Here is a 56,312-nt window from a genome sequence, read left to right on the forward strand (position 1 = left end):
CCATAAGCGCTGCAATATCAACTACGACCCGTCGCATTTCCTGCTGCAGCAGCTCGACTATCTCGAATTCATCGACATCTATCACGAGCGGATCAAGGCGTTCCACGTCAAGGATGCCGAGTTCAATCCGACCGGACGGCAAGGCGTCTATTCCGGCTATCAGAGCTGGACGAACCGGGCCGGGCGTTTCCGCTCGCTCGGCGATGGGCAGGTGGATTTCGGCGGCATCTTCTCCAAGCTCGCCCAATATGACTATGATTCATGGGCGGTGCTGGAATGGGAATGCTGTCTGAAGCATCCGGAGGACGGTGCGGCCGAAGGCGCTCCCTTTATCGAGCATCACATCATCAGGGTGACGGAAAAGGCATTTGACGATTTCGCCGGCGGCGCGACCGATAAGAAGGTGCTGCGCGCCATGATAGGAATCTAACGCCGCTGTCCCTCCCCCTCGAGGGGAGGGTGGCCCGAAGGGCCGGGTGGGGTCGGTTCATGCCGAGCTCCACGCCCGGCGACCCCACCCGATCCGCTGCGCGGATCGACCTCCCCTCAAGGGGGAGGTAAGCGACAACGAGGGAGAAAATCATGGTCGGCGCATCGAAGTCGGAAACGGGAGGCGGCCCGATCCGCTATGGCATGGTCGGCGGCGGGCAAGGCGCCTTCATCGGTGCGGTGCACCGGATCGCGGCGCGCATGGATAATGAGTTCGTGCTGGTCGCCGGTGCCCTGTCGTCCGACCCGGCGCGTGCGAAAGCGTCGGCCGCGGAACTCGGACTCGACCCCACGCGCAGCTACGGCTCCTTCGCCGAGATGGCCAAGGCCGAGGCGAAACGGCCCGACGGCATCGAGGCGGTGGCTATCGTGACGCCCAACAATGTGCACGTGCCGGCGGCGAAGGCGTTTCTCGAAGCCGGCATCCACGTCATTTGCGACAAGCCGCTGGCGACGACGCTGGCCGAGGCGAAGAGACTGGCGGCACTGGTCGAAAAGACCGGCAAAGTGTTCGTGCTGACGCATAATTACACCGCCTATCCGATGATACGGCAGGCGCGCGAGATGGTGGCCAAGGGGCAGCTCGGCGACATCCGCATCGTGCAGTCGGAATATCCGCAAGACTGGCTGACCGAAGACCTTGCTGCCACCGGTCAGAAGCAGGCGGCCTGGCGCTCAGATCCCAAGCAGGCGGGTGCTGGCGGTGCGCTGGGCGACATCGGCACGCATGCCTATAATCTCGCGCGCTTCGTCTGCGGGCTGGAGCTCGATTCGCTTTCAGCCGATCTCGACGCCTTCGTGCCGGGGCGGCAGCTCGACGACAATGTCAACGTGATGCTGCGCTTCAAGCCGGTCGGCAAGTCGCATCCGGCCAAGGGCATGATCTGGGCGAGCCAGGTGGCGCCCGGGCACGAGAATGGGCTGAAGCTGCGCATCTATGGCTCAAAGGGCGGGCTTGAATGGGTGCAGGCCGACCCGAACTATCTCTGGTACACGCCGTTCGGCCAGCCGAAGCAGTTGCTCACCCGAAATGGTGCCGGCGCGCTGCCCGTCGCCGGGCGCGTCAGCCGGGTTCCGTCAGGCCATCCGGAAGGCTATCTCGAAGGTTTCGCCAACATCTACCAGGAGGCGGCCCGCGCCATCCGCGCGGCGCGCCGCAAAGGCGGCAAGCCGGCTAAGGATGTTATCTTCCCGACCGTCCAGGACGGCGTCGAAGGCATGGCCTTTATCGAAGCCTGCGTGAAGTCGTCGAAGAAGAACGGGGCTTGGACGAAGCTCTAAAAAAAAACCGGAACTCATGGGGAGGGGCGTCGATGAAAATCGGCATGTGTATGTTCTTGTGGACGACGGCCGTGTCGAAGAAACACGAGCCACTGCTCAGAGACATCAAGGCGACCGGTTTCGATGGCGTCGAGATACCGATCTTTTCAGGCACGCCGGACGATTACAAAAAGCTCGGCGCGCTGCTCGATCACATCGGACTGGAGCGCACCGCGGTTTCGGCAATGGGCGATCCAGCGATGAATCTGATCTCGGCCGATGGCGCAACGCGCAAGGCCGGCATCGATTATATGAGATGGGCGATCGACTGCTCGGCCGCGCTCGGCGCCAAGATCTTGAGCGGCCCGCTGCATTCGACACTGGGCGCTTTTTCCGGTAGCAGGCCGACGGCGGCGGAGAAAAAGCGCTCGGTCGCCTCGCAACGCGCCATCGGTGACCATGCCGGCAACAAGAACGTCACCATTGGGTTGGAAGCACTCAACCGCTTCGAATGCTATCTGCTCAACACGATGGACGATCTGTCGGAGCATATCGACGCAATCGACCGGCCGCACATCAAGGCGATGTACGACACCTTCCACGCCAATATCGAGGAAGCCGACCCGATCGGCGCTTACACGCGCAACCGCAAAAATGTCGTCCATATCCACATTTCGGAGAATGATCGCGGCGTGCCGGGGCGCGGCCACATTCCGTGGAGAGAGACGATTTCGGCCATCCGCAAGAGCGGCTATGACGACTGGCTGACGATCGAGGCCTTTGGCCGCTCGCTGAAGGACTTGGCGGCGGCAACCAAGGTCTGGCGCGATTTTTCGGAAAACCCGGAAGCCGTCTATCGCGACGGCTACAAGCACATCAAAAGCGGTTGGAAGAGGGCAGCTCCTTAAGACGCAGCCAAGTCTTCCTCTCAGGCGATCTGAGCCGCCGGCAGCGGGCCGGCGGGCGCGCGTCCGGGCCGTTCGTCATTGCCGTTTCCAGCTGTCCCCATCAGTTTGCGGCGGAGAAGGCTGGAAATGTTGTCGAAGATAAAGACGACAACCAGGATCAGCAGAACCATGTAGAAGACATTGGCCCAATTGGTGTTGGTGCGCATGGCTTCCCATAATTTCAGGCCGATGCCGCCGGCGCCGACAGCGCCTATGATCGTCGCCGACCGCGTGTTCGATTCCCAGAAATAGAGGGATTGGCTAAGGAATACCGGCAGAACCTGGGGCAGCACGCCATAGCGCTGCACCATTGCCGGCGCGGCGCCAACCGAGCGGATACCCTCGCGCTGCTTGTCATCGATGTTCTCCAGCGCCTCGGAGTAGAGTTTGCCCAGGGTACCGGTGTCGGTGAAGAAGATCGCCGACATGCCGGCCAGCGGCCCCGGACCGAAGCCGCGCGTGAAAAACAGCGCCCAGATCAGCATGTCGACCGAGCGGAGGAAATCGAAGAAGCGTTTTGTTGCCTGATTGGCAATCCAGCTCGGCGTGACGTTGCGCGCAGCCAGGAAGGCGAGCGGGAAGGCGACGATCGAGGCCAGCACCGTGCCGACGAAAGCCATGACGATGGTTTGCAAAAGCTTCAGCCAGACGTCGCCGTGCTGCCACTCGGCGTTGTTGAGGATGTTGTCCCAGGCGAGCGCTGCGTTTGACCGCGACGGATCGATGCGTGCCCCTGATATAATCAGTGACGCGACCTCGCCGAACGGCTTTCCCCAGAATGGCGAGTTCGTGTCAAACACAAAATTGGCCCAGCCAAAGAAACGTCTCCAGGCGACGACTTCGTCGCTTTGGACTTCAGCGCGGCCGAGAAAACCAAACGAGACATAGGCTGTCGAGCCTGGCCTGCGTTGCTCGATCCAGTCAGGCAGCGGTGTGCGTGGCGTCACAGAGCTGTCCTTGGCAATGTCGAAAATGACGCTTTCGCCGCCGCGCGTCACGGTGACAAGGTCTGGCGTGATGGCGATCTGGCCATTGCCAAGAGTGACAGTCGCCGCCACAACTGCGTTTTCGCGCACCGTTTCAGGCGTAGCCGGAACCGATTGGCCCGACGGGCTGGCCGGGTTTTCAGCGGTTGGCGCACCAGGCGCCATAAACGAATCCTGTGACGACTTGTTCGTCGTGGCCGCCGGTGCAGGTGCGGCATCGACCCGCCGCTCGATCACCGCCATCTGCTTGGTCACCCAGTCGGGATTTGGATTGGATCCCAGTTTGGAAAAACGGGAGTAGTCGATCGTCAGATGGTTGTCTTTGAATTCGATATCGGGCCGGATTTCGTAAGACACCCAGTCGGCGAGATAAGCGCCGGCAAGGTTCCAGTTCGCCTTTTCGAGAACGGCGCCGATCGAGAAGAACCACGCACAGTAGAAGGTGTAGAGAATGCAGAGAATGACACCGAGCGGGGTGGCGTAGCGCTTCCATAGGGATCGCCGGAACGCATCCGGATGGCGCGTGGCGATGTCGTCGATAGCGTCGGCGTTCATGCCTTACTCCCCGCGCCCATATGCGAACGCTTGTCGGCCGACAAGACGGTGTCTCAGCCACGCCGAAAACTGATCGACGGCGACAATCGTACAGAACAGCAGGAAGACGATGGCGATTGTCTTGGCCTCATGGCCTCGGCCGATCGAAAGGCGCAGGGATTCGCCGATGCCGCCCGCGCCGACGGCGCCAAGTATGGTCGAAGCGCGCACATTGATCTCGAAACGAAGCAGGAAATAGCTCATGAAGTTGGGCAGAACCTGAGGCACGATGCCGAACCACACCCGTTCGACCCAGTTGGCGCCGACGGCGCGCAAACCTTCTTCAGGTTTCATGTCGGCATTCTCGACCACTTCGAAGAACATTTTCCCGAGCGCGCCGATAGTATGGATGCTGACGGCAATGATCGCAGGAATAGGTCCCAGCGAGAAGATCGCCAGAAAAAAGCCGGCAATGACAATTTCCGGAAAGGCGCGGACAATCTCAAGGAAGCGGCGCGTGGCGAACCGCAGCCAACGACTGGCCGTGATATTGCCTGCGGCGAAGAAGCAGAGCAGGAAGCCGAATGTGGCGCCCACCAGCGTCGAAAACAGGGCGATGTTCAGCGTCTCGATCATCCGGTGGAAATACTCCGGAATGTAGATGCTTTGGGTCAGGTAGACCCGGCCTTCTGGATAGTCGAATTTGAGGCTGCCATCGTCGTAAGGGGACGGCAGGTCGAACAGCGCGCGCACCGGGTCGAACCAGTCGCGCGGCTTCAACTCGCCGAAAAAGTCGGCGACGTGGGGGAGGCGGTCGAAGAACTTTCCGGCGTTGGTCTCGTTGGCGAACCAGAGCGAGCCAGAGAGTGCAAGGAGCAGGAAAACCAGGCCCCCGATCGTGTAAAGGCGCCGGCGGGCTGCGAGGTCGCGCCAGTGCCGCTCGACAGTGGCTCCCTCCGGTGAAAGCGCAGGCGCTCGGTATACGTCGGTCGCACTCATCGATAGATCCCCGGCCCTGATGCGGCAACGCCGCCGGTGCACATGGCCCCGGCGGCGTTGTGGCAGTTTGCTTTACGAGCCGATCTTCGCCTTACGGGCGTCGATGATCGGCTGATAGAACGCCGGGGTGACCGGTGAATAGCCCTTGTAATCGCCGCCCTGGATTGCCGAGAAACAGGCCGGATCGGTTTCCGGAAGCTTGGTCAGGAAATCGGTGATCTTCTGCTTGGCGCCGGCGTCGATCGACGTCCGCAATACCAGCGGGCCGTTCGGGATCATCGGCGACTGCCACAATTCGACGAGGTCGTCCATCTTGAGGACGCCCTTGTCGACCATCTTGCGCAGATTGCCCGAGCTGTAGCCGTCCTTGAAGTCGCCGACGCCGGAAGCCCAGGTGGTGCCGGCATCGAAGGTGCCCTTCAGGACTTCGAGGACAAGCTGTTCATGGCCGCCACCAAAACCGGTCGACGCGAAGTAGCTCTTCACATCCATGCCGATGTCCTTGGGCAGTGAAGTGACCGGGATAAGGTAACCCGAAGTCGAATCGGGATCGGCGAAACCGAGTTTCTTGCCCTTCATGTCGGCGAGCGTCTTGATGCCGGAATCGGCACGGGCGACCATGACCGAATGATAGCCGGTCGAACCGTCGGTCTGGACCGTCGTCAGGATCGGTTCAACCGCGTCCTTGTTTTCGAGATAGATCTTGGCATAGGCGGAAGCGCCGAGCTCGGCATAGTCAAGCGTGCCGCCGAGCAGGCCCTGGATGACGCCGTCGTAGTCGGCGGCCGGGAACAGCGAAACTTTCTCGACACCGAGGACTTCCTTGATGTGGTCGGCGAAGCACTGGTAGTTGCGCAGACGGTCGGCCTCGTTCTCGCCGCCGAGAATGCCGACGCGGAATTCCTTCAGGTCTTGTGCCTGAACCGCGCCCATCGCCATGGCGATGATGGAAACAGCACCGAAAAGCATCTTTCTAAACATGTCGGGTCTCTCCTGTTGGTTCCGGCATCGCGCCGGTAGCGTTCGAATTTTGACGGCGCCTTTGACGCGGGCTGGCGATCCAGGCGCTCTTTTGCTGCCCATGGTTTCCCGGATACCGGTATCCACTTGTCGGGATCATGGAACTAGTAGCCGGGAAATGCGGGCTCGAGCGGTCCGGCGGATGCGGCGATTTTTTGCTTGATGGTGACGCTGGTCGAGGTGATGGCCTCGGAGATCTCGCCGCCATTGCTGTCGGCGCCATAGACCCTGCGCACAGCCTCGCGGTTGAGGTCTTCGGACGGGCCGTCGAACACGACCTTGCCGGCGGCCATGCCGATGATGCGGTTGCAATAGGTGCGCGCGGTGTCCAGCGTGTGCAGATTGGTGACGACGGTGATGCCCTCGCGCAGATTGATGTCCTGCAGCGAATCCATCACCACCTTGGCATTGAGCGGGTCGAGCGAGGCGATCGGCTCGTCGGCGAGGATGACCTTCGGCTGCTGCATCATGGCGCGGGCAATCGCAACGCGCTGCTGCTGGCCGCCGGACAAGGTGCCGGCCGGCTGCAGCGCCGTGCGGGCAATGTCGAGACGCTCGAGCGCCGCGATCGCCTCGGCACGTTCTTCGCGAGAGAAGACACCGAGCAGATTGACAAGGGTCGAGCGGTGATTGAGCCGGCCGAGCAGCACATTGGTCAGCACGTCGAGACGCGGCACCAGGTTGAACTGCTGGAAGATCATGGCGCAATCACGCTGCCAGCGCCTGAGCAGCGAGCCGCGCAGGCTGGAGACTTCAGCGCCGTCAAAGAAAATCGACCCTTGGCTGGGATCGATGAGGCGGTTGATCATGCGCAAAAGGGTCGACTTGCCGGCGCCGGAACGGCCGATAATGCCGACCATCTGCCCGTGCGGGATCGAGATATCGACATTGCTGACGGCGGTATTCTTGCCAAACCGGCGGGTGACGCCGCGGATTTCCAGCGTGGCTGTGGTTGCTGACATAGGCTAGTTCCAGTCCGGTCGCAGTGAAGGTCTGTTGACCTTCGCTAGCGCAACGCCATGAACCTGCGGTGTCGGATTGATGTCAGTTTTGTTACTGCCCACAGCCGCGTCGAGCAGAAAGGCGAGTCCACCCAAATCGCTGCCGCCTGGCCAGCATGCATGGGATCAACCGAGGACCAGCAGCTCCTCGAAATGCTTCATGTCCTTGAAGCGGCAAAATGCCGGAGGCCGCAGCTCCATCACCGTAGCCTGACGGGCGAGCAGCGAGAGGCAGTCATCGAATAGCTGTTGCCATTGTGATGCCCTTTCGTCGTCGAGATGGCGGATCAGATAGGCGAAAGTTATGTGAAACGTGTAGCTGTCGTGATCCGGATGCCGGTATCCGAACGGCACCGACAGGGCATCGCGCCACGCGCGCATGATGCGCTCATCCTCGTCGGAGGCGCCGGCAACGGTCAGGCCGGTCGGCACGATTTCGACAACCCTGACTTTGAACGCGCCATGGTCCTCGATGCCTTTCAGCCGCTCAAGATAGAGCTGGGTCATGTCGTCGATGCTGGTATCGAGAGGCACATCCTCAGGCCAGTAGGGAAGACGGCGACGATATTCGATGATGCCCTGGAACAGCGTCATATGCAGGCTGGAGATCGGCGTGAAGGCCAACCGGTCGGCATCCGGCATGGCGCGCATCCGTTCCCGCACTTCGATGACCGCCGCTTCGGAAGCTGAGCCACTGGCGAGATGGCAGACGACCGTGTTGCCGGGCTCGATGAGAAAATTGCCTGACGTGTCGTAGCGCGTGCTGAGATGCGCGGGAGGGTTCAGGTTCGAGCTGGCGAAGAATCCGGCGAGCGACGGTTTGATGGATTGAAGCATGGCGATCTCCAGGGAAAGACCGCGTCCTGTCCGAGTCATGTGTCAGGGATGTGAAACGGCGGGCTCGCCCTGCGTCAGCCGTATTTTTCCAGAAACGCTTCCGCCGAAAGCGCGCGAAAATCATCAAGTGCGGCGCGCAGGCGGACATGGTCCCAATCCCACCAGGCGAGTGCCTGATAGCGTTCCGCGGTGCGGCGGTCGAAGCGTTCGCGGATCGGTTTCGCCGGCACGCCGCCGACAATGGTGTAGGGCGCGACGTCCTTCGATACCACGGCGCCGGCGCCGACCGCCGCGCCATCGCCGACGGTGACGCCGGGCAGGATGGTCGAGCCGTGGCCAAGCCAGGTGTCGTGGCCGATGGTGACGCGCTTGGCGCGACGCTGAGCGAAGAATTCGCTCTCGTGTTCGGCGTCGTCCCAATAGTCCGACGCGCGATAAGTGAAATGGTGCAGCGTCGGCCGCCAGGTCGGGTGATTGGTGGCATTGATGCGGACGCTGGCGGCGATGTTGGCGAATTTGCCGACCGTCGCGCACCAGACACCGCAGTCCTGCATCATGTAGGAATAGTCGCCAATTGTGCTCTCCGAAACCCGGCAGCGGTCGGCGATCTCGGTCCAGCGGCCAAGCGTCGAGTTCTCGACTTCCGCCGTGTCGTGGACGAGCGGCGTTTCCGACAGCTTTCTTGTCATGCGGCGATTTTCCCGGCGGCAAAAGCGGTCACATCGATGACGCGATCGGCGACCGCCTCGCGCACGTCATGGTCGTGGAAAATCCCAAGCAGGGCGACGCCGGCTGCCTTCTTGGCCGCGATCAGCGCAATCACCACATCGCGGTTTCTGGCATCGAGCGAGGCGGTCGGCTCGTCGAGCAGCAGGATCGGGTGCTCGGTGATGAAGCCGCGCGCGATGTTGACGCGCTGCTGTTCGCCGCCGGAAAACGTCGCCGGCGGCAGCATCCAGAGTTTTTCCGGCAAGTTGAGCTGCGCCAGCAAGGCGCGCGCCTTGTTGCGCGCAACCTCACGGTCCGCGCCGCGCTCGACCAGCGGTTCGGCGACGACATCGAGGGCAGAGACGCGCGGTACGGTGCGCAGGAACTGGCTGACATAGCCGATCGTGATCCGGCGCACGGCAAGCACGGTGCGCGGGCTGGCCGTCGCGAGATCGATGAGCCCGTCTTCGTGCTGGACGATGATCTGGCCTTCGTCGACGGCATAGTTGCCGTAGAGCATCTTCAGGATCGAGCTCTTGCCGGCGCCGGACGGGCCTCCGAGCACTGCGCATTCGCCGCTCCTGATCGAGAACGATACGCCGGCGACGACAGGCAGTTTGATGCCGTCGCGCAGATGCATGGTGAAGCTCTTGGCGACGTCGGAGACGACGAGCGGGGTTGCCATCAGAAGGTTCTCCAATCGTCGTTCGTTGGCAGGCCAGAGGGGGGTGACTTGGCGCCATCGTCAAACCTGCAAAATCGAGGAAACCAGCAATTGGGTATAAGGCGCCCGCGGATCGTCGAGCACGCGGTCGGTGAGGCCGCTTTCGACGACGCGGCCGTCCTTCATCACCATCATGCGTTGCGACAGCAGACGCGCCACCGCGAGGTCGTGGGTGACGACGATTGCCGCAAGGCCGAGATCGGTGACCAGGCCGCGCAACAGATCGAGCAGGCGCGCCTGCACCGAGACGTCGAGGCCGCCAGTCGGCTCGTCCATGAACACGAGCCGCGGCCCGGTGACGAGATTGCGAGCGATCTGCAGGCGCTGGCGCATGCCGCCGGAAAAGGCGCGCGGCTCGTCGTCGATGCGGTCCTCGTCGATTTCGACGCGCGACAGCCAGTCGACGGCAGTGGCGCGGATTTTCCCATAATGGCGGTCGCCGACCGCCATCAGCCGCTCGCCGACATTGGCGCCGGCGGACACCGTCATGCGCAGGCCGTCGGCCGGGTTCTGGTGGACGAAGCCCCAGTCGGTGCGCATCAGGAAGCGGCGCTCGGCCTCGCTCATGCGGTAGAGTTCGCGGAACTGACCGTCGCGCATGCGGTAGCTGGCGGTGCCGGAGCTCGGCAACAATCTGGTCGAGAGGCAGTTCAGCAGCGTCGTTTTTCCGGAACCGGATTCGCCGACCACCGCCAGCACCTCGCCTGGCCACAGGTCGAAGGTGACGTTTTCGCAGCCGACACGCGAGCCGTAGAACTTGGAAAGCGCGCTGACGCGCAGCAGCGGTTCGTCGGTCATTGCGCCGGCTCCGTTTTTTCCAGGGCAAGAGGGCTTTCAGGCGCGAGGTGGCCGCGATGACCTTGTTCGCGCCGCTTCTCGCAATGATCGGTGTCGGAGCAGACGAACATATGGCCGCCATTGTCGTCGAGGATGACCTCGTCGAGATAGACGTTCTCGGCCGCGCACAGCGCGCAGGGCTGGTCGAAGGTCTGCACTTCGAATGGATGGTCCTCGAAGTCGAGACTTACCACCTCGGTGAAGGGCGGCACTGCATAGATACGCTTTTCGCGGCCAGCGCCGAAAAGTTGCAAAGCCGGCGAACGGTGCATTTTCGGGTTATCGAACTTCGGCGTCGGCGACGGATCCATCACATAGCGGCCCTCGACCTTGACCGGGTAGGCATAGGTGGTGGCGATGCGACCGTGCCTGGCAATGTCCTCGTAGAGCTTCACATGCATGAGGCCGTATTCCTCCAGCGCATGCATCTTGCGCGTTTCGGTCTCGCGCGGTTCGAGGAAGCGCAGCGGCTCGGGGATCGGAACCTGATAGACCAGCACCTGGCCCGCACTCAGCGGATGTTCGGGAATGCGGTGGCGGGTCTGGATGATGGTCGCCTTGGCCGTCTCGGTGGTCACGGCGACATTGGCGACCTTTTTGAAGAAGGCGCGGATTGAAACCGCATTGGTGGTGTCGTCGGCGCCCTGGTCGATGACCTTCAGCACATCGTCGGGGCCGATGATGGAAGCGGTGACCTGGACGCCGCCGGTGCCCCAGCCATAGGGCATCGGCATTTCGCGTGAGGCGAACGGCACCTGATAGCCGGGAATGGCGATGCCCTTGAGGATCGCGCGGCGGATCATCCGCTTGGTCTGCTCATCGAGATAGGCGAAGTTGTAGGTGGCGATGTCGGTCGGTTGTGCGGTCATTCCGCGGCCTCCCTTTTCTCTTCCATCTTGCCGGCGTTTTCGCCGGCATCGTGCTCGGCGCGCATGCGGCGCACCAGGTCGAGCTCGGCCTGGAAATCGACATAGTGCGGCAGCTTCAGATGCTCGACGAAGCCGGTCGCCTGGACATTGTCGGAATGCGAGATGACGAACTCCTCGTCCTGGGCTGCGGCGACGACATCTTCGCCGAATTCCGAAGCACGTAACGCCCGGTCGCAGAGCGCCATGGCCATCGCCTTGCGCTCGCTCTGGCCGAAGACAAGGCCGTAGCCGCGGGTGAATTGCGGCGGCGCCTTGGCTGAGCCCTTGAACTGGTTGACCATCTGGCACTCGGTGACACGCACGGAGCCGAGCGGTACGGCGAAGGGCAGCTCCGGCACGTCGAGTTCCAGCTCGACCTCGCCGATGCGAACCTCGCCGACGAAGGGATGGTTGCGGGCATAGCCGCGCTGGGTGGAGTAGCCGAGCGCCAGCAGAAACCCTTCATCGCCGCGTGACAGCGCTTGCAGGCGAATGTCGCGCGCCATCGGAAACTCAAGCGGCTCGCGGGTGATGTCGCCGGGGACATGATCCCCAGGCATGTCGCCATCAGGCTCGATCAGGCCTTCGCGGGCGAGGATCGCGGAGACACGGGGCATGGCTTCCGCCTCGGTGGCGCGCTGCTGCGGCTCGGCGACATCGCCGCCCGCGGCGAGTTCGGGATCGAGCAGACGGTGGGTGTAGTCGAAAGTGGGCCCAAGCAACTGGCCGCCGGGCAGATCCTTATAGGTCGCCGAAACGCGCCGCTCGACCAGCATCGCGCCGGTGTCGATCGCCTTGGTATAGCCGAAACGTGGCAGCGTGGTGCGATAGGCGCGAACCAGGAAGATCGCCTCGATCATGTCGCCGCGCGCCTGAACGATGGCGAGCGCCGCCAATTCCCTGTCGTAGAGCGAGCCTTCGCTCATCACCCGGTCGACGCCGAGCGCCAGCTGCTCGACGATCTGGTCGAGGCGCAGCGCCGGCACCGAGCGGTCGCCGCGGCGGCGGTTGGCGAGCAGGGTGTGGGCGTTGGCAATGGCCGCTTCGCCGCCTTTTACTGCGACATACATATCACGCCTCCATGGTCTTGATGCGCGTCGTGCGCGGCAGGCAGGTAATGCCGTCGGGGGTGGCAAGGATCATGTCGATGCCACGCGGAAAGCGCTTGATATTCTGCTTCCACTGTTCGACGAAGTGGCGCGGCATCTGCGCCGGCGCGATGGTTGCAGTCTTTTCGATGCCGGGACCTTCGAGCAGCAGGGGGGCGCCTGAAACGAGATCGCTGACTTGCAGGATCAGCGTCGTGGAGCGGTCGGGGTAGTCCTGGGTACCTTGCGAAAAGCCGTCGAGCGCCATCATCTCGGCCGGCGTGGCGATCAGCGCGAAATGCGCGTCAGCCGGTGTGTTGGCGAGCGGCGCGCCGGTGTGGAAGCCAAGCCAGGATTTCACCGCTGCTGGGGCTTGCAAAACGGGGTCGAGCCAAAGCGGCGTGTCGTTGTCGCACAGCGCCAGCGCGATAGCGCCCGCGGTGGCAGACAGCGGCGCCGGCGGGCGGGCAAAAACCGGCAGGGGCTGCAGAGTGCCCGGCCGCGCCATCGCATCCATCACGGCGCGGAACACCGTCTGGGCATTGAACACCGGATCGGCAAAGCCGCCCTCAATCGCTTGCGTTGCAATGTCCATCAGTCTTCTCCGCGTACCATGGTGAAGAAATCGACCTTCGTTGCCGCCGTTTCGGCGCGCTGCCGTTCACGTGCGCGGGCCAATGCGGCCTGCAGCGGCGCGATGAGTTTGGTCTCGACCTCGTTGCGGCGGGCGGGGTCCTGCCAGAGCGCGTCGGCGATTGCCGCCAGTTTTGCTTTCTGCTTGTCACGGCCCAGCGCGTAGCAATGGCCGACTTCTCCCGAGGCAAGCCGCACCGTCGCGCGGGTGACCGTCGCCTCGCCGACATTGAACGGCGCGCCGCCGCCGCCGATGCGGCCACGCACGGTGACCAGGCCAGTTTCGGGACCGCGCAGGAGTTCCGCTTGCGAAGGCAGGCCGGCCTCGTTCCAGAGGCGGACGATATCGTCGCCGGTCGATTGCGCCAGCGTCGCCATGACGGCCTTGCGCTCGGCCTGATCGCGCGCTTCCTGTCCTCGCATGACCGCCATTCCTTCTCGCAAATTTGTCTATTGATTTAGACAATTATACAAATTATACCTATTCTCTAAAGCGTGTCCATGACGGATGGATGACAGGGCAAAAAAGATCGGGGCAAGAAATGAGCGGGCAGCAGATTGCCAGCAGCATAGAGCGGCGCAGCGGCGTCTCGCTGTGGCGGCAGATCGCCGATCAAATCCTGCGTTCGATCGCCGTCGGCGACTTTGCCGAGAATGCTGCGCTGCCGCCGGAAGTCGCACTGGCCGAGCGCTATGGCGTCAACCGCCATACAGTGCGCAGCGCCATCGCAGCACTTGTGCAGGATGGCGTGCTCAGGGCCGAGCAGGGGCGCGGCACTTTCGTGCTGTCGCGCAAGCGGCTGTCCTATCCGATCGGCGCCCGCACCCGTTTTTCGGAGGGCTTGCAAGGGCAGACGTCGGAGCGCCGCAGCGTGCTGCTCGAATCTGCGGTCGAGCCGGCCAGCCGGCGGGTCGCCGAAGGGCTGGGGCTTGCCAAGGGTTCGAATGTCATACGCCTTGAGACACGCGGCGAAGCCGATGGGCGGCCGGTCTCGCGTGCCACCGGCTGGTTCGACGCGGGACGCTTCGCCGGCATCGATGCCGCCATGGCTGAAACCGGATCGGTCACCGCTTCGCTCGAGCGTTTCGGGGTCAGTGACTATCTCAGGCAATCGACGGTCTTGTCGGCGCGCCACGCCGATGCCGCCGATCTTGCCGATCTCGATCTGCAGCCCGGCGCCATCGTGCTGGTCACGGTCGCCGTCAACGTCACGCTGGACGGCCAGCCGATCCAGTTCGCCGAAACGCGGTTTCCGGCTGAGCGGGTCGAGCTTAAACTGTCGGCGCTTTAAGGTGCGTCGATATTCAGGTGAGGCCGGCCTGCAAATGGCGGTTTCCTGCGCTTCCGGTACTCACGTACCCAAACGTACGCTCCGTTCCGGTTCTCGGAACCCGCCATTTTCGACTCGGCCTGACCTGAATCTCAACGCACCTTGGTGCATCTTTGCAGTCAAGTGGAACCAAAACAAACCGGATGCCCTGTTTTGGCGTCCCGCGTTAGGACTGCCGGTCTCATCCGACCTGGATGACCGCCTTGATCAGGCCGGATTTCTCATGCGCCCAGCGGGCGAGGTCGCGCGGCGTCTGGTCAAGTGTCGTGCGATGGGTGACGAGCTTTGCCAGCGGCACAGCACCATCGCGAATCGAGGCAGCGACATGGTCGAAATCGGTGCGCAGCGCATTGCGGCTGCCGATCAGCGTCATTTCGCGCTTGTGGAATTCGGGATCGGAAAAGACGATGTCGTCCTTGACGACACTGACCAGGACCAGCGTCCCGCCATGCGCGACATGGGCGAAGGCCGACTGGACGGACTGGGTGTTGCCGGTGGCATCGAATACCACGTCAAAGCCTTCGCCGCCGGTCGCCTCCCGCACCAGATCGGTCGCAGACGCCTGCGAACCGTCGAGGGTCGCGAAGCCGAGTTCGCTAGCGGCGAAATCCAGCCTCTCCGCGCTCATGTCGAGCAGCGTCACGTCGAGACCGGCGATGCGGGCAAACAGCGCCGTGCCGAGCCCGATCGGCCCGGCGCCGATGACCAGGGTGCGCGCGCCTGGCTGCGCCAGCGAGCGCCGCACGGCATGCGCTCCGATCGCCAGGAATTCGACGGCGGCGGCATCGGCCAGCGACAGGCCGTTTGCCGGGTAAAGATTTTGCGCCGGCACCAGGATGCGTTCGCACATCGCGCCGTCGCGATGGACACCGAGCACCTCGATCTTCACGCAGCAATTCGGTTTTCCTTGCCGGCAGGCGATGCATTTGCCGCAAGCGAGATAGGGGTTGATGACCACCGGCTCGCCGATCGCCAGATCGACGCCGTCGCCGGCCTCGATCACAGTGCCGGAAACCTCGTGGCCCATGATGCGCGGGTAGGCCAGGAACGGATGCTTGCCCTCGAAGATGTGATAGTCGGTGCCGCAGATGCCGACATGACTGACCGCGACCAGCGCCCAGCCCGGCGGTGGTGTGCTCGGCGCCGGGCGGTCTTCCAGAACAAGCTCGCCGGGCGACCGGCAGACGACGGCTTTCATGCTTCAATCCAGTCTGTTCATGGAACCGCTGTCCCCGCTAGCGCCGGGCCGGCGGTTGTTAATATGGTCTACTTGCCGCGGCGGCGCAGGCCGTCGAAATAGACGATGACGATGATCAGCACCCCGGTGATGATGCGTTGCCAGAAGGCGTTGACGTTGAGCAGATTGGCGCCGTTGTTGATGGTGGCCAGGATGAAGGCGCCGAGCAGCGGTCCGTGCACGGAGCCGACGGCGCCGAACAGCGAGGTACCGCCGATCACCGACGAGGCGATCGCCTGCAATTCCCAGCCCTCGGCCTGCGTCGGATTGCCGATCCCGATGCGCGACGCGAGCAGCACGCCGACGAAAGCCGCGCAGAGGCCTGAGAGCGTATAGGCCATATAGATGGTGCGCTGGACATTGACGCCGGACAGACGCGAGGCCTCGGCGTTGGAGCCGACCGAGAACAGATACCGGCCCCAGCGGCTGTGATGCAGGAAGATGTAGGCCGGGATGCCGACCAGGATCACCATCCAGAACAGATTGGGGACGCCGAGAAACGAGCTGCGCGAAAACAACTGGAAGGCGTCGTTGTTGATCGAGATCGAGTTGCCGTTGGTCATCAAGAGGCCGATGCCGCGCAAGGATGTCAGCGTCGCCAGCGTGATAATGAAGGGCGGCAGACCCATCCTGACGATGCCGAAGCCATGAAACATGCCGATGGCGACGCCGACCAGCAAGGTGATCAGGATGGCGAGGAAGAGCGGTACTCCGGCGTTGATCAGCATCGCCACGATGACGGTGGCGAAGCCGACCACGGCGCCGACGGAAAGGTCGATGCCTCCGGTGATGATGACGAAGGTCTGGCCGACCGCCAGGATGGCGATCATCGAACCCTGCCGCAACAGGTTCGAGATGTTGTTGGCTGAGGCGAAACTCGGCGTCGCCACCGACAGGATGACCCACAACAGCACCAGCAGGGCCAGCAGCGTCAGCCCGAACAGGGCGTTGTAGTTGCGCTTCGGTTTTTCGGCCGGAATAGCCTCCGTGCTCATATCTGTCCTCCCGGTTTTTCTTGCTTCTCGGCGAGCGCCTGTGTGAGAATTTCCTCGTGATCGGCGGTGCGGAACCCATGCGTGGCCACCAGCTTGCCGCGCCGGAACACATGGAGCGTGTCGGCGAGTTCATAGACCTCGGGCAGGTAGGACGAGATCAGGATGATGCCGGCGCCCTTGGACAACAGTTCGCCGAACAGACGGTAGATCTCCGCCTTGGTGCCGACATCGACGCCAACTGTCGGCTCGTCGAAGATGAACAGCTTGGCGCCGTGCGCCAGCCATCTGCCGATGACGATCTTCTGCTGGTTACCGCCGGACAGGCTGGAGGCGAGCGCGTTGCGCGTCGGCGTCTTGATCCTGAGATTGGCGATCTGGCGATCCGCCTCGGTCTTCTCCTGTGCGCTGGAGATCAGCAGATTGCTGGAAATGCGCTTGTAGATCGGAAGATTGAGATTGAGGCCGACCGGCAAGTTGAGGCAGAGGCCCTGGTCGCGGCGGCTTTCCGGCGCCAGCGCCATGCCGAGCCTGATAGCGTCATGCTCGGAGTTGACCTGAACCTCCTTGCCCTCCCAGAGGATCTGGCCTGCCGACTTGCGATGACGGCCATAGAGCGTGGTGACGAACTCGCTGCGCCCGGCACCGATAAGGCCGTAGAGCCCGACGATTTCGCCGGCATGGACCGTCATCGAGACATTTTCGAAGCCCTTGCCGGAGAGATTCCTGGCTTCGAGGAGCGTCGCGCCCGGCGTAAAATGCTCTTTGTGGTAGACTTGCTCGATCGAGCGGTTGATCATCATCTTGACCAGCTCGGCGTCGTTGGTCTCGGCGATGTTCCTGGTGCCGACAAGCGTGCCGTCGCGCAGCACCGAGACACGGTCGGCAAGCTCGAACACTTCTTCCATGCGGTGACTGATGTAGATGATGGTGACGCCTTCGCCCTTCAGCCGGCGGATCAGCGTGAACAGCTGGTCGGCCTCCTTGCGCGTGAGGTAGGCGGTCGGCTCATCGAAGATGAGGAACTTGGTGCCGCGCACCGTGGCGCGGGCGGCGGCGATCAGTTGCTGCTGGCCGATGGTGAGATCGCCGAGCACGACATGCGCCGGCAGGTCGAAGCCGAGATCGTCGATGATGTTTTGCGCCTGCCTGACCATGGCCCGCTGCTGCAGGATACCGAAGCGGGAATCCTCTTCGCCGAGGAACATGTTGGCCGCAACGGTGAGGTGGCGGCACAGCACGACCTCCTGGTGCACGGCATTGATGCCAAGCGCCATGGCTTCATGCGGGGTCGCCAACGCCGCCGGTTGGCCCTCCCACATGACGTCGCCTGATGTGCGCGGCATGACGCCGGTCAGAAGCTTGATCAGGGTCGATTTGCCGGCGCCGTTTTCACCGACGATGGCGTGGATCTCTCCGGCCTTGAAGGCGAGGTTCACCGGCTTCAGCGCGTGCGTGCCGGGATAGCGCTTTTCCAGCCCCTTGAGTTCGAGGATCGTCCTCCCGGGCTCCAGCGTTGGGGCCGGGTGCAATTCCTGCGCCGTGGACGTCATGACAATCCTCCCAGATTGGCCTCACGATTGACGCGAGTGTAGGTCGTTTCCGGGGCAAAAGCCCCGGAAACAGTGCGCCTGTTGGCGATGCTCAGTCGAGCTTCGGGTTGAGCAGCGCGTCGATCTTCGGATCCTTCATATTGGCCTTGGTCACCAGATTGGCGCCGGTGTCGACATTGGCTTCGACCTTCTCGCCTTTCGAGGCGGCGAGCGCCGTCTTGATGCCGTCATAGCCCATCCGGTACGGGTCCTGCACGACAAGCGCCGAAATGACGCCGTCGTTGAGGAACTTGATCAGCTTCTCGTCGCTGTCGAAGCCGACGAGCCCGACCTTGCCGGCCAGGCTGTTCTCGGCGATCGCCTGACCGACGCCCTGCGCCATGATCAGGTTGGAGGCGAAGATGCCCTTGAGGTTCGGATTGGCGGTGATCAGGTCGGTCGCGATGTTGAGGCCGGTCGTGGCCTGGCCGTCGGCATATTTGTCGGCGACGAGCTTGAGGCCGGGATATTTGGCGGCAAGCTGTTCCTTGAAGCCCTGGGCGCGCTGTTCGAGCGAACCGGCACCCGGAAGAGCGGTGATCAGGGCGACGTCGCCCTCGACTTTGCCGCCATTGGCCTCGCCGATCGCGGCCGCCAGGCCATCGGCGGCGACGCGTCCACCCTGGATGTTGTCGGTGGTCAGGAACGAGGTGAAGGCCTTGGAGTCGGCGCCGGAGTCGATGCCGATGATTTTGACCTTGGTGGCAGCCTCGTCGATCGGCTTGCCGAGCGCCTTGGCTTCGGTCGGCGCGATGACGACGGCAGCCGGGCTGCCGGCGACGGCGTTTTCAAGGATCGAGATCTGGCCGTTGACGTCGGTCTCGGCCTGGGCGCCGAGCTCCGGCACGTTGACGCCGAGGTCCTTGCCGGCTTTGCGGGCGCCCGCCAGAACGATCTGCCAGTAGAAAGAGGTGGTGTCCTTGACGATGATCGGAATGGTCACGTCCGCCGCCGAAGCCGGCGCCGAATGCATCACGCCGGCAAGCATCGAGGCGGCGGCGAGCGCCACGAATGCGCGGCGGTTGAGAATGCTGGTCACGAATTTCATTAGGTTTCCTCCCTAAGTCGCCCGGTGAACGTTACGGAAAGCTCCACTCGGATAGGCGCTGCCCAAATAGAACTTTATCAATAAAAAACATTTGCAGTGTTTTGATAATGCATCGATGGGGTCGACGCAAGCTGTGTTTCGAACCGGCCTCCGTATGGCTTGATGGGAAAAGAAAGTCTCCTTCCTGATCCCGTTGCCACGCTTCAGGGCTTCCCGCTCTCTCTCCCGGTACGGAATATTAATTCCACTTTATAGTCAATATGGAATGTATATTCTTTCTGAAAATCGTGAGACTGTGATGCATGCAGTCATTGATCGCACGCTCGCCGCCTGTCGGCGTTTTGTCGGCGGGGCTAGGTTCGGCGACGCCCTGGATCTTTGTTTTTGCGCAATTCCGCAGGGCAAGCGCTACGCGCTTTCCCGGGAAAACCGTTTCACACTTTTCCTGGAATTGCTAAAGGGTCGCGCCGAGGTGCCATGGGACGAACTCGTTGTCGCCGTAGCCGAACGCCTCGCTCTTGGTCTTGCGGCCCGAAGCCGTCTCGACGATCAGTTCGAATATCTCGCGGCCCATGCCGGCGATGGTCTTTTCGCCCGAGGCGATGACGCCGCAATTCACGTCCATGTCCTCTTCCATCTGATGATACATGGTCGAGTTGGTGGCGACCTTGATCGACGGCGTCGGCCGGCAGCCGAAGCAGGAGCCGCGGCCGGTGGTGAAGACGATGACATTGGCGCCGCCCGCAACCTGGCCGGTGGCAGAGACCGGGTCGTAGCCGGGCGTATCCATGAACACCAAGCCGTGTCCGCTGACCTTCTCGGCATAGCCGAAGACGCCGTTGAGCGGCGTCTGGCCGCCCTTGGCGACCGCGCCAAGCGACTTCTCAAGGATGGTGGTGAGACCGCCGCGCTTGTTGCCGGGCGAAGGATTGTTGTCGATGGAGGCGCCGTGCTTGGCGACGTGGTCTTCCCACCACTTGACATAGCCATCGAGCTTGGCGGCGATCTCGGGGGTCGCCGCGCGATAGGCGAGCAGATGCTCGGCGCCGTAGATTTCCGTCGTCTCGGAGAGGATGCCGATGCCGCCGACGCCGGCCAGGATGTCGACAGCGGCGCCCAGCGCCGGATTGGCTGTTATGCCGGACATGCCGTCGGAGCCGCCGCACTGCAGGCCAACGACGATTTCGCTGACCGGGATCGGCTCACGCTCAAGCTTGCCGATCTCCTCAGCGATCTCGGCCAGCACGGCCATCGCCTTCTCGACGGATTTGCGCGAGCCGCCGGCTTCCTGGATGTTGAAATGGCGTTTTCCTGCGGCGACGCCCTTCTGGCCATAGAGGGTGAGCTGGTTGACCTCGCAGCCCAGCCCGACCATCAGCACGCCGCCGAAATTCGGATGGCGGGCATAGCCGGCAAGCGTGCGGTGCAGCACCATCATGCCGTCGCCGGTGGCACTCATGCCGCAGCCCTGGCCGTGGACGATGGGAACGAAGCCGTCGATGCCGGGGTATTTTGGCAGAAGCGTGCGGTTCGCCTCGTCGGCGATGGCGTGGCAAACGGTGGCCGAACAATTGACGCTGGCGAGAATGCCGACAAAGTTGCGCGTACCGGCACGACCGTCGGCGCGACGATAACCCATGAAGGTTCTAATACGGTCGGCTTCGGTCGCGTGCACGGCCTCGCTTGGCGGCACCACCGGCAGACGGCCAGACTCAAAGACCAGATTGTGCGAATGAACATGTTCGCCGGGTGCGATGGCTTCAGTGGCTCGGCCGATCGCCTGGGCGTATTTCACCACGGCCTCGCCGGCCGCAATCGGCCTGATCGCCACCTTGTGGCCGGGCTCGATCAGCGCGGCGGCGCCGGCACCGCCCGGCAATGGCGTACCGATCTCGATGCGGCCATTGGCGACCGCGACATTGTCGGCGGGAGACAGAAGAATGCTGTTTGCGGCGTTCACGGGCGGTTTCCTGGGTATGGTCCTGGGATGGGCGCGGATTGACACGCGCCACTTAACATATAATGTCTTTTATCGTGAAAAAACATTTTTGCGTCAATCGTTTTTTCATGGATGCGCGGGGCGTCTTGGGTCTTCAAGGACGCTCCGGCACCGGAACTGCGTATTCCTTTGGAAAGCGATTTTCCGCTTTTCGAGGGCATGCGCTAGGAGCATCTGTCATATCGCGCTTCAAGCCAGCCGCTGCAAGCGTCGGCGCGCAACGAGGCAGGGGATGTCGAAGAGCAATAACGTCTACAAGGACGCCTATAATCGCGGTCTCAGGCTGCTTGACGAAACGAAAAGCCTGCCGTCGGAGCCGGAACTCGGCGCGCTGCTCGGCGTCAGCCGCACGACCATCCGTACCATCCTGGCGCGCATGGAAGAGACGGGGCTGATCGACTGGAACAAGCGCAGCAAGACGGTGCTGCGCGCCCCGCGGGCGGACGATTTTTTTCCCGAGGAAGAGACGGACACGCTGTCGCAGATCATCGAGCGCTCCTTCATGCGGCGGCTGCTCGCGGGTGGCGCCGAGGCCGGAATGCAGATCAACGAGCTCGAGTTGGCGCGCGAGATCGGCGTCGGCACCACCAGCGTGCGCGAGTTCCTGATTCGCTTTTCCCGCTTCGGGCTGATCGAGAAGCGCCGCAACAGTCACTGGGTGCTGAAGGGCTTCACCCGCGCCTTCGCGCTGGAACTGACCGAAATCCGCGAGATGTTCGAATTGCGCTCGGCCGCCGCCTTTGCCGCCCTGCCGCAAGACAGTGCGGTCTGGGCCGACCTCGACCTCCTGGAAGACGAGCATCGCTTGCTGGCGCGCGAAATCGCCACGCGCTTCAACGAATTCTCGGAGCTCGACGAGCGCTTTCACCGGCTGATCCACCGCGCGTCGCACAATCGCTTCATCGTCGATTTCTACGACGTCATCGCCATGATCTTCCACTACCACTACCAGTGGAACAAGGCGCAGGAGCGCGAGCGCAACGAAGTGGCGGTGGCGGAACATCTGGCTTATATCGCCGCGCTCAAATCGCGCGATCTCGGCAAGGTCGACACCGCCTGCCGCAAGCATCTGAAGTCGGCGCGGCACACGCTGCTGACATCGATTCCGGAAGGCCAGCAGCCGCAACCGGCTTAAAGCGCGTGGCGTCTGAATATACGACGCGCTTTAAGTTCCTGTTCTTGTGCATGTCGTTATCCCAAAACCGCTGCGGCTCAAGTCCGAGGGCATGCTTTGGGCGACATGCGTTGATCGCGCCGCGTTGCCGCAGCAGCGATTTGGCGATTTTCCGCTCGCTCGCCGCGTGCTAGGTATTGCCGTTGCTGCGTAAAGAGGCAGGTCTTTGAATATCCGGCGGAGACGATGGAGCATGCCGGCCGCGTTCGCTGCGGCCTATTTGCTCGTGCTCCAGTCGGTGTTTGGCGCATTCGCATCCGGCTTAAGCCCGGCTGCTTCGCAACTCGACGCCTTCGGCAATGTCATCTGCACCCAGGAGGGCGCGGCGCAGCTTCCAGGCGGCGATCCGCACCAGCAGCACGTGCCGGCCTGCTGTGCGCTTGGCTGCAGCATTGCCTCGGTGGCTTACGCACCGCCGCTCGCTGCCGCCGCGGCGCCCGGCCATTTTTCCACCGAAACCGTCGCGTTTGTGCTGCCGGCGTTCCGGCACCTCGATTTCAGCCGCGACCGCTCGCCGTCGAATCCGCGCGCGCCGCCGGCATCGGCCTGATCCTTTTCGGTTAGACTCGCAGAACCTTTCGCGGGTGCGTCCGTCGACAATTGAAATTGTTCGCGACGGGCCACCGGCGCTATCTCTCAATTCTTGGAGCTATCATGTCTCACTCACTCCGTGCGCGGTTCGGCCGCAACAGGCTTTTCCTGCGCAGCTTCGAGGAACGACTCGGCATCGCCATGTTCCTCTTCGCCCTCCTGCTCGTCAGCGCCCAGGCCGGTTTCGCCCATGAGTTTAGGGTCGGCGACCTTGAGATCGTGCATCCCTGGTCGCGCGCCACACCGCCGGGCGCCAAAGTGGCCGGCGGCTACTTCACCGTCACCAACACCGGCAGTTCACCGGATCGGCTGCTGTCGATCTCCTCCGATGTATCGGACAAGGCCGAATTGCACGAAATGGGCGTCAAGGACGGCGTCATGACCATGCGGCCGGTCACCGGTGGCCTCGAGATTCCGGCCGGCGGCAAGGTCGCGCTGGCGCCCGGCGGCTATCATTTGATGTTTATCGGCCTCAAGCGTCAGCCCAAACAGGGCGAGGCGTTTTCCGCTGCGCTGACCTTCGAAAAGGCTGGCACTGTCACCGTCGAGTTCGCCGTCGAGAGCATGGGCCAAATGGGCGGCATGGACGACCATGCCAATTGATCCGGCCAAAATCTTAACATCCGAAATCAGAAGCACCATCATGGTCGTCAGAGGGACCATCATGAACAAGTATATTTTGTCGGCCTGCGCGCTTCTCGCTTCCGGGACGGGCACGGCTTTCGCTCATGTCACGCTCGAAACGCAGGAGGCGGCGGTCGGTTCGACCTACAAAGCGATCCTGCGTGTGCCGCATGGCTGCGAGGGCAAAGCGACGACCGCCGTGCGCGTGCAAATCCCGGAAGGGGTGATTTCGGTAAAGCCGATGCCGAAGCCCGGCTGGACGCTGCAGGTCAAGAAGGGCAAATACGAGAAGTCCTACCAGCTCTATGGCGAGACGGTGACGTCAGGCGTTAGGGAAGTCGACTGGAGCGGCGGCAGCCTGCCGGACGAATTCTACGACGAATTCGTCTTCCGCGGGACACTGGCGGCGGAACTGCCGGCCGGCCAGACGCTCCACTTCCCGGTGGTGCAGGAATGCGATGGCGTTGCCGAACGCTGGATCGAGATTCCGGCGGCCGGCCAGGATGAGGATGCGCTGGAATATCCCGCGCCTGGCCTCAAGCTGCTGCCGAAGAAATGATCTCTCTTGCGGCGCGCTCCGTTCGAAAGAGCGCGCCGCGTTTTCGTGACAACGATATGACCGTAGTATCTTTTCGGTGGGCGATCTGCAGGTTCGGCAAGCGCGCCAATTGGCCTGCCATTGGCTTTCTGGCCGCGATCATGCTCGCCGTCATCGCCGTGCCAAGTCAGGCCTTTGCCCATGCGGCGCTGGTCACAACCGATCCGGCCGACGGCACGGTGCTGGGACAAAGCCCGACGCAATTTTCGCTGACTTTCAGCGAGCCGGTCTCCCCACTGGTGCTCACTCTGGTGCGGCCCGATGGCACGCCGCTCCCGCTGACAGCGTTCCGCCTCAATGACCAGACGGTCGAGATCGACAATCCGCAAACGCTCGGATCCGGCACGCATGTGCTGAGCTGGCGGGTGATTTCCGCCGATGGTCATCCGGTCGGCGGCTCGGTGCTGTTTTCCATCGGCGCGCCGAGTGCTGCGCCGGCCGCCTCCGACGCCGTCGACCGGGGCCTGAGGTCGGCGATTTGGATCGGCAAGGTCTTTCTCTATATCGGTCTCTTTCTAGGTGTCGGCGGCGCCTTCGCCATCGCCTGGCTGGCAAAGGGCGGGCGTTCCGGCCAGCGCTTCGTCATCGCCGCAATCCTGGGCGGCCTTGTCGCGGCGCCGGTGTCGCTCGGCTTGCAGGGACTGGACGCGCTCGGTGCGCCGCTCGTCCGGCTGACGCAGCCCGGCGTCTGGCAGGCCGGGCTCGGCACAAGCTTCGGCCGGACGGTGCTGGTCGCGCTGGTGGCGCTAGGACTTGGCCTGCTGTCGCTGGCCGGGCCACGCGGCAGTGCAAGACTGTTGGCCCTTGCCGGCTTGGCCGGTGTCGGTGCCGCCCTTGTCGCCAGCGGGCACGCAAGTGCCGCCGAACCGCAATGGCTGACACGGCCGATGGTGTTCCTGCACGGTGCCGGCATTGCCTTCTGGGCCGGGGCGTTGGCGCCGCTCGGCCTCGCCATGTGGCGGAAGCCGGTCGAGGCCACGCCTTTCCTGCGCCGGTTTTCTCAGGCGATCCTGCCTGTCGTGGCCGTCCTTGCGGCCACCGGCATCGTGCTGGCCATCATCCAGGTGGAAGCGCCCGCAGCTTTGCTCGACACCGCCTATGGCCGGCTGCTGCTGATCAAGCTGGGGCTGCTGTTCTTCCTGTTCACGCTGGCCGCGACCAACCGTTGGAAGTTGACCGGTCCGGCCGAAGCGGGAGAGACGGAAGTACAGAGGAGGCTGGTCCGCTCGATCGGCATTGAAATGCTGATCGTTCTGGCGATTTTCGGTGTTGCCGCCGGTTGGCGCTTCACGCCACCGCCCCGCGCGCTGGCGATCGCCGCAGCGCAGCCGGCATCGATCCATATCCACACGCCGAGGGCGATGGCCGACCTCAGCATCACGCCCGGCCATGTTGGGTCGGTTGCGGCGTCTATCGCCATCATTACCGGCGATTTCGGCCCGCTCGACGCTAAGCAAGTGACGTTGGTGTTGTCAAAACCCGATGCCGGCATCGAGCCGATCAAACGCGCGGCGACAAAGCGCGACGATGGTACCTGGCGTGTCGACGATCTCGTCGTCCCGGTCCCCGGCCGATGGACGGCGCGGCTCGATATCCTCGTTTCGGATTTCGAGATCGTGAAGATCGAGGCGCCGATCGATATCAGGCGATGAGGACCAGCCGGCAGTCCTGCGCACACATTTCGGCGAGGCGGTTGACGCGGCCTTGAAGGCCCGTCATTCATTTTCGACAAGAATGGCATTTTCGACAAGAATGGCATCCCAAGAAGAACGGGCGTCGCCACAAATCGCGGCCTCAACAAAAGATCCGAAAGCAGGGAAGAAACGATGGAAAAAGCCGAAATCGGCCTGATCGGCCTTGGCACGATGGGTTCCAACCTGGCGCTCAACATCGCCGAGAAGGGGCACCGCATAGCCGTCTTCAACCGCACCGCCGCACGAACCGACGCCTTTGTCGAGAATGCCGGCGCGCTGAAGGACATGGTCGTGCCCTGCTACAGCCTGGAGGAACTCGCTGCGGCCATCCGGCCGCCGCGGCCGATCATCATCATGGTGCTGGCCGGCAAGCCGGTCGATGAGCAGATCGCGGCGCTGCGCTGCGTGCTCTCGGACAACGACATCGTCATCGATGCCGGCAACGCCAATTTCCGTGACACGATGCGGCGCTTCTCCGAGCTGGCCGATTCGGGCCTCACCTTCATCGGCATGGGCGTGTCCGGCGGTGAGGAGGGCGCGCGCCATGGACCGTCGATCATGGTCGGCGGCACGGAAGAGTCCTGGAAGCGCGTCGAAAAGGTGCTGACCGCCATTTCGGCCAAGTTCACGGATGAGCCCTGCGCGGCATGGCTTGGCACCGATGGCGCGGGGCATTTCGTCAAGACCATCCATAACGGCATCGAATATGCCGACATGCAGATGATCGCCGAGATCTACGGCATCTTGCGTGACGGCTTAGGCATGGGGCCGAAGGAGATCGCACAAGTCTTCGCCGACTGGAACAAGGGCAGGCTCAGCTCGTACCTGATCGAGATCACTGCCAAGGTTCTGGCCGCCGACGATCCGAAGACGGGCAAGCCGATGGTCGACATCATCCTCGACCGCGCCGGCCAGAAAGGCACCGGCAAATGGTCGGTGATCGAGGCGCAGCAGCTCGGCATTCCGGCCACGGCGATCGAGGCGGCGGTGGCGGCGCGCGTGCTGTCATCGATCAAGGACGAGCGGCTGGCCGCCGAAAAGGCCTATGGCAATGGCGGCGTGACCAAGATTTCCGGAGACAAGGACGCGCTTCTTGACGATCTCGAACTGGCGCTGTTCGCCGGCAAGATATCAGCCTATGCGCAGGGCTTCGCTGTCATGAGCGGTGCGTCGAAGGAATTCAACTGGAACCTGCCGATGCCGACCATCGCCAAGATCTGGCGGGCCGGCTGCATCATCCGCTCGCAAATGCTGGACACGATGGCGGAAGCCTTCGGCAAGGGCGGGGCGGTCACCAATCTGCTGACGGCACCGGCCTTCATCACAATGATGCAGGAGGCGCATCCGTCGCTTCGACGCATCGTGGCAAGGGCATCGGAGGCTGGCTCACCGGTGCCGGCGCTGTCGTCGGCGCTGGCCTATTTCGACAGCTACCGCCAGGGCCGCGGCACTTCGAACCTGATCCAGGCGCAGCGCGATTTCTTCGGCGCCCACGGCTTCGAGCGCATCGACGGACCGGGCGCATTCCATGGCCCGTGGGGCAGCGGGGCGGCAGGTTAGCGCCGAGACTTAGACCTAGAGTTCAATTTTGCGGTTGCCAGAAAGCAGATATCCCCAGCCACCAACTGGGGTCGGGGTCGCGCCAGGAACCTGCTATTCCGGTAGAGACGATTGTCGGTCTCATCGGTATCGCGGAGCCGCGAATCTGTGGTAAGCCGCCGCTCAACCAACCAAAGGAAGACACCTGTGAGCGAACCTACCGTGGCCGAGGCGACCGAAAGTATCTATGCCTCGCTGCGGGCGGACAATGCCGACATCGACGCACATATCGCGACGCTTAAAGCGGCGCTGACACGAGAAGGGATAAAACAGGCGGTGTTCGATCCGACCAAGTTGGCGCAGAACAACCGCTCGGGGCGTAAGTTGATGCAGGCCTATTTTCGGCAGCGCGGCGTGAGCGTGAGGTTTTCGGATTAGTAGAGCCCTGCGCGGGTGATCTCAAGCGTGCCGTTTCTCGGGCCGGTCCGGCCGTTCGCCATCTGGACGTCGGGACTGCGCCCAATCCCGGTCATTCCGCTGGCCCCTGCCGTCCTCCAGAAGCGGACATCGCTGGTGACCAGGAGAACGCTTCAGCTTTTCCAGAACCGCTGAGCCGACAGCAACCGGTATCGCTCCCACTCCATCCGGGTTACGATGCGTGGCTGAGAGCGGGCGCGGGCGCCTCGTCGAACCACCTACGTCAGGAGGGCAGCATGAAATCGCCGACGGTGAGAGTTATGGCCGCAGCCGATGAAGATTCAGCGGTCGAGATAATCGTGCTGGCGTTTGCAGCGGACCCTATGGCGCGATGGACCTGGCCGCATGCACACCCGTACCTCGCAGCCATGCCGCGAATGGCCCGCGCGTTCGGGCGCAAGGCATTCTCAAGCGGAAGCGCCTTTTGCACCGACGGCTACGCCGGGACGGCGCTGTGGCTGCCGCCCGGCGTGCATTCCGACGAGGAAGAGCTTGGCGCCGTGCTCGAGAGCACGGTTGAATCCTCTCTCGCCCCTGAAACCGCGGCCATATTCGAGCAGATGGCCACGTATCACCCAACCGAACCGCATTGGTACCTGCCCCTGATCGGCGTCGACCCGGCGCATCAAGGCGAAGGTCACGGCGATGCCTTGATGGCGTACGCACTCGCGCAGTGCGACCGCGATCACGCGCCGGCCTATTTGGAATCATCGAACCCGCGCAACATATCATTCTACCAGCGGCACGGCTTCGAATCGCTCGGCGCGATCCAGGTCGGTTCGTCGCCGACGCTCGTCCCGATGCTGCGGCGACCTCGTTGAGCGTCAGTTTGATCAGATAGTTTGACCCTGTGGGACGTTCAGGGCGGCCACGGAGCTGTCGGAGCACGCCGTCGAAGCCGCGCACGAGATCCGAGATCAATTCCGGAAGCTCGGTTTCCGAATTTCTTGTCCGCCCCCATGTGGAGACCAGCTCAATTCGAGCATATCCCGCTCTAGCCGGGACGGCGATAGGCCAGAACCTCAGTCGGGGTGCTTAGGCTTTGGAGGGAACCAGGTGCGGCGCCGCCGATCCAGCCCAGCACGGAACGGGCGAGCTCGGCGCCGGCCAGCCGGAAGTCCTCGTTGACGACCAGCAATTCCCTGCGGAACAGATGCAGCAGGTCCGACGACTGCTTGGACACCACGTCGACGTCGCGGCCGAGCTTGAGGCCGGCGTCCTCGATGCCGGCAACGATGGCGAGCGTCGCGGCGGCGGCGCTGCTGACGAAGCCATCCGGCCTGACGTCGCGGCGCATCAGCTGCGCGGTCCTCATCCTGATCTGCTCGATCGAATGGTCGATCGAAACGGTGTTGAACGGGATCTCGCTGGCGCCGACCTCGCTCAGCGCATCGGTAAAGCCGTTCAGCGCATGGCGGTGATAGGTCAGCTCGACCGGCGGTGCCAGCAGAGCCAGCCTGCGGCGGCCGATGCCGGCCAGGTGGCGCACAGCCTCGGTCGCGAACGCGTAGTTGTCGAAGTCATGATAGGGATGGATCAGCCCCATGTCGGTGCGGCCGTGCGTGGCAAAGGGGATGCCACGCTCCAGCATGTAGCGGGCCCTGGGATCATTCGGCTGGGTGCGCGAAATGATGACGCCGTCGGCGGAGCCGGTCTCCACCAGATAGCGTATCGGGTCCAAGGGATCCTGCGAGCGTGAGTACGGCGTGACGATCAGGTGATAAGGCGTGTCGGCGATGACTTCCGAGACGCCGTAGATGATGTCAGAGACAAAGCTCATGATCTCGTGCTCGGTGTTGAGCACGAGGCTGATGACGTTGGTCTTGCCGGTCCGCAGCCGCACGCCGGCGCGGTTGGGGCGGTAGCCGATCTGTCTGGCGACGAGCTGGACGCGCCGCCTGGTCTCGGCGCCGATTTCGGGCGCGTCCTTCAGCGCCCGCGACACGGTGGTGACGCCCAGCCCGGTCATGAAGGCAAGCGTCTTCAGCGTCGGCCGGCCCTGTCCCGACGCCTCTTCGTCCTTTTCCGTTCGATGTCTGTCCATTCATCCCGCCCGTCAGGCGCATAGCAGTTGCCGTGCAGACCGGCAATCGGCGGATTGTGACTCGCCCGCGACTCTCCGCCTGATGAGCACCTATATACTGAAACGTTACAGATTGTCACTTGCCATCGCGCAACGGTTTGGGGCAGGTGCTTTGCGCGAGCGACATTCCATTGGAGCCAAAGTCGTTGGCCGTCGGCAAGCGCTTGCCAGCGGAACAGAATTTGGCCGAATTTCGTGCATTGCAGCATCATTTTTGCGGTGCAACCTATTTTCCTGCGGCGCACGGCCGGCAAGTGGCACGCGGATTTGTTCGCGGCTCGAAAAAATCTCGAACCGCTCGTATTTCGGGGTTGCACCCCTAACGCAATTGCCGTATCGAAAATCTGTAACGTTTCAGATTCTGGGAGGAGCCGAAATGCGATACCAATTCATGACCGCTGCGTTGGCAGTGACAACCGTGCTGCAATTCGCCGGCCCGGCGGCAGCGACGGATCTGGAAGTCACCCATTGGTGGACTTCGGGCGGCGAGGCGGCAGCGGTCGCCGAACTCGCCAAGGCGTTCGACGCGACAGGCAATCATTGGATCGACGGCGCTATCGCCGGCTCTGGCGGCACGGCGCGGCCGATCATGATCAGCCGCATCACTGGCGGCGACCCGATGGGCGCGACCCAGTTCAACCACGGCCGGCAAGCGGAAGAATTGGTGCAGGCCGGTCTGATGCGCGACTTGACCGATCTCGCCACCAAAGACAAGTGGGCGGAAATCGTACAGCCCAAGAGCCTGCTCGACGGCTGTACTCTCGACGGCAAGATCTATTGCGTGCCGGTCAATATTCACTCCTGGCAGTGGCTGTGGCTGTCGAACGCTGCTTTCGAAAAGGCCGGCGTGCCGGTGCCGAAGAATTGGAACGAGTATGTCGCAGCCGCCCCTGCACTGGAAAAAGCGGGCATCATACCGCTCGCGGTCGGCGGGCAGCCCTGGCAATCCTCCGGGACCTTCGACGTGCTGCTTACGGCGGTCGGCGGCACGGATACTTTCTTGAAGGTCTATCGCGACAAGGACGCGGAATTCGCTGCCGGGCCCGAGGTCGCCAAGGTGTTCAAGGCCGCCGACGATGCCCGTAAGATGGCGAAGAACACCAATGTGCAGGACTGGAACCAGGCCACAAATCTCGTCATTGCCGGCAAGGCCGGCGGCCAGATCATGGGCGACTGGGCGCAGGGCGAATTCCAGGTAGCCGGCCAGACCGCCGGCAAGGACTATACGTGTCTTCCCGGCCTTGGCCTGAACGAGGTCATCGCCACCGGCGGCGACGCCTTTTACTTCCCGCTGCTGCAAGACGCTGAAAAGTCCAAGGCGCAGGAAGCGCTGGCCGAAACGCTGCTCGACCCCAAGACGCAGGTCGCCTTCAACCTCAAGAAGGGTTCGCTGCCGGTGCGCGGCGACATCGACCTCCAGGCGGCGAACGACTGCATGAAGAAAGGGCTCGCCATTCTGGCCAAGGGCAGCGTCATGCCCTGGACCGACCAGCTGCTGACGCAGGACACCCAAAAGCAGAAGGAGGACCTTTTCTCGGAGTTCTTCGCCAAGCCGGATATGACCGTGGAAGAGGCGCAAAAGCGCTTCGCCGACATCGTCGCCTCAGCGGACTGACGATCGACGAACCGCTCGCTCCCGGCCCGCCGCGGGGCCGGGAGCTCGTGGTCAAGGCCCTCATGGTCAAGGTCTTGACCCTCCCGCCCTTACCCGATCCAGCCCGGCTGTGCAGATGAGCAAGAGCGAACGCCCCAACCAACTCTTCCGCAATCTTAACGCCAAGGTTGCCTCTATTCCGATGGTCCTCACCGCACTAGTGATCTTCGTCGGCGGCAGCGCGTGGACGGTGCTCTATTCCTTCACCAATTCGAAGCTCCTGCCGCGGCTGAACTTCGTCGGGCTCGACCAGTATTATCGGCTGTGGTCGACGCCGCGTTGGCTGGTCTCCATTGAGAACCTCCTGATCTACGGCGTGCTGTCGCTGGTATTCTCTCTCGTCATCGGCTTCATACTGGCGGCGCTGCTCGACCAGAAGATCCGCTTCGAGGACACGTTCCGCACTATCTTCCTCTACCCCTTCGCGCTTTCCTTCATCGTCACCGGTCTTGTCTGGCAGTGGCTGCTCAACCCGGAGTTCGGCATCCAAGGGGTGGTGCGCGGCCTCGGCTGGGAAAGCTTCAACTTCGATCCGCTCTACAATTCCGAAATCGTCATCTACGGCATATTGATCGCCGCGCTCTGGCAAGGCACCGGGCTCATCATGTGCCTGATGCTGGCGGGGCTGCGCGGCATCGACGAGGATATCTGGAAGGCCGCGCGGGTGGATGGGATACCGACTTTGAAGACCTATCTCTTCATCATTATTCCGATGATGCGGCCGGTCTTCATCACCGCGCTGGTCATCATCGCTGCCGGTATTGTCAAGGTCTACGACCTGGTTGTCGCCCAGACCAGCGGCGGTCCCGGCATCGCCTCCGAAGTGCCGGCCAAATATGTCTATGACTACATGTTCTTCGCCCAGAACCTTGGCCAGGGCTTCGCCGCCTCGACGATGATGCTGCTGTCGGTGGTGGTCGTCATCGTGCCGTGGGCCTATCTCGAATTCGGAGGCAAGAAGCGTGTCTGACCTTGCCGTTTCCCTGCCTGCCGGTACGGACTCTATCGGGCTTGAGGCATCCGGCCCGCGAGGGCCGAAGCCGCGGCATGTGTTCTCGCGCCGCAACATCTTCCTCTATGGCACGCTCATCGTGATGGCGCTGTACTATCTGCTGCCGCTCTATGTGATGGTGGTGACGTCGCTCAAGGGCATGCCGGAGATACGCCTCGGCAACATCTTCTCACCGCCGCTCGAGATCACCTTTGAGCCTTGGGTAAAGGCCTGGTCCAGCGCCTGCACCGGCCTCAACTGCGATGGGCTGTCGCGCGGCTTCTGGAATTCGGTGCGCATCACCATTCCGTCGGTCATCCTGTCGATCGCGATCGCTTCCGTGAATGGCTACGCGCTTGCCAACTGGCGCTTCAAGGGGGCCGACACTTTCTTCGTGATCCTGATCGTCGGCGCCTTCATCCCCTATCAGGTGATGATCTATCCGATCGTCATCATCTTGCGCGAAATCGGCCTCTACGGCAGCCTAAGCGGCCTGGTGATCGTCCATTCCATCTTCGGCATGCCGATCCTGACACTGTTGTTTCGCAATTACTTTTCTTCGATGCCGGAGGAGCTGTTCCGGGCGGCGCGCGTCGACGGCGCCGGCTTTTGGGGCATCTATTTGCGTATCATGCTGCCGATGTCGCTGCCGATCTTCGTCGTCGCCATCATCCTGCAGGTGACCGGCATCTGGAACGACTTCCTGTTCGGCGTCGTCTACACCCGTCCCGACACCTATCCGATGACGGTGCAGCTCAACAACATCGTCAACTCGGTGCAAGGCGTGAAGGAATACAACGTCAACATGGCTGCCACCATCCTGACCGGCCTGGTACCGCTCATCGTCTACTTCATTTCCGGCAAGCTCTTCGTGCGTGGCATCGCCGCCGGCGCGGTGAAAGGATGATGATGACAAGACTCGAAAATCCCAGCGTTTCGATCCAGGACCTGTCGCTGAATTTCGGCGCGATTTCGGTGCTGGAGACGCTCAACATCGATGTCGCCGAAGGCGAGTTTATCGTGCTGCTCGGGCCGTCCGGCTGCGGCAAGTCGACCTTGCTCAACTGCATTGCCGGCCTGCTCGACGTTTCGGACGGCCGCATCTTCATCAAGGGCAAGAACGTCACCTGGGAGGAACCCAAGGACCGTGGCATCGGCATGGTGTTCCAGTCCTATGCGCTCTACCCGCAGATGACGGTGGAGAAGAACCTGTCGTTCGGACTGCGCGTCGCCGGCATCGCCAAGGACGAGATCGCCAAGCGCATCGCGCGGGCCGCCGAGATCCTGCAGATCGAGCCGCTGCTGCAACGCAAGCCGTCGGCGCTGTCGGGCGGCCAGCGCCAACGTGTGGCCATCGGGCGGGCGCTGGTGCGCGACGTCGACGTTTTCCTGTTCGATGAGCCGCTTTCCAATCTCGATGCCAAGCTGCGCGCGGAGTTGCGTGTCGAAATCAAGCTGCTGCACAGCAAGCTGCAGAACACCATGATCTATGTCACCCACGACCAGATCGAGGCGATGACGCTGGCCGACCGCATCGCGGTGATGAAGGGCGGCGTGATCCAGCAGCTCGACGTACCGCAGACCATCTACAATCGCCCGGTCAACCGTTTCGTCGCCGGCTTCCTCGGCTCGCCGGCGATGAATTTCCTCGACGGCCGGCTGGAGAAGGACGATGGCAACTGGCACTTCGCCGCCGAGGATGTGCGGATCCCGCTTGCCACCTACGCTTTCGAAAAGGAGCCCGTGCCGGGGGCTGCCGTGTTCGGTATCCGGCCCGAGCATGTCGCGTTCAATAGCGGCACAGGATGGCCGTTCACAGCCACGTCAAATGTCGTGGTCGTCGAGCCCATGGGTTCCGACACGCTGGTCTGGCTGAAGCTCGCAAATCGGAATTTCACGGTGCGAGTGACATCCGAGCGCACGCCAAACAACGCCGATACCGTGAGCATCGGTTTTGATCCGATGCGCGCTTCGCTGTTCGACGCCGCAACCGGTAACCGCCTGTAACGCCCCAGGACCTCATTCCCAAGAACTTCACCTCAAGCACATCCATCCCCCAGAGAACGGACAGAGCCGATGAATTGGTCATTCCAACTTTACAGCGCCCGCAATTTCCAACCTTGGGAAGGCGTGCTGAAGATGCTGGGCGAGCTCGGCTATGCGCAGGTCGAGGGGTTCGGCGGCGTCTATGACGATCCCAAGGCATTTCGTGCCGAACTCCACAAGAACGGCCTCACCATGCCGACCGGCCATTTCTCGATCGATGCGCTCGAGAAGGATTTTGACGGTGTGCGCAAAATCGCCGACGCGCTCGGCATCACACTGCTGATCTGCCCCTATCTGGTCGCCGAGAGCAGGCCGACCGACACGGAAGGCTGGCGCAATTTCGGCGCCCGCCTGGCCAAGGTCGGCGAGACGGCTGACAAAGCCGGCTACGGCTTTGCCTGGCACAATCATGGTTTCGAGTTCAAGAAGCTTGCCGACGGTTCGGTGCCGCAGGACCATATCCTGGCGGCAGCGCCCGATATCGGCTGGGAGATGGACGTGGCCTGGGTGGTGCGCGGCGGCGACGATCCGCTGCCCTGGATCGAGAAATATGGCAAACGCATCGCCGCCGTCCATGTCAAGGACATTGCCAAGCCCGGCGAGGGTCTCGACGAGGACGGCTGGTCGGATGTCGGCCACGGCACGATCAACTGGACCGGCCTGATCAAAGCGCTGCGCGCTAAGAGCGCCGCCAAATACTACGTCATGGAACAGGACAATCCCAACGACGCCGAGCGCTTCGCGCGCCGCTCGATCGCAGCCGCCAAGACCTATTAGGAGCAAACCAGCATGGCAAAAAAGCTTGGGGTCGGCGTCATCGGCTGCGGCAACATCTCGCAGGCGTATTTCTCGTTTGCGCCGCTGTTTCGCGGCATCGAGATGCGCGCCTGCGCAGATATCAACATGGATGCGGCCAAGGCGCGGGCGAAGGAGTTCAAGCTGCGCGCCGAGACGGTCGAGGGGCTGCTCAAGGCCGGCGACATCGACATCATCGTCAATCTCACCGTTCCGGCCGTGCACTACGAGGTGTCGAAACAGATCCTCGATGCCGGCAAGCACGTCTATTCGGAAAAGCCGTTCGTGCTGTCGGTCAAGGAAGGGCTCGACTTGAAGAAGCTGGCGGAGAGAGACGGACTGCGCATCGGCTCGGCGCCCGACACTTTCCTCGGTGGCGCGCACCAGCTTGTCCGCAACCTGATCGATACCGGCAAGCTCGGCAAGATCACCAGCGGCACATGCCACGTGATGAGCCATGGGATGGAGCATTGGCACCCCAATCCGGACTTCTTCTTCCAGCCTGGCGCTGGGCCGGTGCTCGACATCGGACCCTACTACATCACCAATTTGATCCAGCTGATCGGGCCGGTGAAGCAGGTGGCAGCCTTCGCTTCGATCCCCACGACAGAACGCACGATCTCGTCCAAGCCTCGCGCGGGCGAAAAAATCCTGGTCGCCACGCCGACCACGATTCACGGCGTGATGGAGTTCGAGAATGGCGCCGTGGTGACGCTCAATACGAGCTGGGACGTGTGGAGCCATGGCCATGCGCCGATGGAGCTCTACGGCGAGTTGGGCACGGTGTTCTTGCCGGATCCGAATTTCTTCGGCGGCGACGTTCGCATCACCGACGCCGCCAAGCCGGTCAAGAAGCTGCCGAAATGGAAGCATCCGTTTGGCGTGGCCAACCAGATGCATTCGCACGGCATGATGGCCAACTACCGCACCGCCGGTCTCGCCGACATGGCGCTGGCGATTGCGGAAGGCCGGCCGCATCGGTGCTCGATGGAACTGGCGCTGCATGCCGTCGATGTGATGACCGGCATGCTGCGATCGGGCGCGAGCGGAAAGTTCGTCGCCATGCAGACCACATGCGAACGGCCTGCGGCACTGGGCGTCAAGGAGGCGAAAGAGCTGTTGGCCAAGAAGATATAGGGCGCGCGCTTCAGTCATTGCGACACGTCTAGTTTACCGTCGACCCCTCTCCCCATAGAAACGGGGAGAGGCTAAGGGTGAGAGGCAGAGCCGACTCCCCCTTTTTTCGCGGTGGGAACTGCCGTGCTCGCTTTAATTTGAGGATCTCCCATGCCCTATGTGCCCGCCGAAAACCGCTACGAGAAAATGATCTACAATCGCTGCGGGCGATCCGGCCTGAAATTGCCGGCGATCTCGCTCGGGCTCTGGCACAATTTCGGCGACGACACGCCGCACCGGACCAAGCAGGCGATCGCGCGCAAGGCCTTCGATCTCGGCATCACGCATTTCGACCTCGCCAACAATTACGGTCCACCGCCCGGCTCGGCGGAGACGGCTTTCGGCGAAATCCTGCGGACCGATTTCTCAGGTTATCGCGACGAGCTGATTATCTCGACCAAGGCCGGCTATGAGATGTGGGCCGGGCCCTATGGCGAATGGGGCGGGCGCAAATATGTGCTGGCCAGCCTCGACCAGAGCCTGAAGCGGATGGGGCTCGACTATGTCGATATCTTCTATTCGCATCGCTTCGATCCCGATACTCCGCTGGAAGAAACGATGGGCGCGCTCGATCGCGCGGTGCGCTCGGGCAAGGCGCTTTATGCCGGCATCTCCTCCTACAATTCGCAGCGCACGCGCGAAGCCGCCGACATATTGAAGCAGCTCGGCACGCCTTGCGTCATCCACCAGCCGAGCTATTCGATGCTCAATCGCTGGGTCGAGGACGACGGTCTGCTCGACACGCTGGAGGGGCTCGGCGTCGGCTCGATCGTGTTCACGCCGCTGGCGCAAGGCATGTTGACCGACAAATATCTCGGCGGCATCCCTGAGGGCAGCCGCGCCAGCCAGGGCAAGTCGCTGAAGGCGGCCTTCATCAACGACAAGACCATCGCCAACATCAAGGCGCTGAACGCCATAGCCGGTCGCCGCGGGCAGACGCTGGCGCAGATGGCGCTGGCCTGGGTGCTGCGCAAGGGCCGAGTGACCTCGGCGCTGATCGGCGCCAGCCGGCCGGAGCAGGTCGGGGACTGCGTCGGCGCGCTGAAGGCACTCGACTTCAGCGATGCCGAGCTCGCCGAAATCGACACCTATGCGCGCGAAGCCGACATCAATCTGTGGGCCGCCTCCGCCGAGCGCAAGGGTCCGCCACGGAAGTGACTGGAAACGCATAGATGCGGCGGAAACTGCTCCCGCCGTTTTCATTTACTCGGCCGCCAATAACTGCTCGAAGTTGGGCCTGCTCGGAGTTGACCGGCTTCTGGGCCATGCCGGCACAGAAACAGTAGCAAAGAGGCCCGTTCGTCGCTATCTGGATAGAATTGAAGCCGCTTGCATGCGGAAATGACGTGCGAGCGGCGCGAACGGGTTGGATACGGAATCATGGCGGCAAGGGATGTGCTGACGAAAAACCAGTTGTGCGTGCTCGAGAAACTTGAGGCCGCCAGCGGTCCGCTCAGCGCCTATACACTGCTCGACCAGCTTCGCGAGCGGGGCTTCCGCGCACCGCTGCAGGTCTATCGCGCGCTCGACACGCTGGTGAAGTCCGGTTTCGTGCACAGGCTCGAAAGCCTCAATTCCTTTGTCGCCTGCGCCGAGCCGCACGACCACAGCCATTCGATGACCGCCTTTGCCATCTGCGACACATGCGGGCAGGTGACCGAATTCTCCGACCATGATGTCGGACACCGGCTCGACGAATGGGTGCGCTCGACCGGCTTTGCCGCCAAGAAGGCAGTGATCGAGTTCCGCGGCACCTGTGCGAAGTGCCTGGCCGAGGCGGCTTGAAGGATCTTTCTCAAGCAGCTCTTAGTGTGGCTCATACCAGCGAAAATCAAAATGGGGCGGATGGATAACCAAGATGCATATTGGCCCAGGTCGCGTGCGCGAGATGGATATCGGCAGTTATAATTGCCAAAACTACACTTTCGTCATCTTCATCCAGATAATGATCGGACTTCACGGTTATTCCGTCGATCAGTGAGTCGTCCTCTAGAAGGACGAATCTAACCATTCCATCTGACTCTTTAGTCTCACCAATTTGTTGTGGAGCTCGTAGGGCATCAATTAACGTTTTTACTCTGTTGTCCAGATCGACGTTTCCTAATACGGGATTATATTGCCTGACGCCCCTTAAGACTCTTATGTAAAGTGAGCATCGAGTTTTTATCTTAGAAGTCACGAATGGAACATAAAGCGACCTTCCAACGGTGATGCCGATGTTTGGATGTAGATTTTCTGCTTCCTGTTCGGCATATTTCTCGACATAATCGAACTCGTCGGTCAGGCTGAGCTTATGTAGTTGTTTGTGAAACGACTTTCTAAGCCGCCACACATCGCTCTGCTTTCTGGCGTTGCCTTGCACCGGACCCTTATAAGTTAGGGTAATATGCATCAATGCGCCTCTTCCCAATTGTTGGCGGCGCGGGCGTCGACATGCAGCGGCACCGACATCGAGACCGCCGGCATCGCGGCGTTCTCCATCACATAGCGCACGACGGGGATGGTCGCCTCGACCTCTGCCTCCACCGTCTCGAAAACCAGCTCGTCATGCACTTGCAGCAGCATGCGGGCCGACAGCTTCGCCTTTTCCAGCGCATCGTCCATGCGGATCATGGCGCGGCGAATGATGTCGGCCGCGGTGCCCTGCAGGCGTGCATTGATCGAGGCGCGTTCGTTGAAGGCACGGACCGAAGGATTGGAAGAGCGTATCTCCGGATAATGGATGCGGCGGCCGAAGATGGTTTCGACGAAGCCGTGCTCGCGGGCATAGGCCTTGGTCGCGTCGATATAGTCGCGGATGCCCGGGAAGCGTTCGAAATATTTCTTGATGTAGGCGCCGGCCTCTTCGCGCGGGATCGACAGCTGGTTGGCGAGGCCAAAGGCGGAAATACCGTAGATGATGCCAAAATTGATCGCCTTGGCGCGGCGGCGTATCTCCGAGGGCATGCCCTCGACCGGCACGTTGAACATCTCCGACGCGGTGATGGCGTGAATGTCGGCGCCGTCGGCGAACGCCTGCTTGAGCTGCGGGATCTCGGCGACATGGGCGAGCACGCGCAGCTCGATCTGGCTGTAGTCGGCGGAAACGAGCTTGTTGCCCTTGTCGGCGATGAAAGCCGTCCTGATCTTTCGCCCCTCGATCGTGCGGACCGGAATGTTCTGCAAATTGGGATCGGAGGACGACAGCCGGCCCGTCGTCGTCGCGGCAAGGGCATAGGAAGTGTGAACGCGTTTCGTGTCGGGATGGACGAAACCGGGCAGCGCGTCGGTATAGGTCGATTTCAATTTGGTCAGCTGGCGCCAGTCGACGATCTTGCGCGGCAGCTCATGGCCTTCGGCGGCGAGGTCTTCGAGGAGCTGCGCCGAGGTCGACCACTGGCCGGTCTTGGTCTTGGAGCCGCCGGGCAGGCCCATCCTGCCGAACAAGATGTCGCCGAGCTGTTTTGGCGAGCCGATGTTGATGCGCTCGCCGACGAGCTGGTAGATTTCATCCTCCAGCCGCGCGGCGCCCTGTGACAGTTCGCCGGAGAGCCGCGACAGGATCTGCCGGTCGACGGAGATGCCGCGCTGCTCCATCCTCGCCAGCACCGGCACCAGCGGCCGCTCCAGCCGCTCGTAGACCGAGACGAGGCCCTTGGCGGCAAGCCGTGGCTTCAGCACCCGCCAGAGCCTGAGCGTCACATCGGCGTGCTCGGCGGCATAGGCCGTCGCCTTGTCGATATCGACCTGGTCGAAGCCGACGAAGCTCCTGCCCGAGCCGGCCAGTTCCTTGAGCGGAATGGTCGAGTGGCCGAGCCACTTTTCCGACAGGGCGGCTATGCCGTGGCCGCCGGAGGTGCCTGCGTCGAGCACGTAGGAAATCAGCATGGTGTCGTCGAAGGGGGCGACGTCTATGCCGTGGCGGCTCATCACGACGAGATCGTATTTGAGCTCCTGAACGATCTTGAGAACCGACTTGTCCTCCAGCAGCGGCTTCAGAATGCCAAGCGCCTCGCGGATCGGGATCTGGTTTTCGACCACTCCGCCGCCGAGCAGGTCACCGTTGCCGCTTTTATGGGCGAGCGGAACATAGGCGGCGCGGCCGGGGGCGGTGGCCATGGAGAGGCCGATCAGTTCGGCCTGCATAGGGTCGGTTGAGGTGGTCTCGGTGTCGAAGGCGACGACGCCGGTCTCCACCGCCTCTGCCACCCACGCCCTCAGCGCTGCTGTGTCGCGGATGGTGACGTAGGCGCTGGTGTCGATCTTCCTGGCGGTGGCGTCCTCGAAGCGAAGCGCCGAGAGAAGAGAAGGGGTGTCGCCTTCCTTGGGCTCCACCTTGATGGTGGCCGGCACCGCTTCCCCGGCTTCGTCTGTCACTGCGCCCGCCGCGCTTTCGGCGGCTGCCGGCACTCCAAATCCCACATCGGGGCCATGCGCCGTGTCGGCGCGCTCGACAATGACGGGAACGGCTTTGACGTCAGCCGCTTCCGTTCCGGTCGCTTCGGCCACGCGACGGGTCAGCGTGGAGAATTCCATGGTCTTAAGGAAGCCGATCAGCTTTGGTCCGTCGGGCGGGTGCAACACGAAATCATCGAGCCCGCCGACCACCGGCACATCGTTCTTAAGCGTCACCAGGTCACGCGAAATGCGCGCTTTGTCGGCATTGGCGATGATCGATTCGCGACGCTTGTCCTGCTTGATCTCGCCGGCGCGCGCCAACAGCCCGTCGAGGTCGCCGAACTGTTCGAGCAATTGTGCCGCCGTCTTTGGCCCGATGCCGGGCACGCCCGGTACATTGTCGACCGAATCCCCGGTCAGCGCCTGCAGGTCGATCATCTTTTCGGGCGGCACACCCCATTTCTCGACGACTTCGGGAACCCCGATCTGACGGTCCTTCATTGGGTCGTACATGCCGACCGTTGCGCCGACCAGCTGCATCAGGTCCTTGTCGGAAGAGATGATGGTGGTGTCGGCGCCGGCCTCGCAGGCAAGCCGGCAATAGGTGGCGATCAGGTCGTCGGCTTCGAAGCCCTCCATCTCGATGCAGGGCAGGTTGAAGGCCCTGGTCGCCTGGCGGATCAGGCCGAACTGCGGGATCAGATCCTCCGGCGGCGCCGAGCGGTTGGCCTTGTATTCGGGGTAAAGATCGTTGCGGAAGGTTTTCGACGAATAGTCGAAGATGACGGCGAAATGCGTCGGCACCACGCCGACATCGGTGTTGCGGGCGTCCTGCGTCAGCTTCCACACCATATTGCAGAAGCCAAGCACGGCACTGGTCGGCAGCCCGTCGGATTTGCGGGTCAGTGGCGGCAGTGCGTGATAGGCACGAAAGATGTAGCCGGAGCCGTCGACAAGGAAGAGATGATCGCCTTTTTTCATGGGACGAAGGGATAGCGCGGCGCAGCGCCGTGGTCCATGCCAAAGGCGGCCTCACCACCGGTTCCTGCAAACTCCCTGACAAGTCGATCGATCACGGGGTCAATCGATCACGGGTCGAGCGATCACGGGCATGTTACGAAAGTGTAATCTTCGTGCCCTTGAATCGCCACGTTCGGAGACACAGATAAACGCCATCGGCATTTTTCGCCGACGTCCGGAACAAGGCCCGTCCCCCGCCTATCCCGGACACTTGCGGCAGCCTATCCCCCCTCTCCGGGCTGCCGCATCGTTTCGAGTAAAGGCCGCCGTGGTTCCCCCTCCACCACGGCGGCATTTTTTTGCGTTTCGGCGCCTGTGGTCCAACGACCGACGGCTTTTCGTTTCTGCCTCGCAGCTTTAGGGTTGCCGCTCAGAATCGAAAGGCCTGATAAAATGTCCTCAGTTTCCCCCGTCCTCGACCGCCTCGACAAAAACCTCGACGAGAGCCTGGAGCGCCTGTTCGGCCTGCTCAGGATCAAGTCGATATCCACCGATCCAGCCTACGCCGCAGACTGCCGTAAAGCGGCGGAATGGCTGGTGGCGGAACTCAAGCTGATCGGCTTCGACGCCAGCATGCGTGACACGCCGGGCCATCCTATGGTGGTGGCGCATCATGACGGACCGGCGGGCGCACCGCATGTTTTGTTCTATGGCCATTACGACGTGCAGCCGGTCGATCCGATCGAGCTCTGGGACAGCGACCCGTTCGCGCCATCGGTGAAGGAGATCGAGCCCGGCCGTCAGGTGATCGTGGGGCGTGGTTCGGCCGACGACAAGGGGCAGTTGATGACCTTCGTCGAGGCGTGCCGCGCCTGGAAGCAGGTGCATGGCGGGTTGCCGTGCCGCATCACGATCCTTTTCGAAGGCGAGGAGGAGTCCGGCTCGCCATCGCTGAAGCCGTTCCTCGAGGCAAACGCGGCCGAGCTCAAGTCCGACTTCGCGCTTGTCTGCGATACCGGGATGTGGGACCGCGAGACGCCGTCGATCTGCGTCGCGCTGCGCGGGCTGGTCGGCGAGGAGATCACGGTGAAAGCCGCCGACCGCGACTTGCATTCTGGTCTCTATGGCGGTGCTGCCGCCAATCCGATCCGCATCCTGGCCAGGATCCTGGCCGACATCCACGACGAGAACGGGCATGTCACTATTCCGGGATTCTATGACGGTGTCGAGGAGACGCCTTCGCAGATCCTGAAGTCGTGGGAGACGCTCGGCGAGACTGCCGAGACATTCCTTGGGCCTGTCGGCCTGTCGGTCCCATCCGGCGAAACGGGCCGCTCGGTGCTCGAACTCACCTGGGCGCGGCCGACAGCCGAGTTCAACGGCATTACCGGCGGCTATACCGGCAAAGGGTTCAAGACCGTGATCGCGGCGGAAGCTTCGGCAAAAGTGTCCTTCCGCCTCGTCCACAAGCAGGATCCGGAAAAGATCCGCGCCGCTTTCCAGGCCTTCGTCAGGGAGCGAATCCCAGCCGACTGCTCAGTCGATTTCCACCCGCATGGCGGCTCGCCGGCGATCCAGCTTTCCTACGACTCGCCGTTTCTCGCCAAGGCCAAGGACGCGCTGTCCGACGAATGGCCGAAGCCTGCGGTGACGACGGGAAGCGGCGGCTCGATCCCGGTGGTCGGCGATTTCCAGACCTATCTCGGCATCGAATCCCTGCTGGTTGGTTTCGGGCTCGACGATGATCGCATCCATTCGCCGAACGAGAAATACGAGATGAGTTCCTTCCACAAGGGACAACGCTCCTGGGCACGCGTTCTCGATGCCCTGACACGCTGACAGGACCCAAGAATTCAACTTTCTGTTGATTTTTCATCGGATCGCGGCGAGGACGGGCTATCGCATTGTGCGTTCAGCTGGACGCACAAAGTACGTATGGGCCGCGACCGGAGAAGACGATGAGCGAAATCCGCTTCCATAAGAACGACCTGCCGGGGCTCTTGCACTACGACGTCGGGGCGGTCGCCATCGACACGGAGACGCTGGGGCTCAATCCGCATCGCGACCGGCTTTGCGTGGTGCAGATCTCGCCGGGCGACGGTTCCGCCGACGTCATCCAGATCGCGCCCGGCCAGAAGAAGGCGCCAAACCTTGTCAGCCTGCTCAGGAACCGCAGCATAACCAAGCTCTTCCATTTCGGCCGTTTCGATCTCGCCGTGCTCTACAATACCTTCGGCGTCATGCCGGAGCCGGTGTTCTGCACCAAGATCGCCTCGCGGCTTACCCGAACCTACACCGACCGGCACGGGCTGAAGGACATCTGTTTTGAGCTTCTCGGCGTCAGCCTGTCGAAGGCGCAGCAATCGTCGGACTGGGCGGCGGAGACGCTGTCGCCCGAACAGCTAGAATACGCCGCTTCGGACGTGCTTTATCTGCACCAGCTGCGCGATGTGCTGACGGCGCGGCTGACGCGCGACAACCGGACCAAGGAGGCCGAGGCCTGCTTTCGCTTCCTGCCGACGCGTGCGAAGCTCGACCTGATGGGTTGGGATGAGACGGACATCTTCGCCCACAGCTAAGGTGGAACCAGATGTTCGCCGCGACGTTCTGTCGGTCCATGGAGGGGGATGAAATGGCTGCCCGGGAACCAATCGAAACGGCGCCTAAGGATGGCTCCAAGGTCACCGTCTACTGGAAGGACAGCGACGGCGTGATGAACGAATCCATCGCCCAGTACCGGTCGCTCGACCGGCTGAAAGCGGCCGGCGGCGACTGGGACGAGAACGACACCGGCTGGTGGGCCTATACGGACGGTCATACGCAAAGGAAGATCGAGCCGATCAGCTGGCGGCCTGCATCGGGGGATGACGACGACGAATGACGCCGCTGGCGGGAGCGGCTGCTTTCCAATAGCTTGGACCCGTTGCAATCGGAGGTCGATTCGGAGTTTTCCACTCCGCGACCGTTCGCTCAGGAGGGAACTGCAATGGGTGTTGAGAGCCTGCTCGTCTTCATCATCATCGGCGCCATCGCCGGCTGGCTCGCCGGCCTGATCGTCAAGGGTTTCGGCCTCGGCCTGGTGGGCAATATCGTCGTCGGCATCGTCGGTGCCTTGATTGCCGGCTGGCTCTTTCCACGGCTGGGGTTCGCCATAGGCGGCGGTATATTTGCCTCCATCATCCACGCTACGATCGGCGCGGTCATCCTGCTCGTGCTGATCAAGCTGGTGAAGCAGGCCTAATCCTTCCAAGCACATCAAGGGCGCGCCATGAAACAGAACACCCTCTATCTCGTCATCGGCGCGCTCGTTGTCGTGGTCATCGCGCTCGGCATCTATGTCTATCGTGAGCAAACCAGACCGAAGGGCGTGGAACTCAAGATCGACGATAACGGTATTTCGATCCAGGAGAACTGAGTGCGGGGTTTGGGCGGCAGATGCGAGAGCGCCGTCTGACCCTGTGGGTCGATGTCGGTGCGGCGCCAGGTGACCCGCAGGCCGCCAGCGCAACCCTGAAGCGATTTGCCTCGACACAGCATATTTGTTCTTGCTTTGTGCCGTCAGTTGTGCTAGTAATTCCAGCATGGTGCTGATTTGCGCCAATGATCCGTCCCCGCCCGCCGAGGCGGGCTTTTTGTTTGTGCGCCAGCTTTCTCAGGTTGCCGGTCGCAGCCGTCTCGGAAGCGACTGAATACACTTAGCCTCGATTTTTCCCGACTTAACCCGCCTTTAAACCGCCGCATCTACTCTTCACCCCGAACGCCATAGGCATCGGGACAAACAGCACAGCGCATGGCGAACCGCAGAGACAGCCGCATCGAACCCAGTTTCGAGGGACCGCCACGGGCGACATCCTCGGCCGGTTTTTCGGTGAGCGAGGAGGATCGCGTCGTGCCGAGCAACCGCAAGACCTCTGCAAAGCGCCAATCGGCCAAGACGAAATCGTCGCGCCGCGGGCGCGGAAAAAGCCGGCGCGGTGTGTTCGGCGTGCTCGGCCGATTGTTCTACTGGTGCTTCGTGCTGGCCATCTGGGGCGGGATCGCGACTGCCGGCATCGTCGTCTATTACGGCGCGAAAATGCCGGCGGCCACCACTTGGGCGATTCCCGACCGCGCGCCAAATATCAGAATCGTCTCCGTCGACGGAAACCTGCTCGCCAATCGCGGCATGAGCGGCGGCGAGGCCGTCGGCCTGCATGAAATGTCGACCTATATTCCCGAGGCCGTTATCGCCATCGAAGATCGCCGCTTCTATTCGCATTTGGGCATCGACCCGATCGGTCTGACCAGGGCCATGGTGGCCAATATCCTCGGCGGGCGTTTTTCGCAAGGCGGCTCGACGTTGACCCAGCAACTGGCGAAAAACCTGTTCCTGACACCCGATCGCACGCTGGAACGCAAGGTGCAGGAAGTGCTTTTGGCGCTGTGGCTCGAGCACAAGCACACCAAGGATCAGATCCTCGAAATGTACCTCAACCGGGTCTATTTCGGCTCCGGAGCCTATGGTGTCGAAGCGGCCTCGCGCCGCTATTTCGGCAAGAGCGCGCGTGATGTCACACTGCCTGAGGCCGCACTCCTCGCCGGCCTGTTGAAGGCGCCCTCGCGACTGTCTCCGGCGCGTGACCCGAAGGCAGCCGAGCAGCGCTCGCAACTCGTTCTGGCCGCCATGCGCGATGAAGGCAAGATCAGCGCCAAGGAGCTGACCACGGCGATGAGCGCGCCGGCGGCGCGGGTGGCGTCCTATTGGACGGGCTCGGAAAACTATGTCGCCGATACAATCATGGAAGAACTGCCCGAACTGATCGGCGACGTGCGCGGCGACATCATCGTCGACACCACTGTCGATCTCACGCTGCAGAAGCTCGCTGAACAATCGATCCGCCGACTGATCGACGGCAGCGGCAAGAAGCTCAATGCCAGCCAGGGTGTGTTGGTGTCGATCGACAATTCAGGCGCGGTACGTGCCATGGTCGGCGGCTATGATTATTCGACCAGCCAGTTCGACCGTGCCTCGGAAGCGCGCCGCCAGCCGGGCTCGGCGTTCAAGCCCTTTGTTTACATGGCGGCGCTGGAGGCCGGCCGCACGCCCGACAGCGTGCGCAACGACGCGCCAATCAAAATAGGCAAGTGGACGCCAACCAATTACGGCGGCAAGTATTTCGGCAAGGTGACGCTGGCGACGGCGCTGGCGAAGTCGCTGAACTCGGTGGCCGCCCAGCTGACCATGGAAGTCGGACCTGATGCGGTCGTCGAGGCGGCGCATCGGATGGGCATCGGGTCCGACCTCACGGCCAACACCTCGATCGCGCTTGGCACCTCTGAAGTGACGCCGTTGGAATTGACGTCGGCCTACGTCCCTTTCGCCAATGGCGGCTACCGGCCGGAAGTCCACTTTATTCGCCGCGTGACGACAGCCGGCGGCAAGGTGCTCTACGACAACAATGGTGGCGGCGCGCCGCGCGTCGTCAAGCCTGAGATCGTCGGTATGATGAACTCGATGATGACCGGCACGGTCGAAATCGGCACCGCCAGGAAGGCTGCCTTTGCCTGGCCGGCCGCCGGCAAGACCGGCACCAGCCAGAATTCGCGCGACGCCTGGTTCATCGGCTATACAGCCAATCTCACCACCGGCGTCTGGTTCGGCAATGACGATGGCAGCCCGATGAAGAAGGTCACCGGCGGCGCGCTGCCGGCGCAGGCCTGGCATGAGTTCATGGTCGCCGCGCATGAAGGCGTACCGGTGCGGCCACTGCCTGGAACATGGAGGTCGACGCCTGCCGATACGATCGTGCAGGATGAAATACCGTCCAACACGGCGCAACCAGTACCGTCCGCTTCGGTTGGCCAATCCGCGCCGTCCGCCAAAAAAGCCTCATCGCCTCGCGCTGTGCATCCGGCCGAAACGGTCGATAGCGGCGGCTTCGGCATGCCGGGCGGTGACAGCGCCACCGCATCGATCAAGCGCCCGGTGCCGCCCGGCGATGTCGGCGGCCCGGTCAAGAAGCGGCAGACCTCGATCCTCGACATCCTTACCGGCGGCTGATGCCCCCTATTTTGGCCGCGGCTTGGCGCTGCCCAACTGCTTGGTGTCAAAGGTCAGCTTGTCGCGACGGATCTTGCCGTCGCTGATGCTGAGATGTTTGGCGCAGGACAAGGCGCCAGAGGAATCGGTGAGCAGATCGTACATTAGCAGCGCCTGGCTGTCGTCACCGAATGCGGCAATCAGGCGAACGCCGCTCACATCCTGCGAAAGCTTGGTGAGACCCTTCAAATAGGGGTCCTTGCCGGTCGATTGCTGCATTGGGCCATCGAACACAACATCATCGGCAACATACGTCGCGGCTTTTTCGAGGTCATGGCTGGTCCAAGCTTTGGTGAAAGCGATGGCGATGTCGAGTGGGGCTTGCTGTGTCATGATCTTTTCCCTGACCGATACGAAACTTCTCACTTGCATCCGCAGCCGCCCAACCAACGATGAGCCACCTGTCGGGTTCCGCTTCGTGGCGACATATGCTGACATTCCGCCCCTCGTCATCGCTGCCGCGTTCCGCTACATCTCCCCTTTGGAGATCGCGAATGGCAGAAGCCGACACCAGAAAAACGATCGTGCTGACCGGCGCCAGCCGCGGCATCGGCCATGCTACGGTCAAGCGGTTTTCGCGCGAAGGCTGGCGCGTCATCACCTGCTCGCGCCAGGCGTTTGCCGAGGACTGTCCGTGGCCGGCCGGTCCGGAAGATCATATCAAGGTCGATCTTGCCGACCAGGAGGATGTCGGCATCGCGATCTCGGAAATCCGCCATCGGCTGGAGGCTCATGGCGGCCAGCTTCATGCGCTGGTCAACAATGCCGGCATCTCGCCGAAGCTCAAGGACGGCAACAGCCGCATGAATTCGATCGACACGCCGATGCATGTCTGGCGCGACGTGTTCCAGGTCAATTTCTTCGCGCCGATCATGCTGGCGCGAGGGTTGTTTAGGGAGTTGGCGTCGGCCAAGGGCTCGATCGTCAACGTCACCTCGATCGCCGGCACGCGCGTGCATCCCTTCGCCGGCACCGCCTATGCCACGTCGAAGGCAGCACTCGGCTCGCTGACGCGCGAAATGGCGCATGACTTCGGCCCGCACGGCATCCGCGTCAATGCGATCGCACCCGGCGAGATCGACACGGCGATCTTGTCGCCGGGCACCGAAAAGATCGTCGAGACGATCCCGCTGCGGCGGCTGGGCACCACGGCCGAAGTCGCCGACATCATCTTCTTCCTGTGCTCGCAGCAGGCCTCCTATGTGACGGGCTCGGAAATCCACATCAATGGCGGCCAGCACGTGTGAGATTTCAGGCTCATCCGGTCATGGTGAGAACAGCCTTGCCGCTGATGCTGCGCCGTCGCAACGCCTCCAGGGCTTGGGCGATGTCTGTCCACTGGACGGTCAAGGCCACGCGGGTTTCCAGCAGCCCAGCCGAGATCAGAGCGAGCAGCGAGGCGATGTCCGCGCCAATGCTCGGACCAGACGTGTAGTACGCGAAAGTCTGAAGCCTCGCCCCTTCGTGACCCGGAACGAACTGGCGGAATCCAACTGGCGTGAGTTCACCGCTGCTCGAGCCGAACATGACAATGGTCCCGCCAGGTGCGACGCGTTCGATCGCGTGTGCGAGGCTTTCACCGCCGACTGACTCGGTGATCAGCGAGAAAGGCCCCTCAGCCAGCTCGATCGACTCGACGACTTGCTCGGCACCTAGGTGGCGCAGATCCTCGCCGTGCCGGGAGGCGGCGACTGCGGTCACGCGCCCGCCCTGCTGGCGGGCGATCTGGATCTGGAAGCGGCCGACCGCGCCGCTTGCGCCGGTGATCAGGACCTGCTGGCCGGCCAGGTCGCCGCCATGGCGCAAAGTCCTTAGCGCCGTCGTGGCCGCCACCGGAAGCGTGGCCGCCGAAACGAGGCTGACGTTATCCGGCAGGACGGCGAGACGGTCGGTTGGAATGGCGACACGTTCGGCCCAGCCGGCCTGATCGACCAAAGCCGCAACCCGGGCGCCCATGGCTGGCCCGGAGCCATCGGCTGCCGTTCGTTCGACAACCCCAACGACGTCCTGCCCCGGTATCCAGCCGTTCGGGCGTATGCTGAGCAAGCGCAGTTCGCCGCGGTTCAACGAGGTTGCATGGACCGAGATGAGCGCCTCGTTTGCGAAAGGCTGAGGTTCCTCGAACTCGGCGAGCTTCAGTCCGGTGGCGCTGTCGGGAGACGTGACCAGGGCGAGCATGGGGTCGTACCTTCTTACTGGTCCGTGGACGGCGGTTTTCCCCGGACAGCACCGCGTGCCGGGCTCACCCGGGGGCGCAAACAGGAACTTATCGACTTTCGCGTTTAAAGAATTTAGCTATCATAGCATTTAATCGCTAAAAGCCGTCAATCATGAGACAGCCTCTTCGCTGGCCCTGGCCGGATTTCGATGTGGATGATGTGCTCGCGCCGGCGATTGCGGTGCGCGTCGACGTCACCGAAACCAGAGCGGAGGTGCCCGCCCACCGGCATCGCAAAGGCCAACTCGTATTCGCGCTCGGAGGCGGCGTCACATGCCACGTCCCAAGCGGCTTATGGATGGTACCGCCTCATTGCGGGGTCTGGATTCCCGGCGACATGGAGCACAGCAATGTTGCTACGGCCAGTGCCCGGATTTTCTTCGTATATGTCGAGCCGGGAGCCGCCGATCTGCCGCACCGGTGCTGCACCCTTTCGATCTCGCCGTTGCTACGCGAACTGATCATCGAGCTGTCCGATGGCGTGGGGGATGACGAGGCCAGGGACGGACTTTTGCTCAGGACGCTGCTCACCGAACTGCCGCGCATGCCTGTCCAGCGGCTATACCTGCCGATTTCATCCGAGCCACGCTTGAGGCGGATCGCCGAAGCGCTGGCGCAAGACCCTGCCGACCGCAGCACATTGGCACAATGGGCCAACCGCGTTGCGCTCAGCGAGAGCAGTCTCGCCCGCCTCGTCGTGAAGGAGACTGGGCTGAGCTTCGGGCGCTGGCGCCAGCAATTGCACTTGATCGTGGCAATTCGAGAACTGGCCTCCGGTGCGAGCGTGCAGCAGGTCTCGGGTGACCTCGGCTATGGTTCCGTCACTGCCTTCATCACCATGTTCAAGAAGGCGCTTGGGAAACCGCCGGCAAAATACCTCGACAGTATCACTCAAAACGGTGGCTCTGCATTCGTGGCGTGATCAACTCGCCCGCGGGCGGACGGTTCAGATCGACTGTGCATCTTTCGCTAGCAGTCAGACCAGCACGTGCAGGATCGGCTCAGGCAGTGGATGGTTCAGCCGCGTCCGGCTTGTGACCAAGCACCTCTTCCACGATGCCACGCGCGATCTCGCGCTCACCCATGATCACGGTGTCGGCTCCAAGCCCTTTGAGATGCTCGACTTCGGCATCGGAATGGGCGCGGGCGACGACGTTGATCTTTGGGTTGGCGGCGCGGGCGCGCAGCACGATCTGTCCCGCCTCGAAGGCGTTGGGGACGGCGAGAATCAGGCGGCTCGCGCCCTCGGGATTGGCAGCCGCGAACACCTCGCTATTCGCGGCGTTGCCGGACACGGTTTCGATGCCGTCGTCTCTGAGCTTCGCCAGCGTCTTGTCGGCATCCTCGATGACGAGAAAGGGCAGGGCGGCCTCCTTCAATGACGCGCCGACGAGGCTGCCAACACGGCCATAGCCGACCAGGATGGAATGGCCGGTAAGCGCTGTCTTCGGCGGCGGGCCGTCCTCCTTCACCGGTGCCGCAACCGAAGCCAGCTGGCCCGGCTCCGTCGCGGGGCCGATCGGCTTTGCCTCGTCGAGCGACGCGGTCTTGCCGGCGCGCCTTTCCAGCCACGGTTTCATCCAGTCGATGGCGAGGAACATCAGTGGGTTGAGGACGATCGACAGGATAGCACCGGCGAGGATGAGGTCGCGCCCCTGTTCGGGCAGAAGCTTCAGCCCAACGCCGAGCTCGGCCAGGATGAACGAGAATTCGCCGATCTGGGCAAGGCTTGCCGAAATCATCAACGCGGTCGCGATCGGATAGCCGAAGGCGACGACGATGACGAAGGCCGCCAGCGATTTGCCGATGACGATGATGGCCAGCGTCGCCAGTACCGGCCAGCCATTGCTGATCACGCTGAACGGGTCGAACAGCATGCCGACCGAAACGAAGAACAGCACGGAAAAGGCATCGCGCAGCGGCAGCGATTCCTCGGCCGCCCGGTGGCTAAGCTCGGATTCGCTCATGATCATGCCGGCGAAGAATGCACCCAGCGCCAGCGACACGCCGAACAGCTTGGCCGCGCCGAAGGCGACGCCGAGCGCGATGGCAAGCACCGCCAGCCGGAACAATTCACGCGACCCGGTATGGGCGACGTAGTGCAGGACCCAGGGGATGACCCGGCGGCCAACTACCAGCATGACGACGACAAAGGCAGCGACCTTGGCCAGTGTGATGCCGACGACGCCCCAAACGCCGTAGCTCGGCGGCAGCGACAGCAGGCCGCTGCTGTGGACATCCACCTGCTCCTGGCCGCCTAGCACACCGGCCAGCGCCGGCAGCAATACCAGCGCCAGCACCATGGCCAGATCCTCGACGATCAGCCACCCGACGGCGATGCGGCCGCGCTCGGTCTCGATCAGCCGCCGCTCCTGCAGCGCGCGCAGCAGCACCACGGTCGAGGCGACGGAAAGCGCCAGCCCGAAGACCAGCCCCGCGCCTATCGACCAGCCGAGCACCCAGGCAAGCGCGACGCCGAGCGCAGTCGCGAAGCCGATCTGCACGATCGCGCCGGGCACGGCGATTGCGCGGACCGACAACAGATCCTTCAGCGAGAAATGCAGGCCGACGCCGAACATCAGCAGGATCACGCCGATTTCGGCGAGTTCGTTGGCGAGGCCGGCATCGGCGACGAAGCCCGGCGTGTTCGGCCCGACCAGAACGCCGGCAATGAGGTAGCCAACCAGCGGCGGGATACGGAAGCGGTTGGCAATTGCGCCGAAGACGAAAGCCAGCCCCAGACCTGCAACGATAGTGGCGATAAGGGGCGTGTCATGCGGCATGGTCTATGGAGCGCCTTTCAAAAATCACGATGTCGGACATGCGCCGCCAAAAAGCCGCCGCTTTGGCAATATGGGGGTTCGGGCGGCCGCGAGGCAACCCGCAATGCGATGAAATCGAGACAAAGATGGCAGAAGGCGAACCGCCGCGGGGGTGGCAATGATTTGCCGGGAAAAAGAAACGGGCCGCGCGTCTGGCGCCCGCGATCAGGCCGCCTGCAGCAGGTTCTCGATGTCGACAATGGTGTGGTTGGTCAGCGTCTTTGGAATTTCCACTGATATTTTCTCGGCAACTTCCTTGTGAAGTTTCCGGCGCATCTCGCCCAGCACCGGCGGCGGTGCGATCAGCACGAGCTCCTTGAAGGCGCCGCGATGCGCGAGCTTATACAACTGCTCGGCAATTTCATCGGCAAAACGCTCCTTGCCGAGGCGGTGCCAGTCAGTATCCTCGACGGCGCTGCGGTGGACGGAAGGACCGTCGCTGTAGCGGCCGGGGCGGTCCGAGCCTTGCTCTCGCGTTGCCGGATTTGTCTGTTCCATCTCCTGCACGACCTGAAGATCGGGATATTGCGTGTCGCCACGGTTCTCGAGGAACAGCGCCTTCTCGCCGTCGGCCACCAAAACCCACAGTCCGCGTTTCAGCTTGAGATTGTTCACGGAGCGCTCCTTTTTTGATTTTCATGATCTTCCGGGCCCATCTCTGGAGCCGTCGCCGCAGCTGAACAGCCACGCTCGGATTCCCAAGGCAAACGCGCGCCGAGCCAGGAATGTTCCGGTGGTCAGCGCATCGCGGCTTTAATCTACTAGATTAGTAGAATTTAGAAAAAAGTGTTTTGTGATATACTTCACTTGCGGCTAGAACAGCCGCAGATCGGGGCTCTCAGCAGCGGCTTGGATCTCCTCCATTCGTAGGTGTGGAATTTTTTTCTCCTGCCTCTGGTGCTTGGGGAAAAGCGATTGCTTCGCACGAAGCGATGCGCGAGTGCGTTCCTTCTGCTTTTTCGCGCCTGCGCGTAGAACTGACAGCGTATTCAGGATTCCGCTCGCTATGCCGCAAGCCACCCCCAAGCTCAACGCCTTCCCTGTTTTCATGCGGGTCGAGGGCGAAGCCGTGGCCATCGTCGGCGGCGGCGAGGAGGCGCTGGCCAAGGCGCGGCTGATCGGCCAGTCGAGCGCGGTGCTGCGCGTCATTACGGATGCCGCCGAGGCCGAGTTGCTGGCCTTCATCGCCTCGACCGGCGCCATCCATATCGCTGCTGCCTACGATGCCGCGCATCTCGAAGGCGCGGTGATGGTGTTTGCCGCCAGCGGCAACGAGGCGCTCGACCGCCGCGTTGCCGAGGATGCGCGCCGGCTGGGCATTCCGGTCAATGCCGTCGACCGGCCGGAGCTGTGCGATTTCTTCACCCCGGCGCTGGTCAACCGCGCGCCGGTCGCCATTGCCATCGGCACGGAAGGGGCCGGCCCAGTGCTTGCCCAGATGCTGCGCAGCCGTATCGACCGCATGCTGTCGCCGTCGTTCGGGCCGCTTGCTTCGCTTGCCGCCTCGTTGCGCGGCACCGCCGAGAGATTGCTGCCGAAAGGCAATGCTCGTCGGCGCTTCTGGAGCGACTTTTTCGGCGGCGCACCGGCCCGCGCCATGGCGGCCGGACAGCTGTCGCAGGCGCATGATGCCGCCGTCGACCTGTTGCTTTCGAATGCGCCGTCGTCGGGCCACATCGCCCTGGTGGGCGCCGGTCCGGGCGCCGAGGACCTGCTGACCCTGCGCGCCCACCGCCTGCTGATGGAAGCCGATGCCATCGTCCATGACGCGCTGGTGCCGGAGGCGATCGTCGCCATGGGTCGCCGCGACGCCGAGCGCCTGCCGGTGGGCAAGCGCAAGGGCTGCCACACCAAGAGCCAGGCCGATATCAACGCGCTGCTGATCGAACTCGGCCGCGACGGCAAGCGCGTCGTGCGGCTGAAGTCCGGCGATCCGCTGGTGTTCGGCCGGGCGGGCGAGGAAATGGCAGCGCTGCGCGATGCCGGCATTGCCTATGAGGTGGTTCCGGGCGTCACCGCGGCCTTCGCCGCCGCCGCCGATTTCGAGTTGCCGCTGACGCTGCGCGGCGTGTCGTCATCGATGGTGTTCACCACCGGCCACGATCTCAAGGGAAATTCGCTGCCCGACTGGGCAAAGCTCGCCATTTCCGGTGCCACGGTCGCCGTCTATATGGGCCGCTCGGTTGCGGCCGAGGTTGCCGGCCGGCTGATCGAAGCGGGCTTGTCGCCGGATACGGCGGTCGCCGTGGTCGAGAATGCCAGCCTTGCCAACCGCCGCCGTTTCCACGGCACGCTCGCCGACCTGCCGTCGCTGGAGGTTCGCGCCGACCTTGCCGGGCCGGTCATGACGATCATCGGCGATGCAGTCGCCGGCGCCAATTTTGAACGTTCCGAGCCGCTCGCGGCACACAGGCATGAAGGCGCGGCCCAAACAGCAGCCGAAGGAGCTGGACGATGAAAGTTCTGACCGCAAACCGCCTCGCCGATGGCGAAGCCGTCTGGTACGCCAATGGCGGCTGGGCTGAGACCATCGACAATGCCGACGTCGCCGACGACAAGGCGGCTGAAGACCGGCTGGAGGCGATCGGCGCCACGGCCTATGCCAACAATGAAGTGGTCGACGTCAATCTGATCGACGTGACCGTCGTCAGCGGAGTGGTCGAGCCCGTCCGGCTGCGCGAAAAGATCCGCGCCGCCGGGCCCACCAACCGCAACGATCTGGGCAAGCAGGCCCGCCCGGAAGCCGCCCGCGCGGCGTAAACGACCACATTGATGAACGGGCGGACGCGCCCGGAAAGACCAGACATGTACCGTTACGATGAGTTCGATCACGATTTCGTCCAGGCCCGCGTCGCCGAGTTCAGCGACCAGGTCGCGCGGCGGCTTGCCGGCGAGATCACCGAGGATCAGTTCCGGCCGCTGAGGCTGATGAACGGCGTCTACCTGCAATTGCACGCCTATATGCTGCGCATCGCGGTGCCCTACGGTACGCTGAACAGCAAGCAGCTGCGCATGCTCGGCCATATCGCCCGCAAATACGACAAGGGCTATGGCCACTTCACGACGCGCCAGAACATCCAGTTCAACTGGCCGGCGCTGTCGGACATTCCGGCGATCCTGGCCGATTTGGCGAGCGTCGAGATGCACGCAATCCAGACCAGCGGCAACTGCATCCGCAACGTCACCGCCGACCATTTCGCCGGTGCCGCCGCCGATGAAGTCGCCGATCCGCGCCCCTATGCGG

The 56,312-nt window shown here is 62.7% G+C and carries 55 protein-coding genes (2 of these 55 running past the window's edge); 31 read left to right on the top strand and 24 right to left on the bottom strand.

Going from position 1 to position 56,312, the window contains the following annotated elements; genetic code table 11:
• The 3 genes from AC0L26_RS22585 to AC0L26_RS22595 all read left to right on the top strand — a co-directional run.
• Positions 1–430 carry the end of a sugar phosphate isomerase/epimerase family protein gene (locus AC0L26_RS22585; protein ID WP_473634577.1) on the top strand. The gene continues 626 nt to the left of window position 1, outside the view, so 430 of the gene's 1,056 nt are visible here — the last part of the coding sequence; its start codon lies beyond the left edge, outside the window; its stop codon occupies positions 428–430.
• A gap of 152 nt (positions 431–582) precedes the next feature.
• The gene (locus AC0L26_RS22590; RefSeq protein WP_473634578.1) at positions 583–1,770 is read left to right on the top strand and encodes a Gfo/Idh/MocA family protein; all 1,188 of its coding nucleotides are present in this window, start codon (positions 583–585) and stop codon (positions 1,768–1,770) included.
• 32 nt (positions 1,771–1,802) lie between these two features.
• Positions 1,803–2,657, top strand: a complete 855-nt coding sequence (locus tag AC0L26_RS22595) for a sugar phosphate isomerase/epimerase family protein (RefSeq protein WP_473634579.1) — start codon at positions 1,803–1,805, stop codon at positions 2,655–2,657.
• A 20-nt stretch (positions 2,658–2,677) separates the two neighbouring features.
• Here the strand turns inward: AC0L26_RS22595 and phnE (AC0L26_RS22600) are convergent, their stop codons facing one another.
• From phnE (AC0L26_RS22600) to phnG, 12 genes are all read right to left on the bottom strand, one after another.
• Positions 2,678–4,237, bottom strand: coding sequence for a phosphonate ABC transporter, permease protein PhnE (gene phnE / locus AC0L26_RS22600; RefSeq protein WP_473634580.1), 1,560 nt, complete (start codon positions 4,235–4,237; stop codon positions 2,678–2,680).
• Positions 4,238–4,240: 3 nt separating this feature from the next.
• On the bottom strand, positions 4,241–5,215 hold the full coding sequence (gene phnE / locus AC0L26_RS22605) for a phosphonate ABC transporter, permease protein PhnE (protein ID WP_354494024.1): 975 nt from the start codon (positions 5,213–5,215) through the stop codon (positions 4,241–4,243).
• Between the two features lie 72 nt (positions 5,216–5,287).
• The gene (gene phnD / locus AC0L26_RS22610; RefSeq protein ID WP_352935596.1) at positions 5,288–6,196 is read right to left on the bottom strand and encodes a phosphonate ABC transporter substrate-binding protein; all 909 of its coding nucleotides are present in this window, start codon (positions 6,194–6,196) and stop codon (positions 5,288–5,290) included.
• A 143-nt stretch (positions 6,197–6,339) separates the two neighbouring features.
• Positions 6,340–7,197 carry a phosphonate ABC transporter ATP-binding protein gene (phnC, locus tag AC0L26_RS22615; protein ID WP_473634581.1) on the bottom strand — a complete coding sequence of 286 codons (858 nt, stop codon included), beginning with the start codon at positions 7,195–7,197 and terminating at the stop codon, positions 6,340–6,342.
• A 165-nt stretch (positions 7,198–7,362) separates the two neighbouring features.
• Positions 7,363–8,073 (bottom strand): DUF1868 domain-containing protein, encoded by a 711-nt coding sequence (locus AC0L26_RS22620; protein WP_473634582.1) that lies wholly within the window; start codon positions 8,071–8,073, stop codon positions 7,363–7,365.
• 74 nt (positions 8,074–8,147) lie between these two features.
• The gene (locus tag AC0L26_RS22625) at positions 8,148–8,762 is read right to left on the bottom strand and encodes a DapH/DapD/GlmU-related protein (protein ID WP_473634583.1); all 615 of its coding nucleotides are present in this window, start codon (positions 8,760–8,762) and stop codon (positions 8,148–8,150) included.
• Entirely contained in the window at positions 8,759–9,466 is a 708-nt protein-coding gene (phnL, locus tag AC0L26_RS22630) for a phosphonate C-P lyase system protein PhnL (protein ID WP_473634584.1), read from the bottom strand. Before phnL ends, AC0L26_RS22625 begins: the two co-directional genes overlap by 4 nt.
• Positions 9,467–9,526: 60 nt before the next feature.
• On the bottom strand, positions 9,527–10,303 hold the full coding sequence (gene phnK / locus AC0L26_RS22635; RefSeq protein WP_065009749.1) for a phosphonate C-P lyase system protein PhnK: 777 nt from the start codon (positions 10,301–10,303) through the stop codon (positions 9,527–9,529).
• Positions 10,300–11,211, bottom strand: a complete 912-nt coding sequence (locus AC0L26_RS22640) for an alpha-D-ribose 1-methylphosphonate 5-phosphate C-P-lyase PhnJ (RefSeq protein WP_473634585.1) — start codon at positions 11,209–11,211, stop codon at positions 10,300–10,302. The genes phnK and AC0L26_RS22640 overlap by 4 nt, the downstream gene beginning before the upstream one ends.
• Positions 11,208–12,320 (bottom strand): carbon-phosphorus lyase complex subunit, encoded by a 1,113-nt coding sequence (locus tag AC0L26_RS22645; RefSeq protein WP_473634586.1) that lies wholly within the window; start codon positions 12,318–12,320, stop codon positions 11,208–11,210. Before AC0L26_RS22645 ends, AC0L26_RS22640 begins: the two co-directional genes overlap by 4 nt.
• Position 12,321: 1 nt before the next feature.
• Complete coding sequence (gene phnH, locus AC0L26_RS22650) at positions 12,322–12,933, bottom strand: phosphonate C-P lyase system protein PhnH (protein ID WP_473634587.1); 612 nt, start codon at positions 12,931–12,933, stop codon at positions 12,322–12,324.
• A complete protein-coding gene (gene phnG / locus AC0L26_RS22655) occupies positions 12,933–13,394 on the bottom strand; it encodes a phosphonate C-P lyase system protein PhnG (protein ID WP_473634588.1) in 462 nt (153 codons plus the stop codon). The genes phnH and phnG overlap by 1 nt, the downstream gene beginning before the upstream one ends.
• Positions 13,395–13,513: 119 nt before the next feature.
• Here phnG and phnF point away from each other — a divergent pair, with 119 nt between their 5' ends.
• Positions 13,514–14,263, top strand: a complete 750-nt coding sequence (gene phnF / locus AC0L26_RS22660; RefSeq protein ID WP_473634589.1) for a phosphonate metabolism transcriptional regulator PhnF — start codon at positions 13,514–13,516, stop codon at positions 14,261–14,263.
• Between the two features lie 220 nt (positions 14,264–14,483).
• Here phnF and AC0L26_RS22665 read toward each other — a convergent pair whose 3' ends face one another.
• The 5 genes from AC0L26_RS22665 to AC0L26_RS22685 form a co-directional block, all read right to left on the bottom strand.
• Positions 14,484–15,500 (bottom strand): zinc-binding alcohol dehydrogenase family protein, encoded by a 1,017-nt coding sequence (locus AC0L26_RS22665; protein ID WP_473634590.1) that lies wholly within the window; start codon positions 15,498–15,500, stop codon positions 14,484–14,486.
• Positions 15,501–15,568: 68 nt separating this feature from the next.
• Positions 15,569–16,534, bottom strand: a complete 966-nt coding sequence (locus AC0L26_RS22670; protein WP_473634591.1) for an ABC transporter permease — start codon at positions 16,532–16,534, stop codon at positions 15,569–15,571.
• Positions 16,531–18,084, bottom strand: coding sequence for a sugar ABC transporter ATP-binding protein (locus AC0L26_RS22675; protein WP_473634592.1), 1,554 nt, complete (start codon positions 18,082–18,084; stop codon positions 16,531–16,533). Before AC0L26_RS22675 ends, AC0L26_RS22670 begins: the two co-directional genes overlap by 4 nt.
• A 91-nt stretch (positions 18,085–18,175) precedes the next feature.
• Positions 18,176–19,171 carry an ABC transporter substrate-binding protein gene (locus tag AC0L26_RS22680; protein WP_352469201.1) on the bottom strand — a complete coding sequence of 332 codons (996 nt, stop codon included), beginning with the start codon at positions 19,169–19,171 and terminating at the stop codon, positions 18,176–18,178.
• Positions 19,172–19,625: 454 nt separating this feature from the next.
• Positions 19,626–21,131 carry a UxaA family hydrolase gene (locus AC0L26_RS22685; protein ID WP_473634593.1) on the bottom strand — a complete coding sequence of 502 codons (1,506 nt, stop codon included), beginning with the start codon at positions 21,129–21,131 and terminating at the stop codon, positions 19,626–19,628.
• 271 nt (positions 21,132–21,402) lie between these two features.
• On the opposite strand from AC0L26_RS22685, the gene AC0L26_RS22690 reads away from it, so the two are divergent.
• From AC0L26_RS22690 to AC0L26_RS22725, 8 genes are all read left to right on the top strand, one after another.
• Complete coding sequence (locus AC0L26_RS22690) at positions 21,403–22,305, top strand: GntR family transcriptional regulator (protein ID WP_473634594.1); 903 nt, start codon at positions 21,403–21,405, stop codon at positions 22,303–22,305.
• Between the two features lie 232 nt (positions 22,306–22,537).
• Positions 22,538–22,894, top strand: a complete 357-nt coding sequence (locus tag AC0L26_RS22695) for a DUF2946 family protein (RefSeq protein WP_473634595.1) — start codon at positions 22,538–22,540, stop codon at positions 22,892–22,894.
• 104 nt (positions 22,895–22,998) lie between these two features.
• The gene (locus tag AC0L26_RS22700; protein WP_473634596.1) at positions 22,999–23,538 is read left to right on the top strand and encodes a copper chaperone PCu(A)C; all 540 of its coding nucleotides are present in this window, start codon (positions 22,999–23,001) and stop codon (positions 23,536–23,538) included.
• A gap of 61 nt (positions 23,539–23,599) precedes the next feature.
• Complete coding sequence (locus AC0L26_RS22705; RefSeq protein ID WP_473634597.1) at positions 23,600–24,118, top strand: YcnI family copper-binding membrane protein; 519 nt, start codon at positions 23,600–23,602, stop codon at positions 24,116–24,118.
• A gap of 56 nt (positions 24,119–24,174) precedes the next feature.
• Positions 24,175–25,809 (top strand): copper resistance CopC/CopD family protein, encoded by a 1,635-nt coding sequence (locus tag AC0L26_RS22710; protein ID WP_473634598.1) that lies wholly within the window; start codon positions 24,175–24,177, stop codon positions 25,807–25,809.
• A gap of 174 nt (positions 25,810–25,983) precedes the next feature.
• Positions 25,984–27,411: an NADP-dependent phosphogluconate dehydrogenase gene (gndA, locus tag AC0L26_RS22715; protein WP_473634599.1), complete on the top strand. Its 1,428-nt coding sequence runs from the start codon at positions 25,984–25,986 to the stop codon at positions 27,409–27,411.
• Between the two features lie 186 nt (positions 27,412–27,597).
• Complete coding sequence (locus tag AC0L26_RS22720; RefSeq protein WP_192243035.1) at positions 27,598–27,828, top strand: hypothetical protein; 231 nt, start codon at positions 27,598–27,600, stop codon at positions 27,826–27,828.
• 275 nt (positions 27,829–28,103) lie between these two features.
• A complete protein-coding gene (locus AC0L26_RS22725; protein ID WP_473634601.1) occupies positions 28,104–28,688 on the top strand; it encodes a GNAT family N-acetyltransferase in 585 nt (194 codons plus the stop codon).
• 173 nt (positions 28,689–28,861) lie between these two features.
• Here AC0L26_RS22725 and AC0L26_RS22730 read toward each other — a convergent pair whose 3' ends face one another.
• Positions 28,862–29,911 carry a LacI family transcriptional regulator gene (locus AC0L26_RS22730; RefSeq protein WP_473634602.1) on the bottom strand — a complete coding sequence of 350 codons (1,050 nt, stop codon included), beginning with the start codon at positions 29,909–29,911 and terminating at the stop codon, positions 28,862–28,864.
• A gap of 415 nt (positions 29,912–30,326) precedes the next feature.
• On the opposite strand from AC0L26_RS22730, the gene AC0L26_RS22735 reads away from it, so the two are divergent.
• From AC0L26_RS22735 to AC0L26_RS22770, 8 genes are all read left to right on the top strand, one after another.
• Complete coding sequence (locus AC0L26_RS22735) at positions 30,327–31,565, top strand: ABC transporter substrate-binding protein (RefSeq protein WP_473634603.1); 1,239 nt, start codon at positions 30,327–30,329, stop codon at positions 31,563–31,565.
• 115 nt (positions 31,566–31,680) lie between these two features.
• Positions 31,681–32,574 carry a carbohydrate ABC transporter permease gene (locus AC0L26_RS22740; protein WP_473634604.1) on the top strand — a complete coding sequence of 298 codons (894 nt, stop codon included), beginning with the start codon at positions 31,681–31,683 and terminating at the stop codon, positions 32,572–32,574.
• Complete coding sequence (locus AC0L26_RS22745; protein ID WP_473634605.1) at positions 32,567–33,502, top strand: carbohydrate ABC transporter permease; 936 nt, start codon at positions 32,567–32,569, stop codon at positions 33,500–33,502. Before AC0L26_RS22740 ends, AC0L26_RS22745 begins: the two co-directional genes overlap by 8 nt.
• 2 nt (positions 33,503–33,504) lie before the next feature.
• A complete protein-coding gene (locus AC0L26_RS22750) occupies positions 33,505–34,602 on the top strand; it encodes an ABC transporter ATP-binding protein (RefSeq protein WP_473634606.1) in 1,098 nt (365 codons plus the stop codon).
• 69 nt (positions 34,603–34,671) lie between these two features.
• Positions 34,672–35,418: a sugar phosphate isomerase/epimerase family protein gene (locus tag AC0L26_RS22755; RefSeq protein ID WP_473634607.1), complete on the top strand. Its 747-nt coding sequence runs from the start codon at positions 34,672–34,674 to the stop codon at positions 35,416–35,418.
• A 12-nt stretch (positions 35,419–35,430) separates the two neighbouring features.
• Complete coding sequence (locus AC0L26_RS22760; RefSeq protein WP_473634608.1) at positions 35,431–36,573, top strand: Gfo/Idh/MocA family protein; 1,143 nt, start codon at positions 35,431–35,433, stop codon at positions 36,571–36,573.
• 150 nt (positions 36,574–36,723) lie between these two features.
• The gene (mgrA, locus tag AC0L26_RS22765; RefSeq protein WP_473634609.1) at positions 36,724–37,770 is read left to right on the top strand and encodes an L-glyceraldehyde 3-phosphate reductase; all 1,047 of its coding nucleotides are present in this window, start codon (positions 36,724–36,726) and stop codon (positions 37,768–37,770) included.
• Positions 37,771–37,992: 222 nt separating this feature from the next.
• The gene (locus tag AC0L26_RS22770) at positions 37,993–38,397 is read left to right on the top strand and encodes a Fur family transcriptional regulator (protein ID WP_023675234.1); all 405 of its coding nucleotides are present in this window, start codon (positions 37,993–37,995) and stop codon (positions 38,395–38,397) included.
• Positions 38,398–38,443: 46 nt separating this feature from the next.
• Here the strand turns inward: AC0L26_RS22770 and AC0L26_RS22775 are convergent, their stop codons facing one another.
• Positions 38,444–39,007, bottom strand: coding sequence for a hypothetical protein (locus AC0L26_RS22775; protein ID WP_473634610.1), 564 nt, complete (start codon positions 39,005–39,007; stop codon positions 38,444–38,446).
• Positions 39,004–41,970 (bottom strand): DNA polymerase I, encoded by a 2,967-nt coding sequence (gene polA, locus AC0L26_RS22780; RefSeq protein ID WP_473634611.1) that lies wholly within the window; start codon positions 41,968–41,970, stop codon positions 39,004–39,006. Before polA ends, AC0L26_RS22775 begins: the two co-directional genes overlap by 4 nt.
• A 432-nt stretch (positions 41,971–42,402) precedes the next feature.
• On the opposite strand from polA, the gene AC0L26_RS22785 reads away from it, so the two are divergent.
• The 6 genes from AC0L26_RS22785 (at position 42,403) to AC0L26_RS22810 (ending at position 47,989) form a co-directional block, all read left to right on the top strand.
• Positions 42,403–43,788: a M20/M25/M40 family metallo-hydrolase gene (locus AC0L26_RS22785; protein WP_473634612.1), complete on the top strand. Its 1,386-nt coding sequence runs from the start codon at positions 42,403–42,405 to the stop codon at positions 43,786–43,788.
• 119 nt (positions 43,789–43,907) lie between these two features.
• Positions 43,908–44,528, top strand: coding sequence for a ribonuclease D (locus AC0L26_RS22790; protein WP_473634613.1), 621 nt, complete (start codon positions 43,908–43,910; stop codon positions 44,526–44,528).
• 53 nt (positions 44,529–44,581) lie between these two features.
• Positions 44,582–44,830, top strand: coding sequence for a hypothetical protein (locus AC0L26_RS22795; RefSeq protein ID WP_352935497.1), 249 nt, complete (start codon positions 44,582–44,584; stop codon positions 44,828–44,830).
• Between the two features lie 105 nt (positions 44,831–44,935).
• On the top strand, positions 44,936–45,190 hold the full coding sequence (locus AC0L26_RS22800; RefSeq protein ID WP_126034717.1) for a GlsB/YeaQ/YmgE family stress response membrane protein: 255 nt from the start codon (positions 44,936–44,938) through the stop codon (positions 45,188–45,190).
• 27 nt (positions 45,191–45,217) lie between these two features.
• On the top strand, positions 45,218–45,364 hold the full coding sequence (locus AC0L26_RS22805) for a hypothetical protein (protein ID WP_354494061.1): 147 nt from the start codon (positions 45,218–45,220) through the stop codon (positions 45,362–45,364).
• Positions 45,365–45,739: 375 nt separating this feature from the next.
• The gene (locus AC0L26_RS22810; RefSeq protein WP_473634614.1) at positions 45,740–47,989 is read left to right on the top strand and encodes a transglycosylase domain-containing protein; all 2,250 of its coding nucleotides are present in this window, start codon (positions 45,740–45,742) and stop codon (positions 47,987–47,989) included.
• Between the two features lie 6 nt (positions 47,990–47,995).
• Here AC0L26_RS22810 and AC0L26_RS22815 read toward each other — a convergent pair whose 3' ends face one another.
• Positions 47,996–48,361, bottom strand: a complete 366-nt coding sequence (locus tag AC0L26_RS22815) for a nuclear transport factor 2 family protein (protein ID WP_473634615.1) — start codon at positions 48,359–48,361, stop codon at positions 47,996–47,998.
• Positions 48,362–48,522: 161 nt separating this feature from the next.
• On the opposite strand from AC0L26_RS22815, the gene AC0L26_RS22820 reads away from it, so the two are divergent.
• Positions 48,523–49,275, top strand: coding sequence for an SDR family NAD(P)-dependent oxidoreductase (locus AC0L26_RS22820; protein WP_352935475.1), 753 nt, complete (start codon positions 48,523–48,525; stop codon positions 49,273–49,275).
• A 10-nt stretch (positions 49,276–49,285) separates the two neighbouring features.
• Here the strand turns inward: AC0L26_RS22820 and AC0L26_RS22825 are convergent, their stop codons facing one another.
• Complete coding sequence (locus AC0L26_RS22825; protein WP_473634616.1) at positions 49,286–50,206, bottom strand: zinc-binding dehydrogenase; 921 nt, start codon at positions 50,204–50,206, stop codon at positions 49,286–49,288.
• Between the two features lie 152 nt (positions 50,207–50,358).
• On the opposite strand from AC0L26_RS22825, the gene AC0L26_RS22830 reads away from it, so the two are divergent.
• Positions 50,359–51,168 (top strand): AraC family transcriptional regulator, encoded by an 810-nt coding sequence (locus AC0L26_RS22830; RefSeq protein ID WP_473634617.1) that lies wholly within the window; start codon positions 50,359–50,361, stop codon positions 51,166–51,168.
• A gap of 79 nt (positions 51,169–51,247) precedes the next feature.
• On the opposite strand, the gene ybaL is transcribed toward AC0L26_RS22830, so the two are convergent.
• Together ybaL and AC0L26_RS22840 are read right to left on the bottom strand one after the other, a co-directional pair.
• On the bottom strand, positions 51,248–53,029 hold the full coding sequence (ybaL, locus tag AC0L26_RS22835) for a YbaL family putative K(+) efflux transporter (protein WP_473634618.1): 1,782 nt from the start codon (positions 53,027–53,029) through the stop codon (positions 51,248–51,250).
• Between the two features lie 204 nt (positions 53,030–53,233).
• The gene (locus tag AC0L26_RS22840) at positions 53,234–53,683 is read right to left on the bottom strand and encodes a baeRF12 domain-containing protein (RefSeq protein ID WP_473634619.1); all 450 of its coding nucleotides are present in this window, start codon (positions 53,681–53,683) and stop codon (positions 53,234–53,236) included.
• 391 nt (positions 53,684–54,074) lie between these two features.
• Between AC0L26_RS22840 and cysG the strand changes: the two genes are divergently transcribed.
• The 3 genes in view from cysG to AC0L26_RS22855 are tightly spaced (at most 45 nt apart) and all read left to right on the top strand, a layout consistent with a single transcriptional unit that may run on beyond the window.
• Positions 54,075–55,526: a siroheme synthase CysG gene (cysG, locus tag AC0L26_RS22845; RefSeq protein ID WP_473634620.1), complete on the top strand. Its 1,452-nt coding sequence runs from the start codon at positions 54,075–54,077 to the stop codon at positions 55,524–55,526.
• On the top strand, positions 55,523–55,828 hold the full coding sequence (locus tag AC0L26_RS22850; RefSeq protein ID WP_473634621.1) for a DUF2849 domain-containing protein: 306 nt from the start codon (positions 55,523–55,525) through the stop codon (positions 55,826–55,828). The genes cysG and AC0L26_RS22850 overlap by 4 nt, the downstream gene beginning before the upstream one ends.
• A 45-nt stretch (positions 55,829–55,873) precedes the next feature.
• On the top strand, positions 55,874–56,312 hold the start of the coding sequence (locus AC0L26_RS22855; RefSeq protein WP_473634622.1) for a nitrite/sulfite reductase. Its footprint extends 1,232 nt past the window's final position; 439 of the gene's 1,671 nt are visible here — the first part of the coding sequence; it begins with the start codon at positions 55,874–55,876; its stop codon lies off the right edge, out of view.

The sequence above is a fragment of the Mesorhizobium sp. WSM4823 genome, assembly GCF_055811195.1.

Excerpts from the sequence above, each read along its gene's own strand:
- AC0L26_RS22590 (WP_473634578.1), top strand. The coding sequence starts at position 583 with ATGGTCGGCGCATCGAAGTCGGAAACGGGAGGCGGCCCGATCCGCTAT.
- AC0L26_RS22595 (WP_473634579.1), top strand. The coding sequence starts at position 1,803 with ATGAAAATCGGCATGTGTATGTTCTTGTGGACGACGGCCGTGTCGAAG.
- phnE (WP_473634580.1), bottom strand. The coding sequence starts at position 4,237 with ATGAACGCCGACGCTATCGACGACATCGCCACGCGCCATCCGGATGCG.
- phnE (WP_354494024.1), bottom strand. The coding sequence starts at position 5,215 with ATGAGTGCGACCGACGTATACCGAGCGCCTGCGCTTTCACCGGAGGGA.
- phnD (WP_352935596.1), bottom strand. The coding sequence starts at position 6,196 with ATGTTTAGAAAGATGCTTTTCGGTGCTGTTTCCATCATCGCCATGGCG.
- phnC (WP_473634581.1), bottom strand. The coding sequence starts at position 7,197 with ATGTCAGCAACCACAGCCACGCTGGAAATCCGCGGCGTCACCCGCCGG.
- AC0L26_RS22620 (WP_473634582.1), bottom strand. The coding sequence starts at position 8,073 with ATGCTTCAATCCATCAAACCGTCGCTCGCCGGATTCTTCGCCAGCTCG.
- AC0L26_RS22625 (WP_473634583.1), bottom strand. The coding sequence starts at position 8,762 with ATGACAAGAAAGCTGTCGGAAACGCCGCTCGTCCACGACACGGCGGAA.
- phnL (WP_473634584.1), bottom strand. The coding sequence starts at position 9,466 with ATGGCAACCCCGCTCGTCGTCTCCGACGTCGCCAAGAGCTTCACCATG.
- phnK (WP_065009749.1), bottom strand. The coding sequence starts at position 10,303 with ATGACCGACGAACCGCTGCTGCGCGTCAGCGCGCTTTCCAAGTTCTAC.
- AC0L26_RS22640 (WP_473634585.1), bottom strand. The coding sequence starts at position 11,211 with ATGACCGCACAACCGACCGACATCGCCACCTACAACTTCGCCTATCTC.
- AC0L26_RS22645 (WP_473634586.1), bottom strand. The coding sequence starts at position 12,320 with ATGTATGTCGCAGTAAAAGGCGGCGAAGCGGCCATTGCCAACGCCCAC.
- phnH (WP_473634587.1), bottom strand. The coding sequence starts at position 12,933 with ATGGACATTGCAACGCAAGCGATTGAGGGCGGCTTTGCCGATCCGGTG.
- phnG (WP_473634588.1), bottom strand. The coding sequence starts at position 13,394 with ATGCGAGGACAGGAAGCGCGCGATCAGGCCGAGCGCAAGGCCGTCATG.
- phnF (WP_473634589.1), top strand. The coding sequence starts at position 13,514 with ATGAGCGGGCAGCAGATTGCCAGCAGCATAGAGCGGCGCAGCGGCGTC.
- AC0L26_RS22665 (WP_473634590.1), bottom strand. The coding sequence starts at position 15,500 with ATGAAAGCCGTCGTCTGCCGGTCGCCCGGCGAGCTTGTTCTGGAAGAC.
- AC0L26_RS22670 (WP_473634591.1), bottom strand. The coding sequence starts at position 16,534 with ATGAGCACGGAGGCTATTCCGGCCGAAAAACCGAAGCGCAACTACAAC.
- AC0L26_RS22675 (WP_473634592.1), bottom strand. The coding sequence starts at position 18,084 with ATGACGTCCACGGCGCAGGAATTGCACCCGGCCCCAACGCTGGAGCCC.
- AC0L26_RS22680 (WP_352469201.1), bottom strand. The coding sequence starts at position 19,171 with ATGAAATTCGTGACCAGCATTCTCAACCGCCGCGCATTCGTGGCGCTC.
- AC0L26_RS22690 (WP_473634594.1), top strand. The coding sequence starts at position 21,403 with ATGTCGAAGAGCAATAACGTCTACAAGGACGCCTATAATCGCGGTCTC.
- AC0L26_RS22695 (WP_473634595.1), top strand. The coding sequence starts at position 22,538 with ATGCCGGCCGCGTTCGCTGCGGCCTATTTGCTCGTGCTCCAGTCGGTG.
- AC0L26_RS22700 (WP_473634596.1), top strand. The coding sequence starts at position 22,999 with ATGTCTCACTCACTCCGTGCGCGGTTCGGCCGCAACAGGCTTTTCCTG.
- AC0L26_RS22705 (WP_473634597.1), top strand. The coding sequence starts at position 23,600 with ATGAACAAGTATATTTTGTCGGCCTGCGCGCTTCTCGCTTCCGGGACG.
- AC0L26_RS22710 (WP_473634598.1), top strand. The coding sequence starts at position 24,175 with ATGACCGTAGTATCTTTTCGGTGGGCGATCTGCAGGTTCGGCAAGCGC.
- gndA (WP_473634599.1), top strand. The coding sequence starts at position 25,984 with ATGGAAAAAGCCGAAATCGGCCTGATCGGCCTTGGCACGATGGGTTCC.
- AC0L26_RS22725 (WP_473634601.1), top strand. The coding sequence starts at position 28,104 with ATGAAATCGCCGACGGTGAGAGTTATGGCCGCAGCCGATGAAGATTCA.
- AC0L26_RS22730 (WP_473634602.1), bottom strand. The coding sequence starts at position 29,911 with ATGGACAGACATCGAACGGAAAAGGACGAAGAGGCGTCGGGACAGGGC.
- AC0L26_RS22735 (WP_473634603.1), top strand. The coding sequence starts at position 30,327 with ATGCGATACCAATTCATGACCGCTGCGTTGGCAGTGACAACCGTGCTG.
- AC0L26_RS22740 (WP_473634604.1), top strand. The coding sequence starts at position 31,681 with ATGAGCAAGAGCGAACGCCCCAACCAACTCTTCCGCAATCTTAACGCC.
- AC0L26_RS22750 (WP_473634606.1), top strand. The coding sequence starts at position 33,505 with ATGACAAGACTCGAAAATCCCAGCGTTTCGATCCAGGACCTGTCGCTG.
- AC0L26_RS22755 (WP_473634607.1), top strand. The coding sequence starts at position 34,672 with ATGAATTGGTCATTCCAACTTTACAGCGCCCGCAATTTCCAACCTTGG.
- AC0L26_RS22760 (WP_473634608.1), top strand. The coding sequence starts at position 35,431 with ATGGCAAAAAAGCTTGGGGTCGGCGTCATCGGCTGCGGCAACATCTCG.
- mgrA (WP_473634609.1), top strand. The coding sequence starts at position 36,724 with ATGCCCTATGTGCCCGCCGAAAACCGCTACGAGAAAATGATCTACAAT.
- AC0L26_RS22770 (WP_023675234.1), top strand. The coding sequence starts at position 37,993 with ATGGCGGCAAGGGATGTGCTGACGAAAAACCAGTTGTGCGTGCTCGAG.
- polA (WP_473634611.1), bottom strand. The coding sequence starts at position 41,970 with ATGAAAAAAGGCGATCATCTCTTCCTTGTCGACGGCTCCGGCTACATC.
- AC0L26_RS22785 (WP_473634612.1), top strand. The coding sequence starts at position 42,403 with ATGTCCTCAGTTTCCCCCGTCCTCGACCGCCTCGACAAAAACCTCGAC.
- AC0L26_RS22790 (WP_473634613.1), top strand. The coding sequence starts at position 43,908 with ATGAGCGAAATCCGCTTCCATAAGAACGACCTGCCGGGGCTCTTGCAC.
- AC0L26_RS22795 (WP_352935497.1), top strand. The coding sequence starts at position 44,582 with ATGGCTGCCCGGGAACCAATCGAAACGGCGCCTAAGGATGGCTCCAAG.
- AC0L26_RS22800 (WP_126034717.1), top strand. The coding sequence starts at position 44,936 with ATGGGTGTTGAGAGCCTGCTCGTCTTCATCATCATCGGCGCCATCGCC.
- AC0L26_RS22805 (WP_354494061.1), top strand. The coding sequence starts at position 45,218 with ATGAAACAGAACACCCTCTATCTCGTCATCGGCGCGCTCGTTGTCGTG.
- AC0L26_RS22810 (WP_473634614.1), top strand. The coding sequence starts at position 45,740 with ATGGCGAACCGCAGAGACAGCCGCATCGAACCCAGTTTCGAGGGACCG.
- AC0L26_RS22815 (WP_473634615.1), bottom strand. The coding sequence starts at position 48,361 with ATGACACAGCAAGCCCCACTCGACATCGCCATCGCTTTCACCAAAGCT.
- AC0L26_RS22820 (WP_352935475.1), top strand. The coding sequence starts at position 48,523 with ATGGCAGAAGCCGACACCAGAAAAACGATCGTGCTGACCGGCGCCAGC.
- AC0L26_RS22825 (WP_473634616.1), bottom strand. The coding sequence starts at position 50,206 with ATGCTCGCCCTGGTCACGTCTCCCGACAGCGCCACCGGACTGAAGCTC.
- AC0L26_RS22830 (WP_473634617.1), top strand. The coding sequence starts at position 50,359 with ATGAGACAGCCTCTTCGCTGGCCCTGGCCGGATTTCGATGTGGATGAT.
- ybaL (WP_473634618.1), bottom strand. The coding sequence starts at position 53,029 with ATGCCGCATGACACGCCCCTTATCGCCACTATCGTTGCAGGTCTGGGG.
- cysG (WP_473634620.1), top strand. The coding sequence starts at position 54,075 with ATGCCGCAAGCCACCCCCAAGCTCAACGCCTTCCCTGTTTTCATGCGG.
- AC0L26_RS22850 (WP_473634621.1), top strand. The coding sequence starts at position 55,523 with ATGAAAGTTCTGACCGCAAACCGCCTCGCCGATGGCGAAGCCGTCTGG.